At 68.4% G+C, this 57671-nt stretch carries 52 protein-coding genes (2 of these 52 cut by a window edge); 23 read left to right on the top strand and 29 right to left on the bottom strand.

All coding sequences use genetic code 11. The features are described 5' to 3' along the window. The 7 genes from gyrA to dnaA form a co-directional block, all read right to left on the bottom strand. Positions 1-1293, bottom strand: partial view of a DNA gyrase subunit A gene (gene gyrA, locus GQF42_RS22905; protein ID WP_158922755.1) — the 5' portion only. It extends 1305 nt beyond the left edge of the window; the window shows 1293 of its 2598 coding nt (coding positions 1-1293); it begins with the start codon at positions 1291-1293; the stop codon falls past the left edge of the window. 42 nt (positions 1294-1335) lie between these two features. Then, a complete protein-coding gene (gene gyrB / locus GQF42_RS22900) occupies positions 1336-3444 on the bottom strand; it encodes a DNA topoisomerase (ATP-hydrolyzing) subunit B (protein ID WP_158922753.1) in 2109 nt (702 codons plus the stop codon). A 374-nt stretch (positions 3445-3818) separates the two neighbouring features. Then, positions 3819-4370 carry a DUF721 domain-containing protein gene (locus GQF42_RS22895; protein WP_158922751.1) on the bottom strand — a complete coding sequence of 184 codons (552 nt, stop codon included), beginning with the start codon at positions 4368-4370 and terminating at the stop codon, positions 3819-3821. Beyond that, entirely contained in the window at positions 4367-5488 is a 1122-nt protein-coding gene (gene recF, locus GQF42_RS22890) for a DNA replication/repair protein RecF (RefSeq protein ID WP_158922749.1), read from the bottom strand. The genes GQF42_RS22895 and recF overlap by 4 nt, the downstream gene beginning before the upstream one ends. A gap of 54 nt (positions 5489-5542) precedes the next feature. Further along, positions 5543-6418 carry a phosphogluconate dehydrogenase (NAD(+)-dependent, decarboxylating) gene (gene gnd, locus GQF42_RS22885; RefSeq protein WP_158922747.1) on the bottom strand — a complete coding sequence of 292 codons (876 nt, stop codon included), beginning with the start codon at positions 6416-6418 and terminating at the stop codon, positions 5543-5545. A 194-nt stretch (positions 6419-6612) separates the two neighbouring features. After that, positions 6613-7743: a DNA polymerase III subunit beta gene (gene dnaN, locus GQF42_RS22880; RefSeq protein ID WP_158922745.1), complete on the bottom strand. Its 1131-nt coding sequence runs from the start codon at positions 7741-7743 to the stop codon at positions 6613-6615. Between the two features lie 935 nt (positions 7744-8678). After that, positions 8679-10079, bottom strand: coding sequence for a chromosomal replication initiator protein DnaA (dnaA, locus tag GQF42_RS22875; RefSeq protein ID WP_233273786.1), 1401 nt, complete (start codon positions 10077-10079; stop codon positions 8679-8681). A 1030-nt stretch (positions 10080-11109) separates the two neighbouring features. Here dnaA and rpmH point away from each other — a divergent pair. The 9 genes from rpmH (at position 11110) to GQF42_RS22830 (ending at position 18022) form a co-directional block, all read left to right on the top strand. Next, complete coding sequence (rpmH, locus tag GQF42_RS22870) at positions 11110-11247, top strand: 50S ribosomal protein L34 (RefSeq protein WP_015659252.1); 138 nt, start codon at positions 11110-11112, stop codon at positions 11245-11247. A gap of 21 nt (positions 11248-11268) precedes the next feature. Beyond that, a complete protein-coding gene (gene rnpA, locus GQF42_RS22865; RefSeq protein ID WP_158922741.1) occupies positions 11269-11640 on the top strand; it encodes a ribonuclease P protein component in 372 nt (123 codons plus the stop codon). Further along, complete coding sequence (yidD, locus tag GQF42_RS22860; protein ID WP_158922739.1) at positions 11637-12002, top strand: membrane protein insertion efficiency factor YidD; 366 nt, start codon at positions 11637-11639, stop codon at positions 12000-12002. Before rnpA ends, yidD begins: the two co-directional genes overlap by 4 nt. Before the next feature lie 3 nt (positions 12003-12005). Next, positions 12006-13286, top strand: coding sequence for a membrane protein insertase YidC (gene yidC / locus GQF42_RS22855; RefSeq protein ID WP_158922737.1), 1281 nt, complete (start codon positions 12006-12008; stop codon positions 13284-13286). A 15-nt stretch (positions 13287-13301) separates the two neighbouring features. Then, positions 13302-13814, top strand: coding sequence for a Jag family protein (locus tag GQF42_RS22850; RefSeq protein ID WP_158922735.1), 513 nt, complete (start codon positions 13302-13304; stop codon positions 13812-13814). Between the two features lie 117 nt (positions 13815-13931). After that, the gene (rsmG, locus tag GQF42_RS22845; protein WP_158922733.1) at positions 13932-14648 is read left to right on the top strand and encodes a 16S rRNA (guanine(527)-N(7))-methyltransferase RsmG; all 717 of its coding nucleotides are present in this window, start codon (positions 13932-13934) and stop codon (positions 14646-14648) included. A gap of 265 nt (positions 14649-14913) precedes the next feature. Then, positions 14914-15987: a ParA family protein gene (locus GQF42_RS22840; RefSeq protein WP_158930459.1), complete on the top strand. Its 1074-nt coding sequence runs from the start codon at positions 14914-14916 to the stop codon at positions 15985-15987. Further along, entirely contained in the window at positions 15984-17084 is a 1101-nt protein-coding gene (locus GQF42_RS22835; protein WP_158922731.1) for a ParB/RepB/Spo0J family partition protein, read from the top strand. The genes GQF42_RS22840 and GQF42_RS22835 overlap by 4 nt, the downstream gene beginning before the upstream one ends. 320 nt (positions 17085-17404) lie before the next feature. Next, positions 17405-18022, top strand: a complete 618-nt coding sequence (locus GQF42_RS22830) for a GNAT family N-acetyltransferase (protein ID WP_158922729.1) — start codon at positions 17405-17407, stop codon at positions 18020-18022. A gap of 75 nt (positions 18023-18097) precedes the next feature. Here GQF42_RS22830 and trxA read toward each other — a convergent pair whose 3' ends face one another. From trxA to GQF42_RS22795, 7 genes are all read right to left on the bottom strand, one after another. After that, a complete protein-coding gene (gene trxA / locus GQF42_RS22825; RefSeq protein ID WP_158922727.1) occupies positions 18098-18430 on the bottom strand; it encodes a thioredoxin in 333 nt (110 codons plus the stop codon). A 74-nt stretch (positions 18431-18504) separates the two neighbouring features. Beyond that, positions 18505-19446, bottom strand: coding sequence for a thioredoxin-disulfide reductase (gene trxB / locus GQF42_RS22820; protein WP_158922725.1), 942 nt, complete (start codon positions 19444-19446; stop codon positions 18505-18507). A 155-nt stretch (positions 19447-19601) separates the two neighbouring features. Then, positions 19602-20507, bottom strand: a complete 906-nt coding sequence (locus GQF42_RS22815) for an anti-sigma factor family protein (protein WP_158922723.1) — start codon at positions 20505-20507, stop codon at positions 19602-19604. Beyond that, on the bottom strand, positions 20504-21238 hold the full coding sequence (gene sigM / locus GQF42_RS22810; RefSeq protein WP_158922722.1) for an RNA polymerase sigma factor SigM: 735 nt from the start codon (positions 21236-21238) through the stop codon (positions 20504-20506). Before sigM ends, GQF42_RS22815 begins: the two co-directional genes overlap by 4 nt. A 22-nt stretch (positions 21239-21260) precedes the next feature. Beyond that, a complete protein-coding gene (locus GQF42_RS22805) occupies positions 21261-22961 on the bottom strand; it encodes a protein kinase family protein (protein WP_158922720.1) in 1701 nt (566 codons plus the stop codon). A 118-nt stretch (positions 22962-23079) separates the two neighbouring features. Further along, positions 23080-25464 carry a murein biosynthesis integral membrane protein MurJ gene (gene murJ / locus GQF42_RS22800; RefSeq protein WP_158922717.1) on the bottom strand — a complete coding sequence of 795 codons (2385 nt, stop codon included), beginning with the start codon at positions 25462-25464 and terminating at the stop codon, positions 23080-23082. 45 nt (positions 25465-25509) lie between these two features. After that, positions 25510-27894, bottom strand: coding sequence for a DUF6049 family protein (locus GQF42_RS22795; RefSeq protein ID WP_158922715.1), 2385 nt, complete (start codon positions 27892-27894; stop codon positions 25510-25512). Between the two features lie 298 nt (positions 27895-28192). Between GQF42_RS22795 and GQF42_RS22790 the strand changes: the two genes are divergently transcribed. Continuing rightward, on the top strand, positions 28193-29635 hold the full coding sequence (locus GQF42_RS22790) for a CCA tRNA nucleotidyltransferase (protein WP_158922713.1): 1443 nt from the start codon (positions 28193-28195) through the stop codon (positions 29633-29635). A gap of 105 nt (positions 29636-29740) precedes the next feature. On the opposite strand, the gene GQF42_RS22785 is transcribed toward GQF42_RS22790, so the two are convergent. From GQF42_RS22785 to GQF42_RS22770, 4 genes are all read right to left on the bottom strand, one after another. After that, positions 29741-30253: an LppU/SCO3897 family protein gene (locus GQF42_RS22785; RefSeq protein ID WP_158922711.1), complete on the bottom strand. Its 513-nt coding sequence runs from the start codon at positions 30251-30253 to the stop codon at positions 29741-29743. A gap of 125 nt (positions 30254-30378) precedes the next feature. After that, positions 30379-31641, bottom strand: coding sequence for an MFS transporter (locus GQF42_RS22780; protein WP_158922709.1), 1263 nt, complete (start codon positions 31639-31641; stop codon positions 30379-30381). 140 nt (positions 31642-31781) lie between these two features. Beyond that, positions 31782-32864 carry an inositol-3-phosphate synthase gene (locus tag GQF42_RS22775; RefSeq protein ID WP_158922707.1) on the bottom strand — a complete coding sequence of 361 codons (1083 nt, stop codon included), beginning with the start codon at positions 32862-32864 and terminating at the stop codon, positions 31782-31784. A 43-nt stretch (positions 32865-32907) separates the two neighbouring features. Continuing rightward, positions 32908-33591, bottom strand: coding sequence for a PadR family transcriptional regulator (locus tag GQF42_RS22770; RefSeq protein WP_158922705.1), 684 nt, complete (start codon positions 33589-33591; stop codon positions 32908-32910). A gap of 777 nt (positions 33592-34368) precedes the next feature. Between GQF42_RS22770 and GQF42_RS22765 the strand changes: the two genes are divergently transcribed. Both GQF42_RS22765 and GQF42_RS22760 read left to right on the top strand, forming a co-directional pair. Then, positions 34369-36642 (top strand): transglycosylase domain-containing protein, encoded by a 2274-nt coding sequence (locus GQF42_RS22765; protein WP_158930457.1) that lies wholly within the window; start codon positions 34369-34371, stop codon positions 36640-36642. A gap of 129 nt (positions 36643-36771) precedes the next feature. Beyond that, a complete protein-coding gene (locus GQF42_RS22760) occupies positions 36772-38316 on the top strand; it encodes a glycosyltransferase family 87 protein (RefSeq protein WP_199272759.1) in 1545 nt (514 codons plus the stop codon). Between the two features lie 90 nt (positions 38317-38406). Here GQF42_RS22760 and GQF42_RS22755 read toward each other — a convergent pair whose 3' ends face one another. The 3 genes from GQF42_RS22755 to GQF42_RS22745 form a co-directional block, all read right to left on the bottom strand. Next, a complete protein-coding gene (locus GQF42_RS22755; RefSeq protein ID WP_158922701.1) occupies positions 38407-39438 on the bottom strand; it encodes an alanine racemase in 1032 nt (343 codons plus the stop codon). An 83-nt stretch (positions 39439-39521) separates the two neighbouring features. Continuing rightward, positions 39522-40643, bottom strand: a complete 1122-nt coding sequence (femX, locus tag GQF42_RS22750) for a peptidoglycan bridge formation glycyltransferase FemX (RefSeq protein WP_158922699.1) — start codon at positions 40641-40643, stop codon at positions 39522-39524. Positions 40644-40821: 178 nt separating this feature from the next. After that, the gene (locus tag GQF42_RS22745; protein ID WP_158922697.1) at positions 40822-41139 is read right to left on the bottom strand and encodes a hypothetical protein; all 318 of its coding nucleotides are present in this window, start codon (positions 41137-41139) and stop codon (positions 40822-40824) included. A 272-nt stretch (positions 41140-41411) separates the two neighbouring features. Between GQF42_RS22745 and rpsF the strand changes: the two genes are divergently transcribed. The 4 genes from rpsF (at position 41412) to rplI (ending at position 43125) form a co-directional block, all read left to right on the top strand. Further along, on the top strand, positions 41412-41702 hold the full coding sequence (gene rpsF, locus GQF42_RS22740) for a 30S ribosomal protein S6 (RefSeq protein ID WP_053660800.1): 291 nt from the start codon (positions 41412-41414) through the stop codon (positions 41700-41702). 77 nt (positions 41703-41779) lie between these two features. Then, positions 41780-42382 carry a single-stranded DNA-binding protein gene (locus GQF42_RS22735; RefSeq protein WP_158922695.1) on the top strand — a complete coding sequence of 201 codons (603 nt, stop codon included), beginning with the start codon at positions 41780-41782 and terminating at the stop codon, positions 42380-42382. A 41-nt stretch (positions 42383-42423) separates the two neighbouring features. Further along, positions 42424-42660 carry a 30S ribosomal protein S18 gene (gene rpsR, locus GQF42_RS22730; protein ID WP_003949403.1) on the top strand — a complete coding sequence of 79 codons (237 nt, stop codon included), beginning with the start codon at positions 42424-42426 and terminating at the stop codon, positions 42658-42660. A gap of 18 nt (positions 42661-42678) precedes the next feature. After that, a complete protein-coding gene (gene rplI, locus GQF42_RS22725) occupies positions 42679-43125 on the top strand; it encodes a 50S ribosomal protein L9 (protein WP_158922693.1) in 447 nt (148 codons plus the stop codon). Between the two features lie 137 nt (positions 43126-43262). Here rplI and GQF42_RS22720 read toward each other — a convergent pair whose 3' ends face one another. Beyond that, entirely contained in the window at positions 43263-44600 is a 1338-nt protein-coding gene (locus GQF42_RS22720) for an MATE family efflux transporter (protein WP_158922691.1), read from the bottom strand. Between the two features lie 480 nt (positions 44601-45080). On the opposite strand from GQF42_RS22720, the gene dnaB reads away from it, so the two are divergent. From dnaB to GQF42_RS22705, 3 genes are all read left to right on the top strand, one after another. Continuing rightward, positions 45081-46559, top strand: a complete 1479-nt coding sequence (dnaB, locus tag GQF42_RS22715; RefSeq protein ID WP_158922689.1) for a replicative DNA helicase — start codon at positions 45081-45083, stop codon at positions 46557-46559. 49 nt (positions 46560-46608) lie between these two features. Beyond that, on the top strand, positions 46609-46947 hold the full coding sequence (locus GQF42_RS47300; protein ID WP_325100343.1) for a cyclic-phosphate processing receiver domain-containing protein: 339 nt from the start codon (positions 46609-46611) through the stop codon (positions 46945-46947). 108 nt (positions 46948-47055) lie between these two features. Next, positions 47056-48441, top strand: coding sequence for a serine hydrolase domain-containing protein (locus GQF42_RS22705; RefSeq protein ID WP_158922685.1), 1386 nt, complete (start codon positions 47056-47058; stop codon positions 48439-48441). An 85-nt stretch (positions 48442-48526) separates the two neighbouring features. On the opposite strand, the gene GQF42_RS22700 is transcribed toward GQF42_RS22705, so the two are convergent. Then, positions 48527-48979 carry a GNAT family N-acetyltransferase gene (locus GQF42_RS22700; protein WP_158922683.1) on the bottom strand — a complete coding sequence of 151 codons (453 nt, stop codon included), beginning with the start codon at positions 48977-48979 and terminating at the stop codon, positions 48527-48529. Positions 48980-48988: 9 nt separating this feature from the next. Then, a complete protein-coding gene (locus tag GQF42_RS22695; RefSeq protein ID WP_158922681.1) occupies positions 48989-49447 on the bottom strand; it encodes a MarR family winged helix-turn-helix transcriptional regulator in 459 nt (152 codons plus the stop codon). 142 nt (positions 49448-49589) lie between these two features. On the opposite strand from GQF42_RS22695, the gene GQF42_RS22690 reads away from it, so the two are divergent. Beyond that, a complete protein-coding gene (locus tag GQF42_RS22690; protein WP_158922679.1) occupies positions 49590-50798 on the top strand; it encodes an MFS transporter in 1209 nt (402 codons plus the stop codon). A 127-nt stretch (positions 50799-50925) separates the two neighbouring features. Next, positions 50926-51345: a GlcG/HbpS family heme-binding protein gene (locus GQF42_RS22685; protein WP_158922677.1), complete on the top strand. Its 420-nt coding sequence runs from the start codon at positions 50926-50928 to the stop codon at positions 51343-51345. A 74-nt stretch (positions 51346-51419) separates the two neighbouring features. On the opposite strand, the gene GQF42_RS22680 is transcribed toward GQF42_RS22685, so the two are convergent. After that, positions 51420-52286, bottom strand: coding sequence for a GNAT family N-acetyltransferase (locus GQF42_RS22680; RefSeq protein WP_158930454.1), 867 nt, complete (start codon positions 52284-52286; stop codon positions 51420-51422). 150 nt (positions 52287-52436) lie between these two features. Here GQF42_RS22680 and GQF42_RS22675 point away from each other — a divergent pair, with 150 nt between their 5' ends. Continuing rightward, on the top strand, positions 52437-53069 hold the full coding sequence (locus GQF42_RS22675) for an HAD family hydrolase (protein ID WP_158922675.1): 633 nt from the start codon (positions 52437-52439) through the stop codon (positions 53067-53069). Positions 53070-53256: 187 nt separating this feature from the next. Next, entirely contained in the window at positions 53257-54600 is a 1344-nt protein-coding gene (locus tag GQF42_RS22670; RefSeq protein WP_375991867.1) for a globin domain-containing protein, read from the top strand. 3 nt (positions 54601-54603) lie between these two features. Here the strand turns inward: GQF42_RS22670 and GQF42_RS22665 are convergent, their stop codons facing one another. The 4 genes from GQF42_RS22665 to GQF42_RS22650 all read right to left on the bottom strand — a co-directional run. Beyond that, complete coding sequence (locus GQF42_RS22665) at positions 54604-55086, bottom strand: NUDIX hydrolase (RefSeq protein WP_158922673.1); 483 nt, start codon at positions 55084-55086, stop codon at positions 54604-54606. Between the two features lie 88 nt (positions 55087-55174). Continuing rightward, entirely contained in the window at positions 55175-56080 is a 906-nt protein-coding gene (locus GQF42_RS22660; protein WP_158922671.1) for a LysR family transcriptional regulator, read from the bottom strand. A 215-nt stretch (positions 56081-56295) separates the two neighbouring features. Further along, positions 56296-57444: a cystathionine gamma-lyase gene (locus GQF42_RS22655; protein ID WP_158922669.1), complete on the bottom strand. Its 1149-nt coding sequence runs from the start codon at positions 57442-57444 to the stop codon at positions 56296-56298. Beyond that, positions 57441-57671: the 3' end of a low molecular weight protein-tyrosine-phosphatase gene (locus tag GQF42_RS22650; protein ID WP_158922667.1), read on the bottom strand. The gene runs 261 nt beyond the window's last position; only the last 231 of its 492 coding nucleotides appear in the window; its start codon lies beyond the right edge, outside the window; the stop codon is at positions 57441-57443. The genes GQF42_RS22655 and GQF42_RS22650 overlap by 4 nt, the downstream gene beginning before the upstream one ends.

Here is a 57671-nt window from a genome sequence, read left to right as displayed (position 1 = left end):
CTCCAGCAGGCCCATCAGGCCCGTGCGCGCGACGTCGACGGTGTCGCTGCGCCGGATCAGCGCGATGACCTCGTCGATCGCGTCCAGGGCCTTGAGCAGGCCGCGCAGGATGTGCGCGCGCTCCTCGGCCTTGCGCAGCCTGAAGCGGGTCCGGCGGACGATGACCTCGATCTGGTGTGTCACCCAGTGCCGGATGAACGCGTCCAGGGACAGCGTGCGCGGCACACCGTCGACCAGCGCCAGCATGTTGGCGCCGAAGTTCGTCTGCAGGTCGGTGTGCTTGTACAGGTTGTTCAGCACGACCTTGGCGACCGCGTCCCGCTTGAGGACGATGACGAGGCGCTGGCCCGTGCGGGACGACGTCTCGTCGCGGACATCGGCGATGCCGCCGATCTTGCCGTCCTTGACCAGGTCGGCAATCTTCTGCGCCAGGTTGTCCGGGTTGACCTGGTACGGCAGTTCGGTGACGACCAGGCACTGGCGGCCCTGGATCTCCTCGACCTCGACCACCGCGCGCATCGTGATGGAGCCGCGCCCGGTGCGGTACGCCTCCTCGATGCCCTTACGGCCCACGACCAGCGCGCCGGTCGGGAAGTCCGGGCCCTTGATGCGCTCGATGAGGGCGTCCAGCAGCTCCTCGTGCGAGGCCTCCGGGTTCTCCAGGTACCACTGGGCGCCGGCCGCGACCTCGCGCAGGTTGTGCGGCGGGATGTTGGTCGCCATGCCGACCGCGATACCGGCCGAGCCGTTGATCAGCAGGTTCGGGAAGCGGGACGGCAGGACGGTCGGCTCCTGGGAGCGGCCGTCGTAGTTGTCCGTGAAGTCGACGGTCTCCTCGTCGATGTCGCGGACCATCTCCATCGACAGCGGCGCCATCTTGCACTCGGTGTAGCGCATGGCGGCCGCCGGATCGTTGCCCGGGGAGCCGAAGTTGCCGTTGGAGTCCACCAGCGGCATCCGCATCGACCACGGCTGGGCGAGGCGCACCAGGGCGTCGTAGATGGAACTGTCGCCGTGCGGGTGGTAGTTGCCCATGACGTCGCCGACGACACGGGCGCACTTGTAGAAGCCGCGCTCGGGGCGGTAGCCGCCGTCGTACATCGCGTACAGCACGCGCCGGTGGACGGGCTTGAGGCCGTCCCGGACGTCGGGCAGCGCGCGGGACACGATGACGGACATCGCGTAGTCCAGGTACGAGCGCTGCATCTCCGTCTCGAGCCCGACGGGCTCGACACGCATGACGATCTCGCCGCCCTCGGTCTCGGGAGTCTGCGGAGTGTTCTCGTCGGCCATTGCTGGTGAAGATCCTTCCTGGTGCGGTCAGCTGAGACCGACTCAGATGTCGAGGAAGCGGACGTCCTTGGCATTGCGCTGGATGAACTGGCGGCGGGCCTCGACGTCCTCGCCCATCAGGACCGAGAACAGGTCGTCGGCCTGGGCGGCGTCGTCCAGGGTGACCTGGCCGAGGACCCGGTGCTCCTGGTCCATGGTGGTCACGCGCAGCTCCTCGGCGTTCATCTCGCCGAGACCCTTGAAGCGCTGGATCGAGTCCTCCTTGACGCGCTTGCCGCGCTGGCGGCCCATCTCCAGCAGCGCGTCGCGCTCGCGGTCGGAGTACGCGTACTCGACCTCGTCCCGGCCCCACTTGATCTTGTACAGCGGGGGACGGGAGAGGAACACGTGCCCGGCCTCGACCAGCGGCCGCATGAAGCGGAACAGGAAGGTCAGCAGCAGGGTGTTGATGTGCTGGCCGTCGACGTCGGCGTCCGCCATCAGGATGATCTTGTGATAGCGGAGCTTCTCGATGTCGAAGTCCTCGTGCACACCCGTGCCGAAGGCCGAGATCAGCGCCTGGATCTCCTGGTTCTGCAGGATCTTGTCGATCCTGGCCTTCTCCACGTTGAGGATCTTGCCGCGGATCGGGAGGATCGCCTGGTACTGCGGGTTGCGGCCGGACTTGGCCGAGCCGCCGGCGGAGTCACCCTCGACGATGAAGATCTCGCACTTGGTCGGGTCGTTGGACTGGCAGTCCGACAGCTTGCCGGGCAGGGACGCCGACTCCAGCAGGCCCTTGCGGCGGGTCAGGTCACGCGCCTTGCGGGCCGCCACGCGCGCGGTGGCCGCCTGGATGCCCTTGCGGACGATGTCCGCGGCCTCCACCGGGTTGCGGTCCAGCCAGTCGTTCAGGTGCTCGTAGACCGCCTTCTGCACGAAGGTCTTGGCCTCCGTGTTGCCCAGCTTGGTCTTCGTCTGGCCCTCGAACTGCGGCTCGCTCAGCTTGACCGAGATGATCGCGGTCAGACCCTCGCGGATGTCGTCACCGGTGAGGTTGTCGTCCTTCTCCCGCAGCAGCTTCTTGTCGCGCGCGTACTTGTTGATCAGCGACGTCAGCGCGGCCCGGAAGCCCTCTTCGTGCGTACCGCCCTCATGGGTGTGGATGATGTTGGCGAACGAGTACACGCCCTCGCTGTAGCCGCTGTTCCACTGCATGGCGACCTCGAGGGACAGGCTCTTGTCCTTGTCCTCGGCCTCCAGGTCGATGATCGTGGGGTGCACCGCCTCTCCCTTGCGGGAGTTGAGGTACTTCACGAAGTCGACGATGCCGCCCTCGTAGTGGTACGTGACCGACTTGACCTCGGCCTTCTCGTCCGCGCCCGCCTCGTCGGCGCCGGCGACGGCCTTCGCCGACTCGCGCTCGTCGGTGAGCCGGATCGTCAGGCCCTTGTTGAGGAAGGCCATCTCCTGGAAACGCCGGGACAGCGTCTCGAAGGAGTACTCGGTGGTCTCGAAGATGTCCGGGTCGGCCCAGAAGGTGACCGAGGTGCCGGTCTCTTCCGTGGCCTCGTGCTGGACCAGGGGGGCCGTCGGGACGCCGAGCTTGTAGTCCTGCGTCCAGCGGTGGCCGTCGGTCCTGATCTCGACGGAGACCTTCATGGACAGGGCGTTCACCACGGAGACACCGACACCGTGCAGACCGCCGGAGACCGCGTAGCCGCCGCCACCGAACTTGCCGCCCGCGTGCAGCACGGTCAGCACGACCTCGACGGCCGGCTTGCCCTCGGACGCCACGATGCCGACCGGGATGCCACGGCCGTTGTCGACGACGCGCACTCCGCCGTCGGCGAGGATCGTCACGTCGATGGTGTCCGCATAGCCCGCCAGCGCCTCGTCGACCGAGTTGTCGACGACCTCGTACACCAGGTGGTGCAGACCGCGCTCACCGGTGGAGCCGATGTACATGCCGGGCCGCTTGCGGACCGCGTCCAGCCCTTCGAGCACGGTGATGGCGCTGGCGTCGTAGGAGGCGGAGGCCGTACCGGAGTCGGTGACCTCGCCGCTCACAGGGGCCTCGGGGGCCTCGCCGTGCACGCCGGCGTCGGTGGACGGGATGTTCTCGTTGGGGTTGCCGGAATCGGCCACGAAGCGCCCTTTCTGGCACAGCACGAGCCGGGCTCGTCGGCGGGTTGCCGGAGCGGCTGCGGCATGTTGCGTTGGTAAGCCTTGATCAGCGTTGCTCAGCTTTTCCCGGGCGGTCCCCACGTTGGGGCGGGATTGGCTTCCAGTCTACCGGTAGCGCTGACATCGATGGGGGTTTGCCGGTACCTGAGTCCCCATGTGCCGCCCTGAACCATCCTCCGCCGGGTCCCGATATACGGATGGGGGCTCCAAGGGGCTCACAGCGGCACTCAGCGCTTCGAGCCGTCAACCCTTGGCTACCGGGGGGTCAGAAGGCGCGCCACGCGCGCGCGTGGCGGTACGCCGAAGGCACGACAGGGGTACGCCGACCCCACACATCCCTGCTCAAGACGTGAGGTACGTCACCCGTACGTATCGCCGGGTCCGGTGCTGCCGGGCGCCCTCAACGGCCCGTACCGGCGGGCCGGACCGCCCGGATTGAGCACTTTGATCATCCGTACGGTGCCGTGCCCCAGATCCTCGTTGAGCCGCGCGACCAGCGCGGGCGCGAGATGGCGCAACTGGGTCGCCCAGGCCGTGGAGTCGCAGCTGACGATCAGCACCCGCTCGTCCTCGTCGTACCGCTGCGGCACACAGTGCTTGGCGAGGTCCTCACCGACGATCTGCGGCCACCGGCCCATCACACCGCCCACCGCCGCCGGGGTCTCCCAGCCGCGCTCGGTCAGCAACCGGTTGATCGCGGCGCCCAGCGCCATCGGGTCGCGGCCGTCGGCGCGCGCGCCCGAGCGCAGCCCGCCGCCGCGCCGGGCCTGCTTCTTCTGCCGCGCCGCCTCCCCGCGCGCGCGTGCCTGCTCCTTCGCCGCGCGCAACGCCACGCGCGCGAGGTCGACGCCGGAGGGTTCGGGCGCCTTCTTCGGGTCGCCGGGCGTGGGCGTGGGCTCGCCGCCGCTCATACGCGCTCCACCGACCCGCCGGACACCGCGTACCGGGCGCCGGCCAGCACGTGCGGTACGTCGTCGTCCACAGCGGCGGTGACCAGCACCTGCTCGCCGGGCGCCACCAGCTCGGCCAGCCGCTCCCGGCGGCGTGTGTCCAGCTCGGCGAAGACGTCGTCCAGGATCAGCACCGGCTCGTTGCCCTCGGCGCGCAGCAGGTCGTAGGAGGCCAGCCGCAGGGCGAGCGCGTACGACCAGGACTCACCGTGCGAGGCATACCCCTTGGCGGGCAGCCGGCCGAGCTTGAGAACGAGGTCGTCACGATGCGGCCCGACCAGGGTGACTCCGCGCTCGATCTCCTGCTTGCGGGCGTCGGCCAGGGCCGCCACGAGCTGGGCGCAGAGGTCCTCGCGTGTGTGCGCGTCACCGGGTGCGGACGGCTTGTACTCCAGCGCGAGCGGCCCGCCGCCGGGGGCCAGCTGCTCGTACGCCTTGTCCGCGAGCGGCTGGAGCGCGGCGATCAGGTCCAGTCGCTGGGCGAGCAGCTCGGCACCCGCGCGCGCAAGGTGCTGGTCCCACACGTCGAGCGTGGACAGGTCCATGGACCTTCCGCCGTGCCGCCGGGCCAGCGCGGCGGTCTTGAGCAGGGTGTTGCGCTGCTTGAGCACACGCTCGTAGTCGGAGCGGACGCCCGCCATGCGCGGCGACCGGGCGGTGATCAACTCGTCCAGGAAGCGGCGCCGTTCACCCGGGTCGCCCTTGACCAGGGCGAGATCCTCGGGCGCGAACAGGACCGTGCGGACGATGCCGAGGATGTCACGGGGCCTGACCTGCGAGGACCGGTTGACACGGGCGCGGTTGGCCCGGCCGGGGTTCAGCTCCAGCTCGACCAGCTGCTGCCGCTCGCCCTGCCGGACCTGCGCCCGGACGACCGCCCGCTCGGCACCCATGCGGACCAGAGGGGCGTCGGAGGCGACCCGGTGGCTGCCCAGGGTCGCCAGGTATCCGACCGCCTCGACCAGATTGGTCTTGCCCTGCCCGTTGGGGCCGACGAAGGCCGTGACGCCCGGGTCGAGCGGAACCTCGGCCCGGGCGTACGAGCGGAAGTCGGCCAGCGAAAGATGCGTGACGTGCATGGTCGTCCCGCCGACCTCCCTTGCTTCTCCACGGCCTGTCGAAAGGCCTGCTGCCTACTTCTTCTCCACGGCGTGGCCGCCGAACTGGTTGCGCAGCGCGGCGATCATCTTCATCTGCGGCGAGTCCTCCTGGCGGGAGGCGAACCGCGCGAACAGCGACGCGGTGATCGCGGGCAGCGGCACCGCGTTGTCGATCGCGGCCTCCACAGTCCAGCGTCCCTCACCGGAGTCCTGTGCATAACCGCGCAGGCCCTCCAGGTGCTCGTCCTCGTCGAGCGCGTTGACGGTGAGGTCGAGCAGCCAGGACCGGATGACGGTGCCTTCCTGCCAGGAGCGGAAGACCTCACGGACGTCCGTGACGGAGTCGACCTTCTCCAGCAGCTCCCAGCCCTCGGCGTAGGCCTGCATCATCGCGTACTCGATGCCGTTGTGGACCATCTTCGCGAAGTGGCCCGCGCCGACCTTACCGGCGTGCACCGAGCCGAAGTCGCCCTCGGGCTTGAGCGCGTCGAAGACCGGCTGCACCTTGGCGACGTTCTCGGTGTCGCCGCCGTACATCAGCGCGTAGCCGTTCTCCAGGCCCCAGACGCCGCCGGAGACACCGCAGTCGACGAAGCCTATGCCCTTGGCCGCCAACTCCTCGGCGTGCTTCTCGTCGTCCGTCCAGCGGGAGTTGCCGCCGTCCACGACCACGTCGCCGGGCTCCAGCAGCTCGGCGAGCTGGTCGACGGTCGACTGGGTGGGCTCGCCGGCCGGGACCATCACCCAGACCACGCGCGGCCCGCTGAGCTTGCCCACAAGCTCTTCCAGGCTGTGGACATCCGCGAGGTCCGCGTTGCGGTCGTATCCGATGACGGTGTGGCCCGCGCGGCGGATCCGCTCGCGCATGTTGCCGCCCATCTTGCCGAGGCCGACGAGACCGAGCTCCATCAGTTGTGTTCCTTAGGTCGCTGTGTGGCGTGACAGGCACCTTTGTGCCGAGCCGAGCCTAAACCCGCCCCTTCACGCACAGCTGTGGGCATGCGCGCTCATGCGTTGGCCCACTGACCTGCGGATTTCCGGCGTGCACGGTGCCAGATACCCACAGAGGGGGTCCGGCTCCGTGCACAGCTGTGGACAAACGGTCAGCCGCTGAGCCGCACCGGCATGATCAGGTACTTGTACGCGTCGTCGGCCTCGGCATCCACCGCCGGCTTGCCGCTGAGCAGCGCCGGCTTCGTGGACGTCGTGAACGACAGCTGGGCGACCGGCGAGTCGATCGCGCTCAGACCGTCCAGCAGGAACGTCGGGTTGAAGGCGATGGAGATGTCGTCGCCGTCCAGCTGGGCGTCGACCCTTTCCACAGCCTGTGCATCGTCGCTGGACCCGGCTTCGAGAATCAGCACACCCTTCTCGAAGCTCAGCCGCACCGGGGTGTTCCGCTCGGCAACCAGCGCCACACGCTTGACGGCCTCCACGAAGGGCGCGGTCTCGATCACGGCGACGGTGTTGAACTCGGTCGGGAACAGCGTCCGGTACTTGGGCAGGTCGCCCTCGAGCAGCCGCGTGGTCGTACGGCGCCCCGCGCCCTCGAAACCGATCAGGCCCTCGCCCGCGCCCGAGCCGGACAGCGCCAGCGTGACGCTGTCACCGGCACCGAGCGACTTGGCGGTGTCCAGGAGCGTCTTGGCCGGGACCAGGGCGACCGCGGAGGCGTCCGGGTTCTCCGGCTTCCACAGGAACTCACGGACCGCGAAGCGGTAGCGGTCGGTGGAGGCCAGGGTGACCGTGTCGCCCTCGATCTCGATGCGCACACCGGTGAGGACGGGCAGCGTGTCGTCACGGCCGGCGGCGATGGCCACCTGGGAGACGGCCGCCGCGAAGACCTCGCCGGGGACGGTGCCGGTCGCGTTCGGCATCTGCGGCAGTGCCGGGTACTCCTCCACGGGCAGGGTGTGCAGGGTGAACCGGGAGGATCCACAGACCACGGTCGCCCGTACACCGTCTGTGGAAATCTCCACCGGCCGGTTGGGCAGTGCGCGCGAGATGTCGGCGAGCAGACGGCCGGAGACGAGGACGGTGCCCTCCTCCTCGACCTCGGCGTCCACGGACACCCGCGCGGAGACCTCGTAGTCGAAGCTCGACAGGCTCAGCTGGCCGTCCTCGGCCTTGAGGAGGAGGCCGGCGAGGACAGGCGCCGGCGGACGGGCCGGGAGGCTGCGTGCCGCCCACGCCACTGCCTCCGCGAGTACGTCGCGTTCCACCCGGATCTTCACCGTAAGCCGCCTCCTGCTGCTGTTGCTTCTGAGTCCTCCGACTCGGTGTCACCGCCCACTGCGGAGGGAAGGACACCGGGGACCAGTCTGACGCACCGCACTGACAGTAGGTGCCCGTCGGGGTCAAGTCGGTCGGCGGGGCAGCCGGACACGTGACGGCGAGTTGTGCACAGCCCCCACTTCAAAGCGATTGCCGCACTCTCTCTAGTCGGGAGTAGTAGTAGGGCCTGTGGATACCGTGGATAACCACGTTTGCCCAGCTCAGCGCGGAAATTTTGTCCACGGGGCCTGTGGGTGGAGCCGGTGGACAACCAGGCGGATCTGTGGAGAACAGAAAGTTCTGCACACCTCGCCCACAGCCGGAGGGCAGTTCTCCCCAGCTGCGTCCCCAGGTTTACCCACGTTTCCCACACCCCAACCCGGCACCTTCGTGTGACGCCTTTCACTCGACGCGGTGACAGGGTGCGTCGCGTTGCCGAACAGTGGACAGCCATGTGGAGAAGCTGGGGATCGCTGGGGACAACGAGCCCCAGCCTGTGGGTCGTCAGTGGACAACTTCGTGCACAGCCTGTGGATCTTTGCTGTGTCCACAGCCTGTGGAGATCGTTCGTCCACGATTCCACAGGCCACTGAGCTGGGCGAATCCCCTATGGCCAGGCTCCCTGTGGATGCCGTTCGGGACAACTTTGCAGTCCCCAGGATGTGGACGGAAGAAAGTCGGCGAATCTGTGGAGAGTGGCCGTAACCAGGCGAGTAATCGAACACCGGGTGGCGGACGGGGAACGCTCCACAGCCCGCGGACTGCTCTCCACAGGCCGGCTCGGGCCGCCCCTGCCCCGCCCCTGACCGCTGTCGCCCGGTCGGTGGGAACGCGGAAGGGCGCCCCCGGGATCCGGATCCCGGGGGCGCCCTTCCGCGTCGGACGGAGCCGTACCTCAGCCGTTCTTGATGCGGTTGGTCAGCTCGGTGACCTGGTTGTAGATCGACCGCCGCTCGGCCATCAGCGCGCGGATCTTGCGGTCGGCGTGCATGACGGTGGTGTGGTCGCGCCCGCCGAACTGCGCACCGATCTTCGGCAGCGACAGATCCGTCAGCTCACGGCACAGATACATGGCGATCTGCCGCGCGGTGACCAGCGCGCGGCCGCGTGAGGTGCCGCACAGGTCCTCCACGGTCAGCCCGAAGTAGTCGGCGGTGGCCCCCATGATGGCCGTCGCCGTGATCTCGGGCGCGGAGTCCTCCCCGCCCGGGATCAGGTCCTTCAGCACGATCTCGGTCAGGCCCAGGTCCACCGGCTGCCGGTTGAGGGAGGCGAACGCCGTCACCCGGATCAGCGCGCCCTCCAGCTCACGGATGTTCCGCGAGATCCGGGAGGCGATGAACTCCAGCACCTCGGGCGGGGCGTTGAGCTGCTCCTGCACCGCCTTCTTGCGCAGGATCGCGATCCGCGTCTCCAGCTCCGGCGGCTGGACGTCGGTGATCAGACCCCACTCGAAACGGTTCCGCAGCCGGTCCTCGAGCGTGACCAGCTGCTTGGGCGGCCGGTCGCTGGACAGCACGATCTGCTTGTTGGCGTTGTGGAGCGTGTTGAAGGTGTGGAAGAACTCCTCCTGCGTCGACTCCTTGTCCGCGAGGAACTGGATGTCGTCGACGAGCAGGATGTCCATCTCGCGGTACCGCTTGCGGAAGCTGTCGCCCTTGCCGTCGCGGATGGAGTTGATGAACTCGTTGGTGAACTCCTCCGAGCTGACGTACCGCACGCGCGTGCCCGGATAGAGGCTGCGCGCGTAGTGCCCGATCGCGTGCAGCAGGTGCGTCTTGCCGAGCCCCGACTCCCCGTAGATGAACAGGGGGTTGTACGCCTTCGCCGGCGCCTCTGCGACGGCCACCGCGGCCGCGTGCGCGAACCGGTTGGAAGCGCCGATGACGAACGTGTCGAAGAGGTACTTCGGGTTCAGCCGCGCCGTCGGCTCACCGGGACCGCTCGCCGGAGCCGGCTGTGCGGCCAGCGGGCCGGGGGCGCCGGCCGGGGGCAGGTCCGGGCGGCCGGGACCGCCGCGGTGCGCCGGGCCGCCGGCGGGCTGCTCGGGCAGCTCGCGGCGGACGGGGTCGCGCTGGTCGTACTCGGCCCGGGAAGGGTCGTACTCGGAACGCTTGGACTCGTACTCGGAACGCTTGGACTCGTACTCGGAACGCTTGGAGTCGTAGTCGGAACGCTTGGACTCGTAGTCGGACCGTCCGGAGTCGTAGTCCGGGCGGGACGGTTCGTAGTCCCCGCGGTGCGCGTCGTAGTCGCCGTACTCGCCTCGCTGCTGTTCGTACGCCGGCCGGTCCATGCCCTGCGAGCGGTAGTCCGGGGACGGCGCGCCATAGGCGTCCGGTCCGGAGCCGTAGGCGTCCTGGGACGACGGCGAGGCGTACGGGTCGCGCTCGGGGAAGCCGAGCCGCGGCTGCTGCCAGCCGTACTCGTCCTGCGCGGGACGCGGCCAGGTGCCCGGCTCGCGGCGCTGGAACTCGGAAGGGTAGGCGGGGCGGACGACCGGGAGCTGGTCGGCGCGGGACTGCGGCCCGTCGGCCGGCGGCTGCTCGGCGGCGCGATGGCGGCCGTAGCCCTCGTACGGCCCGGACGGCAGCTCCGGTTCCTCGTAGCGGGGCTTGGGCGGCTGCTGCACGGGTGCGGGCGCCGGCGGCTCCCCCGCGGAGTCGTCCACGGTGATCGCGATGCGGATGGGGCGACCGCACTCACGGCTCAGCGTCTCGCTGACGATCGGCGCGAGACGGCCCTCCAGTACGCCCTTCGCGAATTCGTTCGGTACGGCGAGCAGAGCGGTGTCCGCCACCAGCGCGAGCGGCTGGCAGCGCCGGATCCAGTGCTCGTCCTTGACCTCGACACCCTGTCCGCGGCCTTCCCCGAGGAGCTGCTCCAGTACTCGCGGCCACACTGCGGCAAGATCGGCAGGTACGTCAGCCACAGGGCACGCTCTCTCACAGGTCCCACGAACGTGTGACGCGGGACGGGTCGGGGTGTACTTCGGGTGTTCGGTGGGGCAAACCCGCCGGGGCGGGGGACAAAAGAACGAATGGGAGTTCAGCCACGGTAGTCAGCGCGGCGGGTGCGGTTCAAGTTGTTGTCCCCAGCCTGTGGATAGTGTCTCTCGGTGACCCCCGGTTTGACCGGATGGCGCAGCCCCGCGTACCGTAACCAGGTCGAGTTGTCGATGGCTGCTGCCGCCTGCCTCCGATGGGCACAGATCACTCCAGGTGATCGGGAAGCGGTGCACTCGGGCGTGACGCGAGCTACTCGTGGGCGCACGGTGACAGCCAGGACGGCACCCGCCACACCGATTTGATTTCTGGAGCCCCCGAGTGAGCAAGCGCACCTTCCAGCCGAACAACCGTCGTCGCGCGAAGACCCACGGCTTCCGCCTGCGGATGCGCACCCGTGCCGGCCGCGCGATTCTGGCGAACCGTCGTGCCAAGGGTCGCGCCAGCCTGTCCGCCTGATCCCGGTCAGGTCATGCCATCGTGCTGCCCACCGACAACCGGCTGAGGCGGCGCGAGGACTTCGCGACCGCGGTCCGACGAGGACGCCGGGCAGGACGCCCGACTCTCGTCGTCCACCTTCGTAGCGGTGCCACGGACCCGCACGCGCCTGGGGAGAGCGCTCCCCCGACGCGTGCGGGTTTCGTCGTCAGCAAGGCAGTGGGTGGTGCGGTCGTGCGCAACAAAGTGAAGCGCAGACTGCGTCATCTGATGCGTGACCGAGTCGTCCTTTTTCCCCCCGGTAGCCTGGTAGTCGTACGAGCGCTGCCCGGAGCGGGCGACGCAGACCATGCACAGCTGGCCCAAGACCTGGACGCCGCCGTTCAGCGGCTGCTGGGAGGGGGCGCGCGATGAAGTACCCGCTGCTGGCTCTGATCAAGCTGTACCAGTGGACGATCAGTCCACTGCTGGGGCCGGTATGCAAGTACTACCCGTCGTGCTCCCACTACGGCTACACGGCCATCGACCGGCACGGTGCGATCAAGGGAACGGCACTGACCGCCTGGCGCATCCTCCGGTGCAATCCGTGGTCGCTCGGCGGTGTGGACCATGTTCCGCCCCGCAAGCGTCCACGGTGGCACGAAATGCTGCGCAACGCTTGGCGCGCACGCAAGGGCGGGCCCTCCGCCGGCGAACCGGCCACCGAAGCGAAGCCCTCTTCCGGGCTTCCTTCGAGCCCGGCCGCAGAGACCTCGTCCCATGCCCAAGGAGCATGATTAGTGGACACGATTGCCAGCCTCTTCAGCTTCATCACGACACCCGTTTCATGGGTCATCGTCCAGTTTCACAAGGTGTACGGCGCGATCTTCGGTGCTGACACCGGGTGGGCCTGGGGCCTGTCCATCGTGTCCTTGGTGATCCTGATCCGTATCTGCCTGATCCCGCTCTTCGTGAAGCAGATCAAGGCGACCCGGGCCATGCAGACGCTCCAGCCCGAGATGAAGAAGATCCAGGAGCGCTACAAGAACGACAAGCAGCGTCAGTCCGAAGAGATGATGAAGCTGTACAAGGAGTCGGGTACCAACCCGCTCTCCTCGTGCCTTCCCATCCTGGCGCAGTCCCCGTTCTTCTTCGCCCTGTACCACGTGCTCAACGGCATTGCGTCGGGCCACACCATCGGCGTCATCAACGAGTCGCTGCTGGCCAGCGCCCGTAAGGCGCACATCTTCGGGGCCCCGCTCGCTGCGAAGTTCAAGGACGGCTCTGCCACCGTCCACGCCCTGGGTGCCACGGTCACCGACGTGCGGGTCGTCACCGCGGTCATGATCGTCCTGATGTCTGCGTCGCAGTTCTACACGCAGCGCCAGCTGATGACGAAGAACGTCGACACCACGGTGAAGACGCCGTTCATGCAGCAGCAGAAGATGTTGATGTACGTCTTCCCGGTCATGTTCGCCGTCTTCGGTATCAACTTCCCGGTCGGTGTCCTCGTCTACTGGCTGACCACCAACGTGTGGACCATGGGCCAGCAGATGTACGTCATCCGCAACAACCCGACCCCGGGTTCCAAGGCCCAGGCCGCTTACCTGGAGCGTCTGACCAAGCACATCGAGCACCACGGCAAGATCCGTCGCCGCAGCGAGAAGACCATCGTCAAGGCGATCGTCGCCAAGGGCCGCGACCGCAACGAGTTCGAGCGCAAGTTCATCAACGCCCTGAACAAGGCCGGTCTCGCCGCGCAGCCCGACGGCACCGTGGTGAAGAGCACGGCCCAGGCCGTGGCGCAGACCGAGGACGGCGCGACCATTACGGACGGCACTGTCGCCGGCACCGCTGGGCGCCGCCAGCAGCCCAAGCGCCAGTCCAAGTCCCAGCGCCAGTCCGGCGGGCCGAAGGCGGCCGGTGACTCCACCTCGCCGGAGAAGCCCGACGAGCCGGAGGATGCCAAGCCCTCCGCTGCCCAGCAGCCCTCGAAGCCCGGCTCCGGCACCCGTAGCAAGGCCCAGTCCGGCCAGCGCAAGGGTGGCCCGCAGCGGCCCAAGTCCCCGTCCAAGAAGTAAGAAGGAGCCCATCCCGTGACGGAAGGCACCACCTCCGCCGCTGCCGAGGGTGCAGACACCCTGACCCGCCTGGAGCAGGAGGGTGAGATCGCGGCGGACTACCTGGAGGGTCTGCTCGACATCGCCGACCTCGACGGCGACATCGACATGGACGTCGAGGCCGATCGTGCCTCTGTGTCGATCATCAGCGACAGCGGCGGCCGCGACCTGCAGAAGCTGGTCGGCCGGGACGGCGAGGTGCTGGAGGCGCTGCAGGAGCTGACGCGCCTGGCCGTGCACCGGGAGACCGGCGACCGCAGCCGGCTCATGCTGGACATCGCGGGTTACCGGGCCAAGAAGCGGGCCGAGCTGTCCGAGCTGGGCGCCAAGGCCGCCACCGAGGTGAAGAACACCGGTGAGCCCGTCAAGCTCAAGCCGATGACCCCCTTCGAGCGCAAGGTCGTGCACGACGCGGTCAAGGCCGCGGGACTGCGCAGCGAGTCCGAGGGCGAGGAGCCGCAGCGGTTCGTCGTCGTGTTGCCCGCCTGATCGGTTCCCACGTTTCACCGGCCCCGTCTGTAGAGCAGACGGGGCCGAACTTTGTCAGCCTGGTAGTTCTGGTGGCCGGTGTGCGAAGCACCGGCGCTGTACGGAAGGACGGTCCCCGTGACGGAGGCAGCGGAGCTTCCCCCCGCGCCCGAGCAGGCGCGGGAAGTGTTTGGTGATCGCTTCGCCGATGCGGTTCGCTACGCGGAGCTGCTCGCCGAGGCGGGCGTGCAGCGGGGCCTGATCGGCCCGCGGGAAGTGCCCCGCCTGTGGGAGCGGCACATCCTCAACTGTGCGGTGCTCTCGGAGGCCGTACCGGAAGGTGTGACGGTCTGCGACGTCGGCTCCGGTGCCGGACTGCCGGGCATTCCGCTGGCCCTGGTACGGGACGATCTGAACATCACCCTGTTGGAGCCCTTGCTGCGGCGCACCAACTTCCTCACCGAGGTTGTCGAGCTGCTCGGCCTGGACCATGTCACGGTCGTGCGGGGCCGCGCCGAGGAGGTCCTGGGCAAGCTCCCGCCGGTCCATGTGGTGACCGCGCGGGCCGTGGCCCCGCTGGACCGTCTGGCTACCTGGGGCATTCCGCTGCTGCGGCCCTACGGCGAGATGCTTGCGCTCAAGGGGGACACCGCGGAGGAGGAGCTGAAGGCTGCGGCGACTGCCCTTGGCAAGCTCGGTGCGGTGGAGACGTCGATCCTGCATGTGGGTGAGGGCGTGGTGGACCCGCTGTCCACCGTCGTTCGGGTCGAGGTCGGCGAGAGCCCCGGCGGTGTGCGGTTCGCGGCGAAGCGGGCGAAGGCCGCACGGTCGGATCGGGCCCGTCGGCGCCGCTGATCCGTCCTGACGAGGAGACGTACTCCACACAAGCTGCCAAACCCGCACGGGTCGGAGTGTCGCAGAGGTCCGGCCGCAGCCGCTGTGCATCGTGTTTCACGTGAAACGTCGCTCACTGCTGCAGGGCATCATCAGTCGTGGCCGCGCTGCGGCCGAACCTCGCGACCGCAAGCCTCTTGGTTCACTCGGCGGGGCAACGGAGTTGTCCACAGAGGTGGATTTCTCCACAGAACACCAGGCCTCACTGGTTCACGACCCCGAAGGCATGGGAGGCTCTGTTCATTGCGAGCCTGAAGTCGAGGAGAGTGAATCCTTGCGGTCCGACGCCAACATCGCGGGACCGATGACCGATCCGGTCCCCGGTCCCCGTACCGAGTCGATGGGGGTGGATGTTTCACGTGAAACACCGCCTCCGATGGACGACACTCCGATCGGTCGTGCGGCCCAACTGGCGGTTGAGGCTTTGGGCCGCGCCGGCGAAGGTCTGCCGCGACCGGAGCAGACCCGAGTCATCGTGGTCGCCAACCAGAAGGGCGGCGTCGGCAAGACGACGACGACCGTCAACCTTGCCGCTTCGCTGGCACTGCACGGTGGCCGTGTCCTGGTGATCGATCTCGACCCCCAGGGCAACGCATCCACCGCCCTCGGGATCGACCACCACGCCGAAGTTCCCTCCATCTACGACGTGTTGGTGGAGAGCAAGCCGCTCGCCGAGGTCGTCCAGCCCGTTCCGGACGTCGAGGGCCTCTTCTGTGCTCCCGCCACCATCGATCTCGCCGGTGCGGAGATCGAGTTGGTTTCTCTGGTAGCCCGGGAGAGCCGGCTTCAGCGGGCGATCCAGGCATACGAGCAACCGCTGGATTACATCCTCATCGACTGCCCGCCCTCGCTCGGCCTGTTGACGGTCAACGCACTGGTGGCGGGCCAGGAGGTCCTCATCCCGATCCAGTGCGAGTACTACGCACTCGAGGGCCTGGGCCAGCTGCTGCGCAACGTCGACCTGGTGCGGGGGCACCTCAACCCCACGCTGCATGTGTCGACCATCCTGCTCACCATGTACGACGGCCGGACGCGTCTCGCCTCCCAGGTCGCGGATGAGGTGCGCACCCACTTCGGTGACGAGGTGCTGCGGACGAGCATTCCCCGCTCGGTCCGCATCTCCGAGGCACCGAGTTACGGACAGACGGTGCTGACCTACGATCCAGGATCGAGCGGTGCCCTCTCGTATCTTGAGGCGGCCCGAGAAATCGCGCTGAAGGGCATTGGCATCAGCTACGACGCGAGCCAGGCCCACACCGGCGCCCAGAACGACCCGAGCATGGTGGAGGGGATCCAGTGAGTGAGCGACGGAGGGGGCTGGGCCGTGGTCTCGGCGCACTGATCCCTGCAGCCCCGACCGAGAAGACCCCGGCTCCGGCCCCGCTGGGAGGCGGAGCCTCCACCTCCCCCGCGGCCGTCCCGGTACTGACGACCGACCGCGGTGTGGCCGCGGCAAAGGTGGCCACGCTGCCGCCTGTGCCACAGGAGACCGAGGAACCCCCGGCCGCCCCGGCCGTGGAGATGCCGGCTCCTCCGTTGGGCGCGCACTTCGCCGAGATCCCTCTCGACGCCATTACGCCCAACCCGCGCCAGCCGCGTGAGGTCTTCGACGAGGAGGCTCTCAAGGAGCTGATCACCTCCATCCAGGAGGTCGGTCTCCTCCAGCCCGTCGTCGTACGGCAGCTGGGCCCCGAGCGCTATGAGCTGATCATGGGCGAGCGGCGTCTGCGGGCCTGTCGCAAGGCCGGCCTGGAGGCGATCCCGGCGATCGTCCGGGCTACGGAGGACGAGAAGCTCCTCCTGGACGCGCTGTTGGAGAACCTGCACCGTGCGCAGCTGAACCCGCTGGAAGAGGCGGCCGCCTACGACCAGTTGCTGAAGGACTTCAACTGCACGCACGACCAGCTGGCCGACCGGATCGGGCGCTCCCGCCCCCAGGTGTCCAACACACTGCGTCTGCTGAAGCTCTCGCCGACGGTCCAGCGGCGGGTCGCCGCCGGGGTGCTCTCCGCCGGTCATGCCCGAGCACTGCTGTCGGTGACGGATCCCGAGGAGCAGGACCGGCTGGCGCACCGCATCGTGGCCGAGGGGCTGTCGGTGCGTGCCGTCGAGGAGATCGTGACCCTCATGGGCTCGCGACCGCAGACGCCTCAGCGGCCCAAGGGCCCGCGCGCCGGCTCCCGGCTCTCCCCGGCGCTGAACGACCTGGCGACGCGGCTCTCGGACCGGTTCGAGACCCGTGTGAAGGTCGACCTCGGGCAGAAGAAGGGCAAGATCACCGTCGAGTTCGCCTCCGTGGACGACCTTCAGCGGATCCTGAGCACCCTCGCACCGGACGAGGGGCCGGTGCTCCAGCATGAGCTGCAGGAGGATGCGGCGGAGGACCAGGACGACTGATCCCGTCGGATCCCCTCGGTCGTACGGGGAGCGGGCCGTGTCCGGTGTGTATCGGAACGCGGCCCGCTCTTTGCTTTGAGGCAGTATCGAGTGAATCGCTTCGTGGATACGATGCGAAAAGGTATGGCACATCCACCGGACAGCAGCTGCATCTCTGAATGGAGAGACGGGGCCATGCGATCGATGAGCCGCACCGGACTGGTGAGCACGGGGCTGAGCCTCGGAGCGGTCGGCGGATTCGTCGGCAGTCTGCTCAAGGAACGGAGCGCTCTGACAGCCGCACGCGATGCGGCTGGCGAAGGAAGCGAGGAACAGCCTTCATGGGGCGTCGGCTCGTGCCGCTCACGCTGGACAACCTTCAGGACCTTCCCTCACGCTGCCGTTCGTGTGTCTACTGGGAACTCGACCCCGTCAGCGGAGAAGCGGCAGTAAGGGCGGGCACGTCCGCGTTGGAGAAGGAGTCCTGGATCTCCGCCGTCCTGCTGGATTGGGGATCGTGCGGCCGACTGGTGTACGTCGATGACGTACCGGTGGGCTTTGTGCTCTACGCCCCTCCTGCCTATGTCCCGCGTTCAACGGCTTTTCCCACCAGCCCGGTCTCGCCGGACGCCGTCCAGCTGATGACGGCCTTCGTGATGCCCGGCTATCAGGGGCAGGGGCTGGGGCGGGTGCTGGTACAGACGGTCGCCAAGGATCTGCTGCGTCGGGGCTTCAAGGCGATTGAGGCCTTCGGTGACGCCCGTTGGAAGGAACCTGCCTGTCTGCTCCCGGCGGACCATCTTCTCGCCGTGGGCTTCAAGACGGTCCGGCAGCATCCGGCACATCCCCGGCTGCGGCTGGAGCTGCGCTCGACGCTCTCGTGGAAGGAAGACGTGGAGATGGCGCTCGACCGGCTGCTGGGGGCGGTCCAGAAGGAACCGGCCCTGCGACCGCTCTAGCGCTCGGTCAGCGACAGGGCACAAACGAATGGGCCAACCCGCGAAGGTTGGCCCATTCGTGTTTCACGTGAAACCTCACTCGGCGATGAAGTCCTCGAGGTCGCGGACGATCGCGCCCTTGGGCTTGGCACCGATGATGGTCTTGGCGACCTCGCCACCCTGGTAGACGTTCAGGGTCGGGATGGACATGACGCCGTACTTGGCGGCCGTCTCCGGGTTCTCGTCGATGTTGAGCTTGACGATCTCAATCTTGTCGCCGTGCTCGGCGGCGATCGCTTCCAGGGACGGGGCGATCTGCTTGCACGGACCGCACCAAGCGGCCCAGAAGTCCACCAGGACGGGCTTGTCGCTCTTGAGGACGACCTCTTCGAAGTCGGCGTCGGTCACATTCTTCAGGGTGCCGGCCACGGCGGGCTCCTTCACTTGATCGTGCGATGGGGCGGGGAAAGGGAGAGTCGGACGGCGGCGGTCTCGCAGTCCGCCTAGTCCTCGTCCGCGAGGGCGGACAGGAAGCGCTCGGCGTCCAGAGCGGCGGAGCAGCCGGTGCCGGCCGCCGTGATCGCCTGACGGTAGGTGTGGTCGACCACGTCACCGGCGGCGAAGACACCGGTGAGGTTGGTGCGGGTGGACGGCGAGGCCACCTTCAGGTAGCCCTCATCGTCCAGGTCCAACTGGCCCTTGAACAGCTCGGTGCGCGGGTCGTGGCCGATCGCGATGAACAGCCCCGTCGCGGGCAGCTCGGACAGCTCGCCGGTCTTGACGTTGCGCAACTTGAGGCCGGAGAGCTTCTGGTCGCCCTGGATCTCGGCGACCTCGCTGTCCCATACGAACTTGATCTTCGGGTCGTTGAAGGCGCGCTCCTGCATCGCCTTGGAGGCGCGCAGGCTGTCCCGGCGGTGGACGATCGTCACGGACTTGGCGAAACGCGAGAGGAAGGTGGCCTCCTCCATCGCGGTGTCGCCGCCGCCGATCACGGCGATGTCCTGGTCCTTGAAGAAGAACCCGTCGCAGGTGGCACACCAGGAGACACCGCGGCCGGAGAGGGCGTCCTCGTTCGGCAGGCCGAGCTTGCGGTGCTGGGAGCCGGTGGTGATGATGACAGCCTTCGCCTTGTGGACCGTGCCCGCGCTGTCGGTGACGGTCTTGATCTCACCGGCCAGATCAACGGAGACGACATCGTCGGGGATCAGCTCGGCGCCAAAGCGCTCGGCCTGCGCCCGCATGTTGTCCATGAGGTCGGGGCCCATGATGCCGTCGCGGAAGCCCGGGAAGTTCTCGACTTCGGTGGTGTTCATCAGCGCGCCACCGGCGGTGACGGCACCCTCGAACACCAGGGGCTTCAGTGACGCGCGCGCGGTGTAGAGCGCCGCCGTGTAGCCCGCGGGCCCGGAGCCGATGATGATCACGTTACGGACGTCGCTCACGGCTTGATTCCTCGTCTCTGGTCTGCATCAGTCGACCGGTGGGAGTACCTTTCGGGACTCTCACCCCACCCAACGGATCCTACGGGGCGCGCATTCCCGGTGTGTCGGGGCACACGGATGCCGGGTGGGGGTGCTGACGGGCCGCTCCAGCAGACTCAGTGCCGGGCGAAGGAGTGTTTCAGGAGCACGGTCCCGGCGGTGCCGGGCTGCTGACGGGCGCAGGCCGCGTCGACGACGTAGGCCGTGACGTGGGTGCTGTCGTCGGGATCCGGCAGAACGACCAGATAGGCGCTCTTCCCGCCGTAGGATCCGGTCTTCGCCGCCAGGGCCTGATCGCTCCGGGGAACCGCACGCCGGACACAGTCGGGCACAGCGATCTCCGTCTGAAGCAGGGTGTTCGCGCTCTCGGTGCCCTTGGGCGTGCTCTGGTTGCCGATGCCCCCGGATTCCTGGTGTCGGCTGTCGTAGCCCCGCTGCGCTGCTTTCTTCGATGCAAGGAGATCGTGCACCTGAGTCTGGACACTGGCGCCGGAGAAGGTGCTGATGGACGGGCTCGGCGCATTGTGCGCTGTTGTGGAGGACGTACCGCCGGTGAGTGACTGGATCACCAGTGAGCCGGCCCCCAGGACGGCGGCGGTGAGCACCGTTCCCAGGACCACGGTCCTGCGCCGCCGACCGCGCCCGCTCTTCTTCCGTCCCGGTCCGGCCGTTGCCTGCGGACGCCCGGCAGGGCGATCGGCTGCGAGCGATGTTTCACGTGAAACATGCCCCTCGGTGTCCGGTCCGGCAGGGTTGACCTTCCCGGAGGCGCCAAGAAGTGCCTCGGCGGCGAGGGCGGCATCAATACGAGCGGCCACATCGGCCGGCATGGGCTCTTCCTGTGGCGCGGACCCCAGCAGCCCGCGAATCTCCTCCAGCGAGGTATGTACGTCCGCACACAGCTCGCACGCCTCCAGATGGCGCTGTATGTCTGCGCTGCGGTTCGGGGAGAGGAGGCCTTCGGTGAGGTCGGAGATCTCCGCGACGTCCGGGTGCCCGGCCGTGTCGGTCGTGGAAGTCACGCGCGCCCACCTCCGCCCTTCACTACGGCTGAATCGCTCGGTCCGGTGTCCGCGGGGTGGTCGTGATCCGGCCCCGTTGCCGGTGTGACGGATGTCCCCTGCACCCGGTTCCGTCCCGGGCCGGGTTCTTTTCCGCCTGTGCCGCCTCCGCCGCCTTCGGGCCGTAGATGGGTGAGCAACGGCAGGAGTCTCGCTCTGCCTCGGGCACACCGGCTCTTGACGGTCCCGGTGGGTACGTCGAGGATCCGGGCGGCCTCGGCCACGGGATACCCCTGCATGTCCACCAGGACCAGGGCGGCCCGCTGATCGTGTGGAAGGGTGCCGAGCGCCTCGAGCAGCTGGCGGTGCACATCATTGCGCTCGGCCGGTGCCGAGGCCGACTCGTGCGGCTCCAGCAGCTGCTCGAGCCGCTCGGTGTCGTCCACCGGAGCCGTCTTGCGGGAGGCGGCCTTGCGGGCACGGTCCAGGCAGGCGTTCACCGTGATCCGGTGCAGCCATGTCGTGACGGCGGACTGGCCCCGGAAGGTGTGGGCAGCCCGGTAGGCCGACACCAAGGCGTCCTGGACCGCGTCGGCGGCCTCCTCGCGGTCCCCGAGCGTCCGCAGCGCGACCGCCCAGAGTCGGTCCCGATGCCGCCGCACGATCTCACCGAAGGCATCGGAATCGCCTTCCACATGACGGGCGAGGAGATCCTTGTCGCTCACCCGGTCGTATCCGGCGCCCTCCGCCATCTGTCCCTCCCGAGTGGAGACCTCAGCTGGTCACCTTGACATCTGCCACTCTGCCCCGCCAGTGGCCTCCCCCGTCCGAGGGCAGCTTGGTCAGCCACACCAAGAGGTACTGGGTCTTGAGGGACTTGTCGGGCTTGAGTACCACCGTTGTACCTGATCCGCCGGCAGCCTTCGTGTAGGCGTCGAACGAGGTGGGTTCCGATCCCGCGTCCGCGCCGGCGGCACGGAGTTCGACCGACGTCTCGCCCACGAAGGTGACGGTCACCTTTCCGACCTGCTGGACCTTGCCGAGGTCGAGGATCATCCCGACGCCCGGCTTGAGGTTGCCGAACTCCGGGCTCAGGTAGTAGCTCGTCTCCCAGCTGGTGGACGGGCTGCTGTCGAAGGCCTTCGCTATGTCGTTGGGGTTTTCGGAGTGGTCGTCGCTGAACGGGTCGAAGTCGCGGCCGCCCTTGATGGGAATGGGGCGGCCGGAAGGCGGCGCCTTCGAACCCTTGTCGCCGTCGTCCGTCTGCTGGCTCTTGTTGGTGTCGTCGGACTTGCCGCCCTTGTCCATCAGCGCGTCCGCCAACTGCCAGCTGCCCAGGCCGAGGGCCGCGATGAGGAGCGCCGACACCGCCCACTTGAGGGCCTTGCCGGTGCGGCTCTGCAGCGGGGGCGGTGGGGGTGCGATCGGCTGAGGGGTGCCGGGACGCGGTGCCTGACGGCCGTAGGTGCCCTGCTGGTAGGTCGTGCGCTGGTATTCCGGCGGAGCCGTGAACGCCGGCTCCGGCGGGCGGATGCGGGGCATCTCGCCGATCGCCTTCACCAGCTCCTCGGGTGTGGTGCACGCAGCCTCGTGCCGGGAGGCGGTGGCCCCGTCGTTGACGAGCGCCCGCATGGCCAGCTCGGACAGGCCTCGGTGGACACCGGCGCGCACCTGGTCGGGTGCGATGAGGCCGACACCCTTGGGGAGGCCGGACAGGCCGTACGCGTCGCTCTCGTAGGGCCAGCGCTGGGTCAGCGCCGCGTACAGCAGGGCGCCGATCGCCTCAGTGTCGGTGCGCTGCGGGGTGTCGGAGCTGATGCCGCGCAGTGCGGCGTTCACGGCGAGTCCGCGGATGCGCCACTGGCCGGTCGAGGCCCGCAGCACGGCGTTGGGGTTCAGCCGCAGATGGGCGAGGCCTTCGCGGTGTGCGGCGGCCATGGCGGAGGCGACCTGGCTGACCATCTGGTAGGCGTCGTGCGGCTCCAGCGGTGCGGCCGCGAGGAGCGCGGTCAGCTCGGTGGCATCGGGCAGCCACTCGTGCACGACGTAGACGAGGTCGTTCTCCTCGACGGCGTCCAGCACCTGGACGAAGCGCGGGTCGCCGAGCAGCGCGGAGGAACGGGCGGCAGCGAGTACGGAACGCGCACGCGCATGGTCCGCGGGCAGGATGTGTACGCCGACGGCGCGACGGAGTTTCTCGTCGACCGCACGCCAACTACTGAATCCGTCCAGACGGGTGACGCATTCCTCCAGCCGGTAGCGTCTGGCGAGCTTGTGGCCGCTGTGCAGTTCGGGAGGCGAGGCCTTTTCTCCTGGACCGTCGATTCCGTTGCTCCCCTGCGCCTTGTCGCTGCCCTTGTCCCGCTCCGGGTTCTTGGCCACCCCGTCGGCCGTGGACTGGTCCGCCTTGGCGGTCAGCGGTTGCTCACCGCTGTTGTCTGCCACGTCGACGGCAGCCGTGCTCCGTTCCGCCACCGTCGTCCCTGCCTCCCCATCCGTTGCACGCTGTCCGACGCCGAAACCAATTGTGCCCACAGTCTGCCGCTATGCACGACACGCGACGGCGGACGATGGTTGTGCGCCTACCCCCGCCTCAGCGGCCCAGACGTCCGCGAACCATTCCCACGAGCGAGTTGAGTTCCTCGATACGCATCCGCCGGGCGGCGACGAAGAAGATGCCGAACAGAACGGCACCACCGACGAGCAGCGCGGCGAAGGAACCGATGACGCCCTGGCCGAGGCTGTGCCCGATGCCGTAACAGGCCGCGCCGCTGAGCAGTGCGGCCGGTACGGACGCGATACACAGCCGCGCGTACGTCCGCAGCACCCGGGCGCCGTCCAGGTCACCGCCCAGCCGCTTGCGCAGCCTGCGCCAGGCGACACCCACGCCGATCGCGTAGGCGAGCCCGTACGCCGCGGCCATACCGGCGACCGCCCAGCGCGCCGGCAGCGCGAAGTAGCAGAGCGCCGAGGCGCCCGCGTTGACGACCGCGACGATGACCGTGTTGTAGAAGGGGGTGCGGGTGTCCTCGTAGGCGTAGAAGGCACGCAGGACTACGTACTGCACCGAGTAGGGGATCAGGCCGAGGCCGAAGGCCATCAGCATGTAGCCCATGTTGGTGGCCTCGCCGGTGCCCGAGGATCCGAAGATCAGCGTGCACATCGGGATGCCGAGCGAGAGAAAGCCGAAGGCGATCGGGACGATGGCGACGGCGGTGGTCCGCAGGCCCTGGGAGATGTCGTCGCGGACCGCGCCGACGTCGCCCTCGGAGGCCGAGCGCGAGATACGCGGCAGCAGGGCGGCCATCAGGGACACCGTGATGATGGCCTGCGGCAGACCCCAGATCAGCTGCGCGTTGGCGTAGGCGGCGAAGCCGGTGCCGGCGACGTCGGAGTCCTTGCCGGCCGCCGTGGACAGCTGGGTGACGATCATGGCGCCGGCCTGGTTGGCCAGGACGAACAGCACCGTCCACTTGGCGAGCATTGCGGCCTTGCCGAGACCGTGGCCCCGCCAGTCGAACCGCAGCCGGATCCGGAAACCCGTCTCGCGCAGGTACGGGATCATCGCCAGCGCCTGGACGACCAGACCGAGCAGCACGCCGATCCCGAGCAGACGCTGCCCTGCCGGCGGGATGTTCGTGACGGTCATGTGGGAGTTCGCGGCGCTGCCGTAGACCCAGATGAACATGCCGAGCGTCACGATGATGACGATGTTGTTCAGCACCGGGGTCCACATCATCGCGCCGAACTTGCCGCGCGCGTTGAGGATCTGACCCATCACCACGTGGATGCCCATGAAGAAGATCGAGGGCAGGAAGTAGCGGGTGAAGGTGACGGCGACGTCGTTGGCCGCCGGGTTGGTGGCGACCGGGTTGGACAGCAGGCGCACCAGCAGGGGAGCCGCGAACATCGCGAGACCGGTCAGTGCGGCCAGTGCCACCATCACCAGGGTCAGCAGCCGGTTGGCGAAGGCCTCGCCGCCGTCGTCGTCCTCCTTCATCGCCCGCACCAGCTGTGGCACGAAGACCGAGTTGAGGCCGCCGCCGACAGTGAGGATGTAGATCATCGTCGGCAGCTGGTAGGCGACCTGGAAGGAGTCACCGAGGAAGCCGAGGCCGAGTGCCGAGACGATCAGGGCGGAGCGGACGAATCCGGTGAGGCGGGAGACCATCGTGCCCGCCGCCATCACGGCGCTGGACTGGAGCAGGTTGGCCGCCTTGCCGCCCTTCTTCGCGGGCGCGCCGGGAGCGGCGGAAGCTGCAGGTGCGACTGGGGACGCGGCGGCCTCGGGCTCTGCTGCGCCGTGCGGCCCGCCCGGTGCCGGCGTCATGGCAGGGGCGGGCACCGGCGACTGTGCCGGGTTCCCGGGCGCGGACGGATACGGTCCGGGGTACGCGGTGCCCTGCTGCGAGCCCTGGCCGTACGCAGGCGGGTACTGGCCGGCCTGCCCGTAGCTGCCGCCCGGAGCGGGAGCCGGTCCGGGGAAGGACGAGGGATCCATGGGGGCGTGCCCGCCACCCTGCTGCTGGTCCTTGAAGAGGTGCGCGAAGGCGTCCGGCTCGTGGTACTCCTCGCCGGAGTGCGTGACCAGGTCGTCCACACCCACGAACTGGGTCGTGCGCGGGTTGTCGCCGTAGGGCAGGTACGGATTCGCACCCTCCGGCTCCGGCGCCGGTGTCTGTGCCCACACGCGAGGGTCGGGAGCGTACGGCGACTGGGCGGGCGGGGCGTACAGCGGCTGCTGCTGGTCGTAGCTGCCCGGAGGGGGCGGCGGGTGCGCGGCACGGTCGTAGAGCGCCTCGGCGACCGGGTCCTGCGCGGCGAGATCCTGTGCCCGGTAGGGGTCCTGGTCGTAGGCGTCCTGGAGGTACATGTCCGCCGCGTGCTGCGGCGGAACCTGGCCGGGCTCCGGCGGCGTCTCGGGGTAGCCCGAGCCGGCCGCGCCCTGGCCGCGATCACCGTCGTACGGCGCGTTCATGCTTACCCCACCTCATCGTCCCTGGCTCACCGGCCACGACATCGCTCAACGGTCCACTCTCTCACCCGTCCCGGACGGGTCGGTGTTTTCCGGTGCGGTGTCCGGCGCAGGGTCACTCGGCTGCTGCGGGTCGTCTGCCCCGGCGGGAGAGTCGGATTCCTCCGGTTCCTCCGGGAGACGACCGGCAGGTGTGTCAGGGTTCCCGGGCTCGTCCGGACCGTCCTCCCCCGCCGCGTCCGGGCCGTCCTCCTCGGCCTGACGTGCGGCCGCGCGCTTGCGCTGCGTGTACATCCGGAAGCCGGCGAGGACGAGGAGGAGCACACCGCCGCCGATGACCAGCATCACGGTGGGCGTGACCTCGGTGACCTTCACATCGAAGGTGACGGCGTCGCCGTACTCCTGGCCGTCCTCGGTGTACAGCTGGGCGACGACCGTGACCCGGCCGTTGGCGTTGGCCGAGGTGGCGAACTTCACGGACTGGCTGTGTCCGCCGGAGACCGAGACGGGCTGTTCGGAGTACGCCTTGCCGCCGATCTTCAGACGGGTCGGCATGGTCGAGGTGAGGCGCAGGACCAGGTGCCCGGCGGGCTGGACGAGGTTGTTCTGGACGGTCACCGGGATGGTGGCGCTGCGGCCGGAGAGCTTGGTCTCCGACTTGTCGATCAGCTTGACCTGGGCGGACAGATCGTCGAGCCATGCCTCGACGCCGTTGCGGTAGTTCTCCGCGTCTCCGCTCCTGCCGCGCCAGGACGTGGCCATCTCACGGTTTATGGCTCGCCCGAACGGCGTGACGACGCGGGAGCGGTCGGTGAGGATCACCTGGAAGTTGTCGAGCTTGTCCTGGGTGCGCGCGATCTGCCCGAATGCCGCCGTCGGCAGCTCCAGCCGGCGCAGCGAGGAGGGGTAGGCCTGCGACGACGGGATCTGCGTGGTGGCGTTCGGGTCGGGCTTGTCCTTGGCCGCCGCGGTGAGGTCCTGGGACTGGGACCAGTTCGCACCGTCGAGCGCCTTCAGCCCCGCGGCCATCGCCTGGGCCTGGCTGGCTGTGGGCATGCGCTGGGGGGCGACGACGATGCTGCGCTGTTTGTCCGTCTGCGCGTTCACCTCGAGGCTCTGCGCCAGGAACTTCTGCACGGCCAGCGTCGTCGAGTCCGCCTTGGTCAGATCGCCCTCGAAGGCCGTGGAGAGCCGGGCGTCGGAGACCACCGCGGTGGTGCCTCCGCCGACCGGGCGGGCGGCGGAGGGTGTGTACGGCAGCCCGGCGGTCTCCTGGAGGCTGTCGCTGCGGGCGATCACACGGTCGGCTCCTGCGGAGGTGGCGACCTTCATGATCGATGGGTCCACGGCGCCGTCCACCGGCCACGCGAAGTCGGTGCTCGGTGTGACATGGAGCACGGTCTCGACGGTGGTGGCGGCGACGTCGGTGGCGTCCTTGAGGTGGCTGAGCGAGCCGGTGACGCTGGTGCCGTTGTGCGCGAGGGACGCCAGGTCCGGGTCGCCGAAGGGCAGCGCGACGACTTCCTTGCCCGCCACAGCGTCCTGCAGGTCCGCCAGCCACTGCTTGGCGACCGCCTGGTGATCCTTGGGGCCCGGCGTGGTGGTGCCGTTGTCCCCCGGGAGCCGGTAGTTGCCGGTGGCCATCGCGTCCACCGAGGCCAGCAGGTCCGGGTCGATCACCCAGGTGACGTCCAGGTCCTTGCCCAGGTCCACCATCTGCGCCAGCCGACCGCCCGGCGACAGTTCCTTGGCCAGTTGGTCGTTGCTGAACACCGGTGTCTGCAGCTCGCCGGCGCCCGTCTTGGCCGTCATGTGGACCGTGGAGATCAGTGGCCACAGGAACGTCGTCTTCGTCTTGGTGTCGGCCTCGGACGGCTGCCACGGCAGGAACGTCCGCTGGATGCCGAGCACCTGGTCCCAGGGCTGGGCAGAGGTCTGGCCGGACAATGAGACCCCGAACTCGTAGACGCCGTCCTCGCCGAGGTCCAGCTTGTCCACGGGCACGGAGATACTGAAGTGCTCGGCGACGCCCGGAGTCAGCGTGGCGAACTTCTCCACGTACTTGCCGCCGACCTCAGTGCCGGTATTGCCCTGCAGATCGTCGGAGTGCTGGGTGACGGCGTCGATCGCCGAGCGGGTGTTCAGCTCGGGGCCCACCCGTAGGCCCACGTGGGCGCCGGTGACGGCCTGCTTGCCGTTGTTGGTCACCGTGCCGGACACGGTCAGCGTGTCGCCGTCCGTGGGCGCATTGGGCGTGAGCGAGTCCAACGCGACGGACACCGGGTCGGAGGAGTCGGCCTGGGCGGGCGCCGCAGCGGGCAGCTGGAGCAGTGCGGCCAGCAGAGGTGCCCCGGCGAGCAGCGCTCCGGTGCGCCGCAGCCAGCGGCGGGCAGGGGAGGCACCGGTTGCCTGGAAGTCAGCCGCCTCGGCCACGCGCTCGCCCGTCCCTCGTCGTCAGTGGTCGTCGGAATGTGCGTCCACGCATGGTAACGAGGCGCGCTGAGGGTAAGTGCCGCGGTCTCCGTCACAAGATCGAAGAACTCCGACGACCTGTCCTCTATATCCAGTATCGAGGGGAGAGCTTCCGTACGCCGCAAGAGCAGCTCTTGCGGCGGTATGCCAAGAGGTGTCCACGGCCTCTTTCACCGGGCCGTCCCGTGATCTTCACTGGGCCGCCCCTCGATGAAATGAAGGACACCCCTCGTCGTCGGGGCACGTACCCTGTTCTGTTGTGCCGAACCCCAACGAAGACACCCCCTCCGCCCTGAGCCAGGCGCAGCATCGCGCGGTCACCGAGCTGCTGCGGGTGGCCCCGGTCGCCGATGATCTCGCCCGCCGATTCCAGGAGGCCGGGTTCTCCCTCGCCCTGGTCGGCGGATCGGTGCGCGACGCGCTGCTCGGCCGGCTCGGCAACGACCTGGACTTCACCACAGACGCCCGCCCCGAGGACGTCCTGAAGATCGTCCGGCCCTGGGCCGACGCCGTCTGGGAGGTGGGGATCGCCTTCGGCACCGTCGGCGCGCACAAGGACGGCTACCAGATCGAGATCACCACCTACCGGTCGGAGGCCTACGACCGCACCTCGCGCAAGCCCGAGGTGTCGTACGGAGAGTCCATCGAGGAGGACCTCGTCCGCCGGGACTTCACGGTCAACGCGATGGCCGTGGCGCTGCCTCAGAAGGAATTCATTGACCCGCACGGCGGCCTCGAGGACCTCGCGGCCCGAGTGCTGCGGACACCGGGCACCCCCGAGGAGTCCTTCTCGGATGATCCGCTGCGCATGATGCGGGCGGCCCGGTTCGCCGCCCAGCTGGATTTCGTGGTCGCTCCTGAGGTCGTCACCGCGATGACGGACATGGCCGGGCGTATCGAAATCGTCTCGGCCGAGCGGGTCCGGGACGAGCTGAACAAACTGATCCTCTCCGCGCACCCCCGCAAGGGCCTGTCCCTGCTCGTCGAGACCGGGCTAGCAAGCCATGTGCTGCCCGAGCTGCCGGCACTGAGCCTGGAGCGGGACGAGCACCACCGGCACAAGGATGTCTACGAGCACACGCTGATCGTCCTGGAGCAGGCGATCGCGCTGGAGCAGGACGGTCCCGACCTCGCGCTCCGGCTCGCCGCGCTGCTGCACGACATCGGCAAGCCGCGCACGCGCCGCTTCGAGAAGGACGGCCGGGTCTCGTTCCACCACCATGAGGTGGTCGGCGCGAAGATGACCAAGAAGCGCATGACCGCCCTGAAGTACTCCAATGAGCTGGTGAAGGACGTCTCGCGGCTGGTCGAGCTGCATCTGCGCTTCCACGGTTACGGCACCGGGGAGTGGACGGACTCAGCGGTCCGCCGCTACGTCCGTGACGCGGGTCCACTGCTGGACCGCCTGCACAAGCTGACCCGGTCGGACTGCACCACCCGCAACAAGCGGAAGGCCGCGGCGCTGTCCCGGGCCTACGACGGGCTTGAGGATCGCATCGCCGAGCTGCAGAAGCAGGAGGAGCTGGACGCCATCCGCCCGGACCTGGACGGCAACCAAATCATGGAGATCCTCGGCCTCGGCCCCGGCCCGGCAGTCGGCAAGGCGTACAAGCACCTGCTGGAGCTGCGTCTCGACAACGGCCCGATGGAGCACGACGCGGCGGTGGCGGCGCTCAAGCAGTGGTGGGCCGAGCAGGGCTGAGGCAGTGAAGTGGGGTGATGTTTCACGTGAAACATCACCGTCCGGACCGAACGTGCCGTGGGGCGGTGTTTCACGTGAAACACCGCCCCACAGCACGTTCAAGCGCTACTTGTTGTCTCCCAGGCAGAGGACGAAGGAGTCGCTGCCTTCCTTCCACTCGATGGCCGCGGTCGTTCCCTGGACCGACTGGCAGGCGAGCTGGGCCAGGCTGGTGCTGCCGTCCTTCTTGAGCACCTTGTAGTCCGCCTTCGAGTCGCTGCAGTCCAGCTGCTCGATCTTAGGGTCGGTGCTGCTGCCCTTGTTCGTCAGGCAGTCACCGACAGCCAGCTTTGTGGTGTCGTCCGCGTGGTTGAAGTACCAGCCGCCGGCGATGACGATGAGGCCGACGACGAGGCCGGCTATGCGCAGGTACTTCCTGACGCTGCGCTTGGGCTGCTGAGGAGGCACCGGTGCATACGGTGCCGCGCCCTGCTGGGGGAACCCGGGCTGACCCGGCTGCTGCGCGTAGCCGCCCTGCTGCGGGTAGCCGCCCTGCGGAGGGTACGGGGCCTGGGTCTGGCCGTACCCCGGCTGACCCTGTGCGAATGGATTCTGGCCCTGGGGCGGCGGAGTCGTCACTTTGGGGGTCCCCCTAGAAGAGTGGGTGAGCTGCGCACATAAGTGGCGCGTAAGACGCACGTAAGTTACCGGGGTCCGATGACACTTCTGTGGCTCAGGGGGACTCTGTGGCTCTGATGTGACACTCACCGGCATTCAAAGCGGCCCATAGCACCAGCAACCGCTCCGTAGATGATGGCGATTGTGACGACCAGCGTCGGCGAGCGGCCGTCCGGTGGCAGCATCAGGGCGGCCACTGCGGCGGCACCGACGAAGGCGATGTTGAACAGGACGTCGTAGACGGAGAAGACGCGCCCGCGAAAGCCGTCGTCCACCGACGACTGCACGACCGTGTCGGTCGCGATCTTCGCGCCCTGTGTGGTCAGACCCAGGACGAAGGTCGCGACCAACATGGGGCCGGTGGTGAACGGGAGCCCGAGGGCGAGCTCCAGGACCGCGGCCGCCCCGGCGCACACGGCGATCCAGCGTCCCGGGCCGATCCGTCCCGCAAACCAAGGAGTCACCACGGCTGCCGCGAAGAAGCCGGCAGCCGACGTACCCAAGGCCAGCCCCAGCAGCCGCAGTCCCTCGTCCGCGGTCGAGGCGAAGGCGTACCGGCACAGCATCAGCAGCATGACCAGCAGCGCGCCGTAGCAGAACCGCAGCAGCGTCATCGTGACGAGCGCCCAGGCGGCCTCCCGGCGTGGCGGTGAGACGAGGTGCCGTACGGCTGCGGCCAGGTCGCGGGCGGTGCCGGTGAGCGCCGCCGCCAGGCGGGGCTGGACCAATTCGGGGTCCGGCCCCAGTTGCCCGGGCGCGAGACTCAGGGACGCGAGCGCCGCGCACAGGTACAGGACAGCCCCCAGCAGCACCACCGCTGCGTCGGAGTCGGCCACCACCAGCCGTACGACGAAGGCGAGGCCGCCGCCCGCGGCCGCGGCGAGCGTACCGGCGGTCGGCGAGAGGGAGTTGGCCATCACCAGGCGCTCCTGGTCGACCACGCGAGGGAGCGCGGCGGACAGGCCTGCGAGGATGAAGCGGTTGACGGCGGTGACGCACAGCGCGGAGACGTAGAAGAGCCAGTCCGGGACGCGGGCGACGATCAGCACGGCCGTCGCCGACGCCATCAGTGCGCGCAACAGGTTGCCGTAGAGGAAGACCTGCCGACGGCGCCAGCGGTCCAGCAGGACGCCCGCGAACGGGCCGACCACGGAGTAGGGGAGCAGCAGTACGGCCATCGCCGAGGCGACCGCCGTGGCCGAGGTCTGTTTCTCCGGGGAGAACACGACGTACGCGGCGAGCGCGACCTGGTAGACGCCGTCGGCGCCCTGGGAGAGCAGGCGGACGTACAGCAGGCGTCGGAAGTACCGAAGACGCAGCAGGACGCGCAGGTCACGCACGACAGGCATGCCGCCCAGCCTCACATATGCGGAAGGTCCCCGGGTCGGGAAACCCGGGGACCTTCACAGCCCTGGCAGGAGCGTTTGCGTGCGAACGGTCGCTTTGGCGCGCTGTGCCGTGTCGAGTGAGCGCGCCGTGCCGTGTCGAGTTAGCGCTCGACGTCGCCGCGGATGAACTTCTCGACGTTCTCGCGGGCCTCGTCGTCGAAGTACTGGACCGGCGGGGACTTCATGAAGTACGAGGACGCCGACAGGATCGGGCCGCCGATGCCGCGGTCCTTGGCGATCTTCGCGGCGCGCAGGGCGTCGATGATGACACCCGCGGAGTTCGGGGAGTCCCAGACCTCGAGCTTGTACTCCAGGTTCAGCGGGACGTCACCGAAGGCGCGGCCCTCGAGGCGGACGTAGGCCCACTTGCGGTCGTCCAGCCAGGCCACGTAGTCGGACGGGCCGATGTGGACGTTCTTCTCGCCGAGGTCCCGGTCGGGGATCTGGGAGGTGACAGCCTGGGTCTTGGAGATCTTCTTGGACTCCAGGCGCTCGCGCTCGAGCATGTTCTTGAAGTCCATGTTGCCGCCGACGTTCAGCTGCATCGTGCGGTCCAGGACGACACCGCGGTCCTCGAACAGCTTCGCCATGACGCGGTGCGTGATGGTGGCGCCGACCTGGGACTTGATGTCGTCACCGACGATCGGCACACCGGCCTCGGTGAACTTGTCCGCCCACTCCTTGGTGCCGGCGATGAAGACCGGGAGGGCGTTGACGAAGGCGACCTTGGCGTCGATGGCGCACTGGGCGTAGAACTTCGCCGCGTCCTCGGAGCCCACGGGCAGGTAGCAGACGAGGACGTCGACCTGCTTGTCCTTGAGGATCTGGACGACGTCGACCGGCTCGGCCTCGGACTCCTCGATGGTCTGGCGGTAGTACTTGCCGAGGCCGTCGAGGGTGTGGCCGCGCTGGACGGTGACACCGGTGCTGGGCACGTCGCAGATCTTGATGGTGTTGTTCTCGGAGGCGCCGATCGCGTCCGCGAGGTCGAGGCCGACCTTCTTGGCGTCGACATCGAACGCGGCGACGAACTCGACGTCGCGCACGTGGTAGTCACCGAACTGCACATGCATCAGGCCGGGGACCTTGGACGCCGGGTCGGCGTCCTTGTAGTACTCGACTCCCTGAACCAGCGACGCCGCGCAGTTGCCCACGCCGACGACGGCTACGCGAACCGAACCCATTCCGGTTGCTCCCTGTGTGTACGAGTGAGGCCCTGAGTGGGACTCACGTGGCGGTGTCGCCGGGCGTATCCGTCCGGGGGGTGTCCCCGGGACGGGGCAGGCCGCCCGTCGATCCAGTGGTGGTGTCCTGCTGAGCGGATCCCCCGGACGCGGAACCCCTCAGGTCCCGCCCGGCCCGCTCGCTCTCGATGAGCTCGTTCAGCCAGCGCACTTCGCGCTCCACGGACTCCATTCCGTGGCGCTGGAGCTCAAGTGTGTAGTCGTCGAGGCGCTCCCGCGTGCGTGCCAGAGAGGCGCGCATCTTCTCCAGGCGCTCCTCCAGGCGGCTGCGCCGGCCCTCCAGTACGCGCATGCGCACATCGCGTGACGTCTGCCCGAAGAAGGCGAACCGAGCGGCGAAGTGCTCGTCCTCGTACGCGTCGGGGCCGGTCTGCGAGAGCAGCTCCTCGAAATGCTCCTTACCCTCCGCCGTCAACCGGTAGACGATCTTGGCGCGGCGTCCGGCGAGCGGGGCGGCGAGGGCGTCCTCATGGGTGTTGCCCGGCTCCTCGATCAACCAGCCGCTGGCGACCAGCGTCTTGAGGCAGGGATACAGGGTCCCGTAGCTGAACGCACGGAACACCCCCAGGGACGTGTTGAGGCGTTTGCGCAGCTCATAGCCGTGCATCGGGGACTCGCGCAGCAGGCCGAGGACGGCGAACTCGAGGATGCCGGAACGTCGGCTCATCGTCGCCTCCTCTCGGTCCCGCAGCTCGTTTCCACGGGTCTCGCAATGCCTCTCAGCGTCTTTATCTCGCGCTGATGTATCGACTCGATACATCATGACGATAGAACGACCTTCCGCGGGCGACAAGAGGGACGACGGTGAACGGGATCACATCACCGATTCACACGATGCAAGTTGCCTGTTTTGGGGTGAACTTCGGGGCTCGGCGGGTTTTGGCGATGCGTAGTCTGTGCGGCATGCACATCACCGGGAACCGTGTGGCGTCCGAAGCGCGTCATCGTCCTCGGTGCAGTACGGGTGAATGCAGCACCGACCGCATCCGTACTCCGGGGGGACCGGAAATCAGCCGCCGTTCCAGGCGCGCACGGGTGCGCCTGCCCGAGGAGTAATCGTTCGATGAGCGAGCACCGTCGCAAACCGCCGCCGCCGCAGGGAGGCGGACGTGCCGCGGCCCGACGTGGTCAGTCCGGCTCGTCCTCCGGCCGCCGCGCGACCCCGCAAGGCGCCACCGGGTCTCCTGCTGACTCCTATGGGTCCAGTTCCTATGGGTCGGACAACGATCCGGGAGGTGATGAGCGCCCCTACGGCGGCCGTGCCGAGGCCCGCCGGGCGGCGCAGAGAGGCAGCCGCCGCAGAGGCGCCGACAACACAGGTCCGGGCGGCCGGCGCGGCGGCCCGGGTGGCCCGGGGCGCGGCGGAGGCCGCGCGACGACCGCACCGGGCAAGAAGAGGTTCATCGACTACCCCCGGTCGGGCAAGTACGGCTGGCGCCGCTGGATGCCCTCCTGGAAGCTCGTCACCGGGATGTTCATCGGCTTCGTCGGCAGCCTGGTCGCGCTGGTCGGCGTCGGCTACGCGATGGTCTCCGTGCCCGACGAGAACGCGGCGGCCAAGTCCCAGAACAACGTCTACTACTGGGCCGACGGCACGCAGATGGTGGCCACGGGCACCGGCGTCAACCGGCAGAACGTCAGCATCGACCAGATCCCCTCGGCGATGCAGTGGGCCGTGATCTCGGCCGAGAACAAGAGCTTCTACCAGGACTCGGGTGTCGACCCCCAGGGACTCCTGCGCGCCGTGGTCAACATGGCGCGGGGCGGTCAGACCCAGGGTGGTTCGACGATCACCCAGCAGTATGTCAAGAACACCTACCTGAGCCAGCAGCAGACCGTCACCCGCAAGTTCAAGGAGATGTTCATCTCCATCAAGGTGGGGACGAAGCTCACCAAGCCGCAGATCCTGCAGGGCTACCTGAACACCTCGTACTTCGGCCGTGGTGCCTACGGCATTCAGGCGGCCGCTCAGACGTACTACGGCAGGGACGCGAAGGACCTCACGCCGAGCCAGTGCGCGGTGCTCGCGTCGCTACTCAAGGGCCCGACGTACTTCGACCCGGCGGGCAACGCGGACCTCGACCCGTCGGCGACGGAGAAGGCCAACACGGCGCGCTCGCAGTCACGGTGGAAGTGGATCCTCGAGCAGATGCACAACGATCACCACCTCACCGACGCGCAGTACCAGACCGCCATCGCGAAGTACCCCATGCCCGACGGCCGCAAGGCGACGCGGGGCATGACCGGCCAGATCAGCTACCTGGCGGACACGGCGAAGAAGTACGTCCTCGCGCACTCCGACATCACCGAGGCGCAGTTCGACCAGGGCGGCTACCAGATCAAGACGACCTTCGAGAAGGACAAGGTCAACGATCTGGCAGCGGCCGTGAAGAAGGTCCAGAAGGAGCGCCTCGACCCCAAAAACCGTGACCTGGACAAGTACGTCCAGTTCGGTGCGGCGTCGGTCAAGCCCAAGGACGGCGCGATCGTCGCTCTGTACGGCGGTGACGGATACGAGAACGGTCACTTCACGAACAACGCCGACACCTCCGGTGTCCCGGTCGGTTCGACGTGGAAGCCGTTCGTCCTTGCCGCGGCGATGGAGTACGGCACCTACAACTCCGGTGGTCAGGGCATCTCCCCGCTGAGCAAGTACAACGGCAACGACCACCTCAAGGTGACCAAGCCCGACGGGTCGTACTACCTCAACAAGGACAACTCGTACTTCTTCCAGAACAACGAGAGCCCTCACAAGTGGGGCTACATCTCCCTGCGCAAGGCGATGGAGCAGTCCATCAACACGCCGTTCGTGCAGCTCGGCGTGGATGTGGGGCTGACGAAGGTCAGGGACGTCGCCAAGGCGTCGGGGATCCTCGACGACAGCTTCTCGACGCTGAACCCGTCCTTCGCCATCGGCACCTCGACCCCGAGCGCGATCCGCATGGCTGACGCGTACTCGACCTTTGCCGCCTCCGGTGAGCACACGGACCCGTACTCGGTGACCTCCGTGAAGAAGGACGGTCAGGAGATGCCGGGCTTCACCAAGCCGAAGATCACCTCGGCGATGCCCGAGAACGTGGCGAACAACGTCACGGACGTCCTCCAGAACGTGATCCAGAACGGTACAGGTGAGAACGCCAAGGCCCTGGGCCGTACGGCGGCGGGCAAGACCGGTACCACCGACAGCAACAAGTCGGCCTGGTTCGTCGGCTACACCCAGCAGCTGTCCACCTCGGTGGCGATGTTCCGTGAGAACCCCAAGGACCACGAACTGCTGTCCATGAACGGCACGGCCGGCGTGGAGTCGATCCATGGTGGTGACATCCCGACGTCGGTGTGGACCGAGTACATGAAGGCCGCGCTGAAGAACGCCAACGACCTCGGTTTCCCGAACGCCACCGAGATCGGCAAGGTCCAGGACGAAGCGGGCGCTCCCACCCCGACCCCGACCCCGAGCATCACGCCGAGCCAGTCGGCGACCCAGTCGCCTAGCCCGACGCCGAGCGCGACGAACACGTCCCCGTCCCCGACGGCGAGCGACACCTGCCAGTGGAGCTGGGGCAACAACTGCAACGGCAACGGCAACACCAACGGTGGCACGGACACGGGCGGCACCACCGGGGGAACCTCTCCGGCGCCCACTCCCACGGATACGACCGGCAACGGCAACTCGCGGGGCAACGGCAACGGAGGAATCTTCGCCGGGCCGAACGGTTAGCAGCCGGGCCCGACCGGTTGGTGCCCCTATCGCCGACCGCGGGTGTTTCACGTGAAACATGGGCCGCCGCACCCAGGAGGTGCGGCGGCCCTCGGCTTTTTCCTAGACACGTACGGCAGGATGTGCCCCATGCCCAGTGCAGAGATGACGCCCGCGAGCGTGCACGAGCCCGAGCCCGTGCGGCCCGTAACGGCAGAACCGGTGCAGCCGACCCGCGAGGACGAGGTCGCCGCGGCCGGCAGTGAGCTGATCGGTGGTCCCCTCGGGCGGCGCGCCCTGCTAGGGACCTCCTGGTGGACACCGGTACGGATCGTCGTGCTCGTGGCGGTCGGAATGTTCGCCCTCGGCCTGGTCCAGAAGGCGCCGTGCTACCACAGCGCCTGGTTCTTCGGCGCCAGCTCCCAGTACACGAAGGCCTGCTACTCGGACATCCCGCATCTCTATCAGGGGCGCGGTTTCGCCGACCATCTCGTGCCGTACTTCGACAGGCTTCCCGACGACATGTCCGGTGGCATGGGCTACCTCGAATACCCGGTGCTGACCGGCGTGTTCATGGAGGTGGCCTCCTGGCTGACTCCGCACAGCGGCACGATCCAGCACCAGGAGCAGTGGTACTGGTTCGTCAACGCCGCCCTGCTGATGGTGTGCGCGGTCGTCATCGCCGTCTGCGTGGCCCGCACCCACCGCAGGCGTCCCTGGGACGGCCTCCTCGTCGCGTTGGCACCCGCTGTCCTACTGACCGCGACCGTCAACTGGGACCTGCTGGCCGTGGCGCTCACGGCCGCCGCGATGCTGATGTGGGCCCGGAGCCGTCCCGTCGCCTTCGGCGTGCTTCTGGGCCTTGCCACGGCCGCCAAGCTCTATCCCGTGTTCCTGCTCGGCCCCCTGTTCGTGCTGTGCTGGCGGGCCGGGAAGTGGCGGGAGTTCGTCCAGGCCACGATCAGTACGGTGCTCGCCTGGGTCGTGGTGAACCTGCCGGTGATGATGTTCGCCTTTCAGGGCTGGTCGAAGTTCTACTCGTTCAGCCATGACCGGGGTGTCGACTTCGGCTCCTTCTGGCTGATCTGGGCGCAGAACTCCAGCAACCCGCCTTCCACCGGCTTCGTGAACACCGCCGCCACGGTGCTGGTGCTGCTGTGCTGCCTCGGCATCGCCGCGCTGACGTTCACCGCCCCGCGACGGCCGCGCTTCGCCCAGCTGGCCTTTCTGGTGGTAGCGGCCTTCATCCTGACCAACAAGGTCTACTCCCCGCAGTACGTCCTGTGGCTGGTGCCACTCGCGGTCCTCGCCCGGCCCAAGTGGCGCGACTTCCTGATCTGGCAGGCGTGCGAACTGGCCTACTTCATGGGCATCTGGATGTACCTCGCCTACACGACCAGTGGAGACGCCCACAAGGGGCTGCCGACGAGCGGCTATCAATGGGCGATCGTGCTGCACCTGGTGGGCACGCTGTACCTGTGCGCCGTTGTCGTGCGCGACATCCTCATGCCGGAGCGGGACGTGGTGCGCCGGGCCGGCGACGACGACCCCTCGGGCGGGGTGCTCGACGGTGCGGAGGATGTCTTCGTACTCGGCGCTGCGGCTCATCCGCCCCGGCACGCGGCCCACTTCGAGGGGCCTCAGGTGGACTGGGGCAGGCCGCAACCGCCGTCCTCCGAGAGTCGTTCGCTCTGAGCGAACGGCCAGACGGCCCTGTCGGACGGTCATGAAGAAGGCCGTACACGCTCCTCGCGTGTACGGCCTTCCTGCTGCTCCGGGTCCGGCTCAGCGGTCCACGATCCGGTCGAACTGGGTGGTGGTGTGCCGCAGATGGGCCACCAGCTCGTCGCCGACCTTGGGCTCCGGGGCGTCCGAGGGCACGAACAGGATCGACACCTGCATGTGCGGCGGTTCGGCGAACCAGCGCTGCTTGCCGCCCCAGACGTACGGAGAAAGGTTCCGGTTGACCGTGGCGAGGCCGGCTCGTGCGACGCCCTTGGCGCGGGGCATTACGCCGTGCAGGGCCTTCGGGGCCTCCAGGCCCACCCCGTGCGACGTTCCGCCCGCCACGACGACCAGGAAGCCGTCCGAGGCCGCCTTCTGCTGCCGGTAGCCGAACCGGTCGCCCTTGGCCACGCGCGTGACGTCCAGGACGGCACCGCGGTACTCGGTGGAGTCGTGGTCCCCCAGCCACAGCCGCGTGCCGATACGGGCGCGGAACCGGGTCTGCGGGAACTGCTGCTGGAGCCGGATGAGTTCGTCGGCCTTGAGGTGGCTGACGAACATCGTGTGCAGGGGCAGCCGGGCCGCGCGCAGCCGGTCCATCCAGCCGATGACCTCCTCGACGGCGTCCGAGCCGTCGGTGCGGTCCAGCGGCAGATGGATGGCGAAGCCCTCCAGCCGGACGTTCTCTATGGCGTGGTGCAGCTGCGGCAGGTCCTGCTCGCTGATGCCGTGCCGCTTCATCGAGGACATCACCTCGATGACGACACGGGCGCCGACGAGCCCGTACACGCCGTCCACCGACGACACCGAGCGCACCACCCGGTCGGGCAGCGGCACCGGCTCCTCGCCGCGCCGGTAGGGCGTCAGGACCAGCAGGTCACCGCCGAAGAAGTCCTTGATACGTGCGGCCTCGTAGGTCGTGCCGACGGCGAGCAGGTCCGAGCCGAGCCGTGTGGCCTCCTCGGCGAGCCGTTCATGCCCGAAGCCGTAGCCGTTGCCCTTGCAGACCGGGACGAGTCCCGGGAACTGCTCCTGCACGTGCTTGTGGTGCGCCCGCCAGCGCGCGGTGTCGACGTAGAGCGTGAGCGCCATGGCCGGACCCGGAACCTTTCTCGTGGCTGCGGTGCAGCGGGGGTGTCAGAGCTGTGAAGGCTATGGAATCAAACGGCCATGGCTCAACGACGGGACATGTAGATGTCGAGCGCCTTGTGGAGCAGCTTGTTCAGCGGGAAGTCCCACTCGCCGAGGTACTCGGCGGCCTGCCCGCCGGTGCCGACCTTGAACTGGATCAGGCCGAACAGGTGGTCTGTCTCGTCCAGCGAGTCGGAGATGCCGCGCAGGTCGTAGACGGTTGCGCCGAGCGCGTAGGCGTCGCGCAGCATCGTCCACTGCATCGCGTTCGAGGGCCGGACCTCACGGCCGATGTTGTCGGAGGCGCCGTAGGAGTACCAGACGTGCCCGCCGACGATCAGCATCGTCGCGGCGGAGAGGTTCACGCCGTTGTGCCGGGCGAAGTACAGCCGCATCCGGTTCGGGTCCTCGGTGTTGAGGGCCGACCACATGCGCTGGAAGTACGACAGCGGGCGCGGCCGGAAGTGGTCGCGCACGGCGGTGATCTCGTACAGCCGCTGCCACTCGGCCAGGTCCTGGTAGCCGCCCTGGACGACCTCGACGCCGGCCTTCTCGGCCTTCTTGATGTTGCGCCGCCACAGCTGGTTGAAGTTCTTGTGGACCTCTTCCAGGGAACGGTTCGCCAGCGGCACCTGGAAGACGTAGCGGGGCTGGACGTCGCCGAAGCCGGCGCCGCCGTCCTCGCCCTGCTGCCAGCCCATACGGCGCAGCTTGTCGGCCACCTCGAAGGCGCGCGGCTCGATGAAGTCGGCCTCCATGTCGCGCAGCCGCTTGACGTCCTGGTCCTGGATGCCCCTCTTGATGGTCTCCGCGTTCCAGCGTCGGATGATCACCGGCGGGCCCATCTTCACCGAGAAGGCACCCTGCTGCTTCAGGTGCGCCAGCATCGGCTGGATCCAGTCGTCCAGATTCGGCGCGAACCAGTTGATGACCGGGCCCTCGGGGAGGTACGCGAGGTAGCGCTTGATCTTGGGCAGCTGGCGGTACAGGACCAGACCCGCGCCGACCATTTCGCCCGTGCGCTCGTCGAACCAACCCAGGTTCTCCGAGCGCCACTCCGCCTTGACGTCGGCCCAGGCCGGGACCTGCATGTGGCTCGCCGCCGGCAGGCTCTGGATGTAGGCCAGATGCTGCTCGCGGCTGATGGTCCTCAGGGTCAGGCTCATTCGGGGCGCTCCTCGGGCTGGTGTGTCCCCATGGGTACAGGGGCTCCGGCTCTCGCGCCGAAGCCTACTGCGCCTTGCGAGCGCCCCGACTGGGCGTACGGGCCTTAGTCCCGGCCGGACGTGTGATCAGGGTGGTCCGTGGGGCGGGAAAGGGAGGGGGCGGACGCCCGTCCCACGGTCAGCTGCCGATGACTCCGCCGAACAGCCCGCCGTGTGCCATGCCGATCAGGAAACCGACCCCCGCGGCGCCGAGACCCAGGATCAGACCGAAGCGCTCACGCGTGGTCACGGAGATCCACTGTCCGTAGATACCGACCAGCAGGCCCGCCAGGCCCGCCCACGACGTGAGCAGGTGCAGGCTGTGGAAGAAGGACGTGATGAAGGACAGCACGCCGAGGACGAGCGTGACCCCCATCAGGACGTCCTGCAGCGGACGGCGCTTGCCGTCCGTGGCGAAGAGGGAACCGGCGATGTTGGGATGCATTACCTGTGCCATGGGCACCTCCTGCGGAAGGCGGCGCATAGTAGCGCCGTACACACCCGACGTGTACAGGGTGACGGCCCTCACGCCCGGATTTCAACCGGAAGCGGGTGTGCGGGTAGTCTGTACCGTCTGCACCGGTGTCTGCCCACCCCTGCCCAGGTCACACTGCGGGAGCCCCTACCGGCCCCTGATTGTCAGTGGTGGCCGATACCGTTGCGCACGCATAACAACCCTCCTGCCACGGAACGACCGTGGCCGCTGAGTCCAAAGGAGGTGGGTTCCACATGCGTCACTACGAGGTGATGGTCATCCTCGACCCCGATCTGGAGGAGCGCGCTGTCGCCCCCCTGATCGAGAACTTCCTCTCCGTCGTCCGTGAGGGCAACGGCAAGGTGGAGAAGATCGACACCTGGGGTCGTCGTCGTCTCGCGTACGAGATCAAGAAGAAGCCCGAGGGCATCTACTCGGTCATCGACCTGCAGGCCGAGCCTGCGGTCGTGAAGGAGCTCGACCGCCAGATGAACCTGAACGAGTCGGTCCTCCGGACCAAGGTCCTCCGCCCCGAGATGCACTGAGCCTTCCGCTCAGCTGATCTCGGGATTCGAGTAGCAGCACCCAGCAGCCAGCAGCAAACCCGCCGAGAGGTTCCCCCATGGCAGGCGAGACCGTCATCACGGTCATCGGCAATCTTGTCGACGACCCCGAGCTGCGCTTCACCCCGTCCGGTGCGGCGGTCGCGAAGTTCCGCGTCGCGTCCACTCCCCGCACCTTCGACCGTCAGACGAACGAGTGGAAGGACGGCGAGAGCCTCTTCCTGACCTGCTCGGTCTGGCGTCAGGCGGCGGAGAACGTCGCCGAGTCGCTCCAGCGAGGCATGCGCGTGCTCGTGCAGGGCCGGCTGAAGCAGCGGTCCTACGAGGACCGTGACGGCGTCAAGCGCACGGTCTATGAGCTGGACGTCGAGGAAGTCGGCCCCAGCCTGCGCAACGCCACGGCCAAGGTCACCAAGACCGCCGGTGGTGGCCGCGGTGGCCAGGGCGGTTACGGCGGCGGTGGCGGCCAGCAGGGCGGCGGCTGGGGCGGTGGCCCCGGTGGCGGTCAGCAGGGTGGCAGCCAGCAGGGCGGCGGCGCTCCGGCCGACGACCCGTGGGCGACCGGCGCTCCCGCCGGTGGCAACCAGGGTGGTGGCGGCTGGGGCGGCGGCTCCGGTGGCTCTGGCGGCGGTGGCGGCTACTCGGACGAGCCCCCCTTCTAAGGGCTCGCACCCCAACTTCTTGATCACACAGGAGAAACACCATGGCGAAGCCGCCTGTGCGCAAGCCTAAGAAGAAGGTCTGCGCTTTCTGCAAGGACAAGGTCACGTACGTGGACTACAAGGACACGAACATGCTGCGGAAGTTCATTTCCGACCGCGGCAAGATCCGTGCCCGCCGCGTGACCGGCAACTGCACGCAGCACCAGCGTGACGTCGCCACGGCCGTCAAGAACAGCCGTGAGATGGCGCTGCTGCCCTACACGTCCACCGCGCGCTAAGGGAAGGGTGACCGACACATGAAGATCATCCTCACCCACGAGGTCTCTGGCCTCGGTGCCGCTGGCGACGTCGTCGACGTCAAGGACGGTTACGCTCGCAACTACCTGATCCCGCGGAAGTTCGCTATCCGCTGGACCAAGGGTGGCGAGAAGGACGTCGAGCAGATCCGTCGTGCTCGCAAGATCCACGAGATCCAGACCATCGAGCAGGCCAACCAGGTCAAGGCTCAGCTCGAGGGCGTCAAGGTCCGTCTGGCCGTCCGCTCCGGCGACGCCGGCCGTCTCTTCGGTTCTGTCACCCCGGCCGACATCGCGTCCGCGATCAAGGCTTCCGGTGGCCCCGAGGTCGACAAGCGCCGCATTGAGCTGACCGCTCCGATCAAGACCCTGGGCGCCCACGAGACGTCCGTACGTCTGCACCCCGAGGTTGCCGCCAAGGTCAACATCGAGGTCATCGCGGCCTGACGCTGCGTGATCGCTGTGCTCGCTTGAGCCGGTGAAAGGGGCCGCACCCTTGCGGGGGTGCGGCCCCTTTCCGCTGCCCGGGGTATCCCCATCTTCGGGGTGCCTGTCCCCACCGAGGCATGTTTCACGTGAAACGGTCAGCGGGTGGCGCCCGTCACGATCCAGCGGCCCGAGCGGGCACGCAACCACAGGGTCAACATGCGAACCGCCATCATCAGCGTCATCGCCGTCCACAGCGCGGTGAGTCCGCCGCCAAGTGCGGGGACCAGCAGGGCCAGCGGAGCGAACACGGCCAAGGTGACGACCATGGCTCCGGCCAGGTACGGCCCGTCGCCCGCACCCATCAGGACACCGTCCAGGACGAAGACGATTCCACAGATGGGTTGCGACAGCGCCACCATCAGCAGCGCGGGCAGCGCCGCGTCCTTGACCACGGAGTCGCTGGTGAACAGCGGGAGGAACAGCGGACGTGCGGCCACCACGAGCAGACCGAGCACGACACCGGTGGCGATGCCCCACTGCACCATGCGACGGCAGGCCTCACGCGCGCCGTGGGTGTCGTCCGCGCCGAGATAGCGCCCGATGATGGCTTGACCCGCGATCGCTATCGCGTCGAGAGCGAAGGCCAGCAGGCTCCACAAGGACAGGATGATCTGGTGCGCGGCGATGTCGGCGTCGCCAAGGTGCGCCGCGACCGCCGTGGCGATCATGAGGATCGCGCGCAACGACAGTGTGCGGACCAGGAGTGGAACGCCTGCCTGAGCCGAGGCCCGGATTCCGGCGGCGTCCGGGCGGAGGGAGGCGCCGTGTCGGCGGGCCCCGCGGACGACGACAGTCAGATAGACGGCCGCCATGGCGCACTGGGCGATGACGGTTCCCCAGGCCGAACCGGCGATGCCCAGCCCTGCGCCGTAGACGAGCCCCGCGTTGAGGGCACCGTTGGCGACGAAGCCAGCGACGGCGACGTAGAGCGGGGTCCTGGTGTCCTGCAGTCCGCGCAGGACACCCGTGGCCGCGAGGACGATGAGCATGGCAGGGATGCCCAGCGAGGAGATGCGTAGATACGTCGCGGCGTAGGGGGCCGCGGTCGTGGATGCGCCGAAAAGGTCCACGATGCCCGGGGCGAGAGGAAGGACAACGGCGATGACGCCGGTGCCGAGCAGCAGCGCGAGCCAGATTCCGTCCATTCCCTGCCGGATGGCCGCCGGCAGATCTCCCGAGCCGACGCGTCGGGCCACGGCGGCGGTGGTGGCATAGGCGAGGAAGACGAAGACGCTCACCGCGGTGGTGAGGAGGGCGGAGGCGACGCCGAGACCGGCGAGTTGGGCGGTTCCGAGATGACCGACGATGGCGCTGTCCGCCATGACGAAAAGAGGCTCGGCGACAAGTGCGCCGAAGGCCGGGACGGCCAACGCGACGATCTCTCGGTCGTGCCGCCGCCGGGCGGCCCTGGGTATCGCGGGAGCCTGTGTCATGCGCACTAATCTAATCGTCCACAGGTAAGTGATGCAAGCCAATAGTGACCCTTACGCCTGTGCTTGGAGTGTGTCCTTTCGCGCAGTGTTCGACCGGATCTTGGTCCGACCGGGAAAGTTTTTCTTCTGCACAGCCAGTGGACGGCAAACATGCAGGTCAGAGCGGTCTGCGAGGTGAGATAGAGGGCTTGTTCACAGGGCTGTCCACTGGGTCGTGCACAGGTTTCGGGGAGTTCTCCACAGCATCGGGGCTGTCGTCCACATGGCCTGTGGATAACCAGATTGGCTGACGGTGCCGAGAGGCCTACCGTGGTCCGGCGCCCGCTCCTTCTCTCGGCCTGGGGAGTGTCCTTCCCCGGCCCTGGAATCGTCACAAATCCGACGCGTCAGAACCGGAGTTGGGCCTCTCATTTGTCAGTGTCGTGCCGTACAAAAGAGGACACGGCGAGGTCCGCCGTGCGGACGGGAGGAGGTGGCTCGGTGAGCATTTCCGAGCCCTTGGACGATCCGTGGGCCGACAGCGGGCCCAGTGATCGTCTGCCCGCCTCCCGCCGACGCGGCGACGGTGGCCGGGGTCGTGGCGAACAACACGACCGGGGCCGGGAGAACGGCGAGTGGGACGGCAGCGGGCCGGCCTTCGAGCGGGTGCCGCCGCAGGACCTGGACGCCGAGCAGTCAGTGCTGGGCGGCATGCTGCTGTCCAAGGACGCCATCGCCGACGTCGTCGAGATCCTCAAGGGCCACGACTTCTACAAACCTGCCCACGAGACGATCTACCAGGCGATCCTGGACGTCTACGCCAAGGGCGAGCCGGCCGACCCGATCACCATCGCCGCCGAACTCACCAAACGCGGCGAGATCAACAAGGTCGGCGGGGCGTCGTATCTGCACACCCTCGTCCAGACCGTGCCGACGGCGGCGAACGCCGAGTACTACGCGGAGATCGTCCACGAACGGGCCGTCCTGCGACGCCTGGTCGAGGCCGGCACCCGGATCACCCAGATGGGATACGCGGCCGACGACGACGTCGACGAGATCGTCAACCGGGCCCAGGCCGAGATCTACGCCGTTACCGAGCAGCGCACCAGCGAGGACTACCTGCCGCTCGGCGACATCATGGAGGGCGCGCTCGACGAGATCGAGGCGATCGGCTCGCGCAGCGGCGAGATGACCGGTGTGCCGACCGGGTTCACCGACTTCGACTCTCTGACGAACGGCCTGCATCCGGGCCAGATGATCGTCATCGCGGCCCGTCCCGCCATGGGTAAGTCGACGCTCGCGCTGGACTTCGCACGGGCCGCCTCGATCAAGCACAACCTGCCGAGCGTCATCTTCTCGCTCGAAATGGGCCGCAACGAGATCGCGATGCGTCTGCTGTCCGCCGAGGCACGGGTCGCGCTGCACCACATGCGGTCCGGCACGATGACCGACGAGGACTGGACCCGGCTCGCCCGCCGTATGCCGGACGTCTCGGCCGCCCCGCTCTACATCGACGACTCCCCGAACCTGTCGATGATGGAGATCCGCGCCAAATGCCGGCGCCTGAAGCAGCGCAACGACCTGAGGCTGGTCGTCATCGACTATCTCCAGCTGATGCAGTCCGGCGGCTCCAAGCGCGCCGAAAGCCGTCAGCAGGAGGTCTCGGACATGTCCCGAAACCTCAAGCTGCTCGCGAAGGAGCTGGAGGTCCCGGTCATCGCGCTGTCACAGCTGAACCGTGGCCCCGAGCAGCGCACCGACAAGAAGCCGATGGTCTCCGACCTGCGTGAGTCCGGCTCCATCGAGCAGGACGCCGACATGGTCATCCTGTTGCACCGCGAGGACGCGTACGAGAAGGAGTCCCCACGTGCGGGCGAGGCCGACCTGATCGTGGCCAAGCACCGAAACGGCCCGACAGCCACGATCACGGTCGCCTTCCAGGGCCACTACTCCCGTTTCGTGGACATGGCCCAGACCTGATCCCCGGAAGGGGAGCTTTGGGCGGCTACTCCCCTGTGATGATGATCAGGTGAAAGAGGATCCAGCCGCACTGAAGCCCGTCATCCTCGGCATTGACGACCTTCGGCCGCTCCCCAGGGCCACGCGGATCGCCCGCACCAGCCGCGAAGGCATCCAGCTCCTGCAAGAACACCGCGACAGCTTCATCGACGAACTCTGGCTCGACCACGATCTCGGCGGCGACGACACCATCATGGCCGTAGTGACCCTCATGGAAGAGGCCGCCTTCAGTGGCCGGCCCTTCCGCATAGGAACGGTCTTCGTTCACAGCGCCAACCCCATCGGTGCCGAAGCCGTCGTCCGGGCGCTCACACGCTGGAACTACCCCGTCCGGCGGGCAACGGCCTAGAGAATCCGGGCACAGCCGGGACCTCAGCGTTCGACACGAACCGTGAGACCCTGCGGAAGGCGGCGAAATGGATTCGACGCCCGCTGTTCCACCAGATGGACTGAGCCCATGACGACATCTCAGGAAGAGCTGCTCCCCGCAACCCGACGGGCCCTGCTGCACCGGATCGCCGTCGGGCAGGCCGAAGGGCGGTCACCGTCGCTGGTCGCAGCCGTCGTGCGGGGCGGCCGGGCTGTGTGGCACGGGGCGCGGACCTCGGTGGACGGGCATGCTCCGGACGAGACCGTGCAGTACCGGATCGGGTCGATCACCAAGACCTTCACCGCCGTTCTGGTGATGCGGCTGCGTGACGAGGGGCGGCTCGACCTCGGTGATCCGCTGGAGAAGCATCTGTCGGGTACCGGTGCGGGAGAGGCGACGGTCGCCGAACTGCTCGCGCACACCGCGGGGTTGGCGGCCGAGTCCCCCGCGCCCTGGTGGGAGCGGACTCCTGGCGCCCTGCGTCCCGAGCTGAGCGATGTGCTCGGCGAACAGCCGTTCCTGCACCCCGTCGGCCGTCGGCACCACTACTCCAACCCCGGCTACACCCTGCTCGGCGCGCTGGTGGAAGAGCTGCGTGGCGCTGCTTGGGAGGAGGTGCTGCATGACGAAATCCTCGACCCGCTGGGCCTGCACCGCACGAGCGCGCAGCCACGGACTCCGCACGCAGGTGGCTGGGCCGTGCATCCGTGGGCGGACGCGCTGCTGCCTGAGCCGTTGGAGGATCTGGGCCGGATGGCTCCGGCCGGCCAACTGTGGTCGACCACGGGGGACCTAGCGCGGTTCGCCGCGTTCTTGGCCGCGGGGGACGAGCGGGTCCTGAGCGCGGAGTCGGTGCGTGAGATGCGGACACCGGCGGCGCCCGCCGGAACGGCGGACGTACTGGACGGGGCCACGTACGGCCTCGGGATGCAGATCCAGCGTCGCGACGGCCGACTCCTTGTCGGGCACGGTGGCTCGCTCCCGGGCTTCCTGGCGAACCTCGTCATCAGCGTGGACGAGGATGTGGCCGCCGTGGTCCTTGCGAACTGTACGAGTGGGCCGCTGGTGGGAGCGGTGGCTGCAGATCTCGTCCGTATCGTTGCCGAGGCGGAGCCGCGGATCCCGGAGCCCTGGAGGCCGCTGCGCGAGGTCGATCCGTCGGTCCTGGATCTAGCAGGGCAGTGGTACTGGGGAACCAACGCCTTCGGCCTGCGGGTGACCGCCGACGGCCTGCTCGCGCTGAGCCCGCTGACCGGCGGCGGCCGGCGCTCCCGCTTCCGCCCCAATGGTGATGGCACCTGGACGGGTCTGGAGGGTTACTTCGCCGGCGAGCTGTTGCGGCCGGTACGACGCCCCGACGGAGCCATGAGCCATCTCGACCTCGGGTCGTTCGTGTTCACACGGCAGCCGTACGACGCTGAGGCGCCGGTGCCGGGCGGAATCGACCCCGACGGTTGGCGGGGTATCGGCTAGGCCGCACGTGACTGGGGGGGTGTTTCACGTGAAACACCCCCCCCAGTCACGTGTCGTGCCGGTCAGGCCTCAACTTGCCTCGCCGTCACAGTTGGAGCTTGAAGCCCTCGTGCGATGCGGTGAAGCCCAGTCGTACGTAGAAGCGGTGGGCGTCGGTGCGGGATTTGTCGGACGTCAGCTGAACCACCGCGCACCCGAGTCGACGGGAGGTGTCGATCGCCCACTGGATCAGAAGGCCGCCGAGACCTCCGCCGCGCTCGTCGGCGTGGATGCGCACGGCCTCGATGAGTGCGCGGGTCGCTCCCTTGCGGGAGAGCCCCGGAATGATCGTGAGTTGAAGAGTTCCGATCACCTGGCCTTCGCGTACGGCGACGACGAGGTGCTGGTTCGGATCGGCCTCGAGGCGTTCCAATGCGGCCCGGTACGGGGTCAGGTCGTCGGGCGACTCGCGTTGGGCGCCCAGCGGATCGTCGGCGAGCATCGCGACAATCGCCGGAAGGTCGTCGGCGCTCGCATGCCGTATCTCAAGATCTCCCATGCCCGCACCCTACGCGGGCACGTTCAGAGACTCCACGACCCGAACCAGCGGGGCCAGCTCCGGGTTTCTGGAGGCCTCGTCCAGGGCCTTGCGCAGGGCGGCGTCGTTGGTGGGCCGTGCCTCCTCCAGCAGGCGCAGGCCCGCCGCGGTGACGTTGGTGTAGATGCCGCGCCGGTCGGTGGGGCACAGGTAACGCTCCAGCAGGCCGCGATCCTCCAACCGGGTCACCAGACGGGTCGTGGCGCTCTGGCTGAGGACGACCGCGTCGGCGACCTGCTTCATCTGCAGGTGACCGCCGTCTCCGTCGTGCTGCCGGCTGAGCACGTCCAGCAGGGAGTACTCGCGCACGCTCAGATCGTGCTGCGCCTGCAGGGCGCGCTCGATGTGCGCCTCGATCCTTCCGTGCAGCGCAGAGAGGGCACACCAGCCCTGGGCAAGGGCGGTGAGCGCGGGGTCCGTCGCTGTCATTGGCGTTTTCCTCCGTCCCGGAGTGGCTGTCTCCAGAGTAGAGCAACCGCGCAATAGTGCGTTGTTGCGTGTAGCCCGCGTCTGCAACTATTGTGAACGCACGCAAAGCGCCCCTGCAATCGTCTGGGAAGGTTCATCCCTCATGCCTCTCGCGCTTCTGGCCCTCGCGATCGGGGCCTTCGGAATCGGAACGACCGAGTTCGTGATCATGGGTTTGCTGCCCGAGGTCGCGGGCGATTTCGGGGTCTCCATCCCGACGGCGGGCCTCCTCGTGACCGGCTACGCGCTCGGCGTGGTCCTGGGCGCCCCGCTGATGACTGTGCTCGGCACCAAGGTCCCCCGTAAGCGGATGCTGATGCTGCTGATGGGCTTGTTCATCGCCGGAAACCTGCTGTCCGCGGTGGCCCCCGCCTTCGCGGTCATGCTGATCGGACGGGTGATCGCCTCGCTCGCCCACGGTGCCTTCTTCGGTATCGGCTCGGTCGTCGCGGCCGAGCTGGTGGCTCCCCACAAGAAGGCAGGCGCCATCGCCATGATGTTCACCGGCCTGACCGTCGCCAATGTCGTCGGCGTCCCGCTGGGCACCCTCATCGGCCAGCACGTCGGCTGGCGTGTCACCTTCGGCATCGTCGCCGCTCTCGGAGTCGTCGGCCTCGCCGGCATCGCCAAGCTCGTACCCGAGCTGCCGAAGCCCGAGGGAGTCCACCTGCGGCACGAGCTGGCCGCCTTCAAGAACACCCAGGTTCTGCTCGCCATGGCGATGACCGTCCTCGGTTTCGGCGGTGTCTTCGCGGCCATCACCTACATCGCGCCGATGATGACCCACATCGCCGGTTTCGCCGACGGGTCGGTCACCTGGCTGCTCGTCCTGTTCGGACTTGGCATGGTGGGCGGCAATCTCATCGGTGGAAAGTTCGCCGACCGCGCCCTGATGCCGATGCTGTACGTCTCCCTGGGCGCGCTGGCCGTCGTCCTGGCGCTGTTCACCCTGACCGCCCACAACAAGATCGCGGCGGCCGTGACCATCACCCTGATCGGCGCCCTCGGCTTCGCGACTGTCCCTCCGCTGCAGAAGCGCGTCCTCGATCAGGCGCACGGCGCCCCGACTCTCGCGTCGGCGGTCAACATCGGCGCCTTCAATCTGGGCAACGCCCTGTCCGCCTGGCTCGGCGGCATCGTGATCGCGGCCGGCTTCGGCTACACGGCCCCCAACTGGATCGGTGCCGTCCTCGCCGCGGCCGCCCTGGTCCTCGCTGTCCTCTCGGCGGCCTTGGAGCGCCGCGGTGGCCCGCACAGCACCGTGATCGCCTCCGGGACGCCCGCCGGACAGCAGACCCCGGTCCACCACTGAACCCCGGGCCGTGGCCTCAGTTGCCTGGATCCGAGCAACACCCCAGACGGACAGCAATCCAGACCCCGGCAACACCCATGACCTCGGCAGGCCCCCAGGTCTCAACACCACCCAAGGAGAACGCTCCATGAGCACCACCACTGTCGCCCCGCTGTCCACCGAGGAAGCCGAGCTGCTTGTTGCCACGGCCCGCCGCGCCGCCGAGGATGCCGGAGTCACCGTCAGCGTCACCGTCCTGGATGCAGGCGGTCACCTGCTCGCCTTCCGCCGTGACGACCGGGCGGTGCTGATCTCCGGCGAGACCAGCACCCGCAAGGCCTACACGGCGCTCCAGCTCAACGCGCCCACCGCGGACCTGGTCGATGCCGTCCAGCCGGGTGGCCTCTTCCACACGCTGCCCACGGCCCTCGACCGTCCTCTGCTGTTCATTGCGGGCGGTGTGCCCCTTCACCGTGACGGCCGGTTGATCGGCGCCATCGGCGTCGGCGGCGGCGCACCGGAGCAGGACCACGGCTTCGCCACCGCGGCCGTCCGGGCACTTGCCTGACCCCACGGCTCCGACAGACCGACGCCGGCCTCGCCATGTTTCAGCAGTGGGGCCGGCGTTCGGCATACGAGGGCTCAGCCCGCCGCCACCGTCAGCGGGGCGAACCGTCGGGTCCAGTCTCCCGGGAGATCCGGGGTGCTGTACGTCATCACGGAGTTGAACGCAACGGGGGCCAGTCCTCGTGCCTTTGCCCAGACCAGCAGTTCCTCGTGGCGCACATCGATGTCGGTGCGCAGCGGGCGGTCCGTACGGGCTGCCAGCGAGGCGATGAGCGCCTTGGCGGTCTCGGCGTCGCGGGCGATCAGCGGGCCGATGACGTGGGTGTCCATGTTGGGCCACGCGGCCGTGTAGCCGGTGATCCGGCCGTCCTCCTCGGCCACCCGCAGTTGGTCGGCGAAGGCGGGCAGCCGAGTGATGACGGGGGTTCGGTCGGTGCCGAACACCTCCTCGTCCAGACGCAGGATGGAGGGAAGGTCCTCTGCGGTGGCGGCGCGTGTACGGACGCCGGATTCCGGTCCTGCGGGCGTGAAGCGGCCCATCAGCATCTCCGCCCGGCCTGTCACCTTGAAGCCGAGTTCCTCGTACAAGGGGCGACCGTTCTCCGTGGCGTGCAGGGTCAGCGGAGTGGTCCCCATGAGAGACACGACATGACGCATCAGGCGGCGACCGACACCCTGGCGGGCATGGCGTTCGGCCACCAGGACCATGCCGACGGCACCGAGGACCGGCCGCCCCCATGGGCCGTACTCCGTGACGACGCAGGCGGCGACGAGACCACCCTGCGGGTCGTCGATGCCGTAGCCCTTTCCGGCCGTGAGGAGGAAGCCCCACTTGTGTTCCTCGCGTGGCCACCCCCGGTCCTCGGACAGGTCGGCGCACGCGGTGAGATCGCGAAGCGTCAGGCGGCGGATGGGCAGAGCGGCGAGAGAAGGAGTCGGCACGCAGGTCAGGCTGTCCGACGGGCACCCCTGGCGTCCACCCGTTTCGAAGGAGACGTACGTGCTTTTGGTCATGGCGTGAGCAAAAGCACCGCTCATGGACGGCCCTGGAGTGTTTCACGTGAAACATCGGCAGCCAGTTAGCCTCGGGCCATGGCGAGACTTCATCTCTTCGACCTCGATGGCACGTTGTTGCACGGCACCACAGCCCCGGTGGAGATCTCCCGTCAGCTCGGGCTGGAAGCGGAGACCGTGGCGCTGGACCGGGCGATCGCCGAAGGGCGGATCGGTCCACCGCAGTACGCGGCGCAGGTGTACGCGCTATGGGCTGATCTGACCGAGGCGCATGTCAGTACCGCGTTCGAGGCGGCGCCTTGGCTCGCCAGAATCCGCGAGGTCTGGGCTGAGATCAGAAACGCGGGCGAGTACTGCGCGGTGGTGTCGCTCTCGCCTTCCTTCTTCGTGGAACGCCTGCTCGACTGGGGCGCTCACGCTGCCCATGGATCACGCTTCCCAGCTGTTCCGTTCACCGAGCCGGTCGATCCGGCCGGGGTGCTCAGCGCGGCGGCCAAGGTCACCGTCGCGGACCGGCTCTGTGCGCAGTTCGGGGTGGCGCGGGCGGACTGCGTCGCATACGGCGACTCGTCGTCGGACAAGGATCTGTTCGCTGCCGTACCGGTCTCCGTGGCGGTCAACGCGGATGTTCACCTGGCCGGCCTCGCGACCCACTCCTACACGGGGCGGGATCTGTGGGATGCCTATGAACTGGTCTCTTCCACCCGGTAGTTGAGGGGTCCCATCGGCTCACCCGTCGGCCCACTGTGTGTGCGGAGTGGGCCGGACTTGTGCGCACGGCGACGGCCGGTAGGGTCGGGGAGGGTGCTACGGCTGGCCGCAGGCCGGGGGGAAAGCATGCATCTTCCCTGGGGAGGTGCGCAGACCGACTGCAAGATGTTCGAGGCGAGGGCACACCATGGACGCACCGACCACCACGCCGGGGGAGAACGGCATGTCGGGCGGGGACGGCTGGTTCACGCCCCGCAAGGTTCCACCGGTTCTACCGCCGGACGGTGACCAGGAGCAGGCTGCCGACGGAACCGTGGACGCACCTGCTTGGCGCCCAGTGGACGTGCCTCCTTCGCCGTCGACGGACGTACAGCGTGTTGTGCCGGTGCAGCGGTCGGCATCGGCTGTCGAGCCGGCCTCTGCGGACGCCGTCCTCATCCGCCGCACTATGGCTGAGATAGCCCCGATCGCCGACAAGGTCACCTCCTACTTCTACGCGCTGCTCTTCGTCCGTCATCCCGAGCTGCGCGCGCTGTTCCCCGCCGCGATGGACGTCCAGCGGGACCGCCTGCTGAAGGCGCTGCTCACGGCAGCCGAGCATCTGGACGACACCGCGGCTCTCGTCGGCTACCTGCGGGACCTGGGCCGTGGGCACCGCAAGTACGGCACGCGCGCCGAGCACTATCCGGTCCTGGGCGAATGCCTGATCGGCGCGTTGAGCGAGTACGCCGCCGCCGTCTGGAGCCCGGAGACCGAGGCCGCGTGGGTGCGGGCGTACACGACGATGTCCCAGACCATGATCGATGCGGCCGCGATGGACGAACTGCTCTCGCCGGCCTGGTGGCATGCCGAGGTGGTCACGCATGAACTGAGGACCCCCGACGTCGCGGTCCTCACCGTCCGCCCGGACCAGCCCTATCCCTTTCTGGCGGGCCAGTACACAAGTCTGGAGACACCCTGGTGGCCGCGGGTGTGGAGGCACTACTCCTTCGCCTCGGCGCCCCGCTCGGACGGTCTGCTGACGTTCCATGTGAAGGCCGTGCCGGCCGGCTGGGTCTCCCGCGCGCTGGTGCATCGCGCCCGGCCCGGAGACGTCATACGCCTTGGCTCTCCGGTTGGTTCGATGACCGTCGACCACAAGACCGACGGCGGACTGCTATGCCTTGGCGGTGGCACCGGCATAGCGCCCATCAAGGCCCTGGTCGAGGATGTCGCCGAGCACGGAGCGCGCCGTCGCGTCGAGGTGTTCTACGGCGCCCGCACCGAAAGCGACCTGTACGACATCGACAGCATGCTCGGGCTCCAGCGCGCCCACCCGTGGCTCTCGGTCCGGCCGGTCATCGATCAGCGGGCCTTTCGCAGGCTCCCCGACGCCGTACGGGAGTACGGCCCCTGGACTGGGTACGACGCCTATCTCTCGGGCCCGCCCGGCATGATCCGCAGCAGTGTCGACGCGCTACGGGGTATCGGCGTCCCGTCGCACCGCATCCGGCACGACGCCGTGGAGGAAGTGCTCGTGGCCGGGGACTGAGCGCTATCCGAGGTCGGGGGCGTGCATGGCCCGTACGCCCTCGATGTTGCCGTCCAGGTAGTGGCGCAGTGACAGTGGGACGAGGTGGACGGAGGCGATGCCGACACGGGTGAACGGAACGCGGACGATCTCGTACTCACCGGCCGGCTCGTCCATTTCGGGCCCGTGACGCAGGGACGGGTCCATGGACTCCAGGCGGCAGACGAAGAAGTGCTGCACTTTCACGCCGGTTGCGCCGCCGTCCTCACCGATGTGCTCCACCGTGTCCACGAAACAGGGCACGACATCGGTGATCTTGGCGCCGAGTTCCTCGTACACCTCCCGGTGCAGAGCGTCCACGACGGTCGAATCCCCGGGCTCGACCCCGCCACCGGGAGTGACCCAGTAGGGATCGACACCGGGCTTGGTGCGCTTGATCAGGATCAGGTCGTCACCGTCCAGCAGAACGGCACGGGCGGTGCGCTTGACCACGGGTCGGACGGTCATGGGAGAAATGTGGCCCGGCTGGTTCCACGTGAAACATCGCATGCCGCCATCGTTCGGCCACCCCACGTGCACCTCTGGATCAGGCAGGTCAGTCCCAGGCCACGGCCGCCCGCTGGAGCCATTCGTGAGCCCGTGCAACATGAGGCATGGCGAGGGTGCCGGTCCGCACCACCAGGTAATACGTGCGCAGGGGCGGAACCGCCGGTTCGTACAGCGCCACGATCGTGCCGCGGCCGAGGGCCGGGGCGCACAGATAGCGGGGCAGTACCGCCAGTCCGGCACCGGCGGTCGCACAGGCGAGCACGGCTCGTAGATCCGGGACGATGACCGTGCCCGAGGCGCCCGGTCGGGAGTCGAAGACGGAGGCCCAGTAGTGCGAGATCAGGGGCAGCGATTCGTGGACCTCGACGACCGGCAGATCCTCCAGCGCGGGCGCCCCCTTGAGACGCAGCTCCTCCGCGCCGATCCGTTCCGCCCAGCGGGGGGCGGCGACGAGCACGTGTTCCTCGTCGCACAGCGGAGTCGCGGTGAGCAGAGCACCGCGTGGCCGTGCCGTACTGATGGCCAGATCATGGTGTCCCGCGGCCAGGCCCTCCAGTGTCTCCTCCGCCGTGCCGAAGGAGGCACGCAGAGCGAATCCCTGACCGTCGTCGCCGGTCAGCTCCGTGAGGGCGGGCAGGGCGCGTTCGGCGGTGAACTCGGGCGGTCCGGCGAGGTGCAGGGTTCTCAGTGAGCTGTCGTCGTCCAGCCCGCTCTCGGCTATCTCCACCAGAGCGTCGAGGTGGGGCGCTGCCTTGTGCGCAAGTTCGTCGCCGATGGTCGTCGGAGTCACCCCGCGCGCCTGCCGTAGGAAGAGCGGCTTGCCCAGCTGGCGTTCCAGTGTCCGGATCTGCGAGGTGACGGCGGGCTGGGAGAGGCCGAGCAGGGCGGCAGCGCGCGTGAAGGAACCGGCCCGGTGCACGGTGACGAAGGTGCGCAGCAAGGCCAGATCCACGGTCTTCCTCCCTGTTCCTGCCCTCCTCCGGCCTTGAGGCAGGCACCAACTATAAATATGTCGATAGGCCGCTGTCGCTAGCGTGATTGGACACTGACAGAGAGTCAACTAGCCTTGTTCGCGCGGTTCTTCGCGCGCAGAACCGAAGACGGTCCGAGCCACGAGGGGGGAGGCTCGGACCGTCGCGCGGTGTCAAGGGGCTTGACGTGGGTGGCTCACTCGGCGGACTCGTCCAGGGCGCGCAGGACGTCCGAGATCAGGTCTTCGGGGTCCTCGGCGCCGACGGACATCCGGATGAAGCCCTCCGGGACGTCGTCCCCGCCCCAACGTCGGCGACGCTCGGCCGTCGAGCGCACGCCGCCGAAGCTCGTCGCGTCCTCCACCAGCCGCAGGGCCTCGAGAAATCGCTCGGCACGCACGCGGGTGGGCAGCGTGAAGGAGACCACGGAGCCGTAGCGGCGCATCTGCTGGGCCGCGATCTTGTGCGCGGGGTCGTCGGGCAGTCCGGGGTAGCGCAGGCCGGACACCTCGGGCCGTCGGTGCAGAGCCTCGGCGACCGCGAGAGCGGTGGCGTTCTGCCGGTCGACACGGAGCTGGAGCGTGGCGATGGACCGGTGTGCGAGCCAGGCCTCCATGGGCCCGGAGATCGCTCCGACGATCTTGCGCCAGCGACGTACGGCGGCCATCGCTCCGGCGTTGTGGCCGCAGACGTACCCGAGGAGCACGTCCCCGTGACCGGTGAGCTGCTTGGTGCCGCTGGCCACGGAGAAGTCTGCGCCAAGCTCCAGCGGGCGCTGGCCGAGCGGGGTGGCGAGGGTGTTGTCGACGGCCACCAGGGCGCCCCGCTCGTGGGCCGCCGCCACCAGCCGCCGGATGTCGCACACGTCCAGCCCCGGGTTCGAGGGTGACTCGATCCACAGCAGCCGGGCGCCCTCGAGGACCTCCAGCTGGCCGTCACCGCCGGTGGGCGCCGTACGCACCTCGATGCCGTACGCCTCCAGCTGAGCGCCGACCAGCGGCAGCACCTGGTAGCCGTCGGAGGGCAGTACGACCGCGTCCCCGGCACGCAGCTGGGAGAACAGCACGGAGGAGATCGCCGCCATGCCGGAGGCGAAGACCAGCGTCTCGACGTCGTCCCGCCCGGGCGCCTCAAGCTCGCCGACGGCCTGCTCCAGCAGCGTCCAGGTCGGATTCTCGTCACGGCCGTACAGATAAGGTCCGGTCGCCTCGCCGGGCAGGTGGAAGTGCGCGGCGAACACCGGCCCGGGCAGGGGCGGCTCGTACTTGACCGGCTCGGGCAGTCCCGCGCGTACCGCGCGCGTGCCCTCGCCGGCCCGGCGCGCGCCCTCGCCGCCGTCGCTCATGCGGCCCGTCCTTCCAGGTGCTCCCGTACGGCGGCGAGCATTCCGGCGCTCGCCGCTTCCACCATCCCGAGACAGTCCTCGAAGTCGCCGTGGTGGCCGTAGTACGGATCCGGTACATCGAGGTCGTCGCCGGCAGCGGGGTCGTAGGAGCGCAGCAGGTGGACCTTGCGGGCGTCCTCCTCGGTGGGTGCGAGGCGGCGCAGGGCCTTGAGGTGGCCGGCGTCGAG

The sequence above is a fragment of the Streptomyces broussonetiae genome (assembly GCF_009796285.1).
Classification (GTDB): Bacteria; Actinomycetota; Actinomycetes; order Streptomycetales; family Streptomycetaceae; genus Streptomyces; species Streptomyces broussonetiae.
The sequence above is the reverse complement of the archived record's forward strand: the minus strand, read 5'-3'. Positions and strand labels throughout refer to the sequence as shown.

Excerpts from the sequence above, each read along its gene's own strand:
- GQF42_RS22735 (WP_158922695.1), top strand. The coding sequence starts at position 41,780 with ATGGCAGGCGAGACCGTCATCACGGTCATCGGCAATCTTGTCGACGAC.
- GQF42_RS22755 (WP_158922701.1), bottom strand. The coding sequence starts at position 39,438 with ATGGCGCTCACGCTCTACGTCGACACCGCGCGCTGGCGGGCGCACCAC.
- GQF42_RS22665 (WP_158922673.1), bottom strand. The coding sequence starts at position 55,086 with ATGACCGTCCGACCCGTGGTCAAGCGCACCGCCCGTGCCGTTCTGCTG.
- GQF42_RS22780 (WP_158922709.1), bottom strand. The coding sequence starts at position 31,641 with ATGCCTGTCGTGCGTGACCTGCGCGTCCTGCTGCGTCTTCGGTACTTC.
- gnd (WP_158922747.1), bottom strand. The coding sequence starts at position 6,418 with ATGGAGCTCGGTCTCGTCGGCCTCGGCAAGATGGGCGGCAACATGCGC.
- rplI (WP_158922693.1), top strand. The coding sequence starts at position 42,679 with ATGAAGATCATCCTCACCCACGAGGTCTCTGGCCTCGGTGCCGCTGGC.
- femX (WP_158922699.1), bottom strand. The coding sequence starts at position 40,643 with ATGAGCCTGACCCTGAGGACCATCAGCCGCGAGCAGCATCTGGCCTAC.
- GQF42_RS22700 (WP_158922683.1), bottom strand. The coding sequence starts at position 48,979 with ATGGGAGATCTTGAGATACGGCATGCGAGCGCCGACGACCTTCCGGCG.
- GQF42_RS22685 (WP_158922677.1), top strand. The coding sequence starts at position 50,926 with ATGAGCACCACCACTGTCGCCCCGCTGTCCACCGAGGAAGCCGAGCTG.
- GQF42_RS22705 (WP_158922685.1), top strand. The coding sequence starts at position 47,056 with ATGACGACATCTCAGGAAGAGCTGCTCCCCGCAACCCGACGGGCCCTG.
- GQF42_RS22770 (WP_158922705.1), bottom strand. The coding sequence starts at position 33,591 with ATGAGCCGACGTTCCGGCATCCTCGAGTTCGCCGTCCTCGGCCTGCTG.
- rpsF (WP_053660800.1), top strand. The coding sequence starts at position 41,412 with ATGCGTCACTACGAGGTGATGGTCATCCTCGACCCCGATCTGGAGGAG.
- dnaA (WP_233273786.1), bottom strand. The coding sequence starts at position 10,079 with ATGGACCGGCCGGCGTACGAACAGCAGCGAGGCGAGTACGGCGACTAC.
- rpsR (WP_003949403.1), top strand. The coding sequence starts at position 42,424 with ATGGCGAAGCCGCCTGTGCGCAAGCCTAAGAAGAAGGTCTGCGCTTTC.
- murJ (WP_158922717.1), bottom strand. The coding sequence starts at position 25,464 with ATGAACGCGCCGTACGACGGTGATCGCGGCCAGGGCGCGGCCGGCTCG.
- GQF42_RS22775 (WP_158922707.1), bottom strand. The coding sequence starts at position 32,864 with ATGGGTTCGGTTCGCGTAGCCGTCGTCGGCGTGGGCAACTGCGCGGCG.
- GQF42_RS22840 (WP_158930459.1), top strand. The coding sequence starts at position 14,914 with ATGGGAGGCTCTGTTCATTGCGAGCCTGAAGTCGAGGAGAGTGAATCC.
- GQF42_RS22745 (WP_158922697.1), bottom strand. The coding sequence starts at position 41,139 with ATGGCACAGGTAATGCATCCCAACATCGCCGGTTCCCTCTTCGCCACG.
- GQF42_RS22720 (WP_158922691.1), bottom strand. The coding sequence starts at position 44,600 with ATGACACAGGCTCCCGCGATACCCAGGGCCGCCCGGCGGCGGCACGAC.
- GQF42_RS22670 (WP_375991867.1), top strand. The coding sequence starts at position 53,257 with ATGGACGCACCGACCACCACGCCGGGGGAGAACGGCATGTCGGGCGGG.
- yidD (WP_158922739.1), top strand. The coding sequence starts at position 11,637 with ATGAAGTACCCGCTGCTGGCTCTGATCAAGCTGTACCAGTGGACGATC.
- GQF42_RS22760 (WP_199272759.1), top strand. The coding sequence starts at position 36,772 with ATGCCCAGTGCAGAGATGACGCCCGCGAGCGTGCACGAGCCCGAGCCC.
- GQF42_RS22830 (WP_158922729.1), top strand. The coding sequence starts at position 17,405 with ATGGGGCGTCGGCTCGTGCCGCTCACGCTGGACAACCTTCAGGACCTT.
- GQF42_RS22695 (WP_158922681.1), bottom strand. The coding sequence starts at position 49,447 with ATGACAGCGACGGACCCCGCGCTCACCGCCCTTGCCCAGGGCTGGTGT.
- GQF42_RS22895 (WP_158922751.1), bottom strand. The coding sequence starts at position 4,370 with ATGAGCGGCGGCGAGCCCACGCCCACGCCCGGCGACCCGAAGAAGGCG.
- sigM (WP_158922722.1), bottom strand. The coding sequence starts at position 21,238 with ATGGCGGAGGGCGCCGGATACGACCGGGTGAGCGACAAGGATCTCCTC.
- GQF42_RS22765 (WP_158930457.1), top strand. The coding sequence starts at position 34,369 with ATGCCCTCCTGGAAGCTCGTCACCGGGATGTTCATCGGCTTCGTCGGC.
- GQF42_RS22675 (WP_158922675.1), top strand. The coding sequence starts at position 52,437 with ATGGCGAGACTTCATCTCTTCGACCTCGATGGCACGTTGTTGCACGGC.
- GQF42_RS22655 (WP_158922669.1), bottom strand. The coding sequence starts at position 57,444 with ATGAGCGACGGCGGCGAGGGCGCGCGCCGGGCCGGCGAGGGCACGCGC.
- GQF42_RS22690 (WP_158922679.1), top strand. The coding sequence starts at position 49,590 with ATGCCTCTCGCGCTTCTGGCCCTCGCGATCGGGGCCTTCGGAATCGGA.
- recF (WP_158922749.1), bottom strand. The coding sequence starts at position 5,488 with ATGCACGTCACGCATCTTTCGCTGGCCGACTTCCGCTCGTACGCCCGG.